We start from the raw sequence: 57,671 nt of genomic DNA on the forward strand, positions 1-57,671 counted from the left end.
CGCCTGCCGTCCGCCTGACCTCGGGGGTTCCACTTCCGCCGCTGCCTGCTGCGCGCTAGTGTTCAATCTTGTTTGAACACGTTCGAGCGCGTGCAGGTATGCGGGGAGGTACGGCGGATGCTGGCACGGCAGCGACAGGCGACGATCCTCGACCGGGTCCGGACCGCCGGTGGCGTACGGGTCACCGAGCTGGCTGCCGAGTTCGGTGTCTCCGACATGACCATCCGGCGGGACCTGGACACGCTGCACGACCAGGGGCTGCTGGCCAAGGTGCACGGCGGGGCCACCACCACCGGCCCCGGCTCGACCGACGAACCGGGCTTCCACGCCAAGTCCGTCCGGCAGTCCGCCGAGAAGGCCGCCATCGCCGGCCACGCGGCCGAACTGGTCCGGCCCGGTGCGGCGATCGCCCTCTCCGCCGGCACCACCACCGCCGAGCTGGCCCGCCGCCTGGTCGACGTCGCCGGGCTGACCGTGGTGACCAACTCGCTGCCGGTGGCCGAGATCCTGCACACCGCCGGCCGCCCCGACCAGACCGTGGTGCTGACCGGCGGGGTACGCACCCCGTCCGACGCGCTGGTCGGCCCGCTGGCCGTGGAGGCCATCCGGTCGCTGCACCTGGACCTGCTCTTCCTCGGCGTACACGGGATCACCGAGCGGGCGGGTTTCACCACCCCCAACCTGATGGAGGCGGAGACCGACCGGGCCCTGGTGGAGGCCGCCGACCGGCTGGTCGTCCTCGCCGACCACACCAAGTGGGGCACCGTGGGCATCTCCTCCATCGTCGGCCTGGGCGCCGCCGACGTGCTGGTCAGCGACGACCGGTTGGCCCCCGAAGCGCGCCGGGTGATCGACGAGAAGGTGGGCGAGCTGGTGATCGTGACAGGCACGGGCCGGGCGACCGGGCAGGAGACGACGCGGTGAAGCGTACGGCGATCGAGCTGGCCGACGGCCGCGAGCTGATCTACTTCGACGAGCGGGACGACGCCGTCCGGGACCAGCCGGACCAGCGGGAGCTGCCCCCACCTCCGCCGGCCTCCCAGCTACGGTACGACCCGCTCACCGACGAGTGGGTGGCGGTGGCGGTGCACCGGCAGACCCGGACCTTCCTCCCCCCGGCCGACCAGTGCCCGCTGTGCCCGTCCCGGGGCGACCGGCACAGCGAGATCCCCGCCCCCGACTACGACGTGGCGGTCTTCGAGAACCGGTTCCCCTCGCTGAGCCAACGGATCGCCGACGAGCCGGCCGAGATCACCGGGTTCACCCCGGTCCGCCCCGGCCAGGGACGCTGCGAGGTGGTCTGCTTCACCGACGACCACCGGGCGTCCTTCGCCAGCCTCTCCCCCGCCCGGGTCCGGCTGGTGCTGGACGCGCTGGCCGACCGGACCACGGCGGTCGGCGCACTGCCCGGGGTGGAGCAGGTGTTCTGCTTCGAGAACCGGGGGGTGGAGATCGGCGTCACCCTGCACCACCCGCACGGCCAGATCTACGCGTACCCGTTCGTCACACCGCGTACCCGGTCGCTGCTCGCGGCGGCCCGCCGGCACGCGGAGCGCACCGGCGGCGGCAACCTCTACGCCGACGTGCTCGCCACCGAGCGCGCCGCCGGGGACCGGGTGGTCGCGGCCAACGACCACTGGACGGCGTACGTGCCGGCGGCGGCCCGCTGGCCGTTCGAGGTGCACGTCGCGCCGCACCGGCCGGTGCCGGACATCCCGGCGCTCGACGACGCCGAACGGGACGCGTTCGGCCCGCTCTACCTGGACGTGCTCCGCCGCTTCGACGGGCTGTTCGACCTGCCCATGCCGTACATCGCGGCCTGGCACCAGGCGCCGGTGCGGATCGACCGGGAGCTGGGCCACCTGCACCTCCAGCTGTTCACCATCCGCCGGGCGAAGGACAAACTGAAGTACCTGGCCGGCTCCGAGTCGGGCATGGGGGTCTTCATCAACGACATCGCCCCCGAGCGCGCCGCCGAGCTCCTGCGCGCCGGCTGACCCCGCTCCCCTGCCCGCCGGCCGACCCCGCACAGCAGGACGCGGGGGGCCCGGGACGGGCCCCCCGCGGGGAAGGGACGGCTGGCTGTGCTCGACAGCCCGGGAGGCTTGTCGATCGGCACTGGTGCCGTGCGGTGACCGACGTGCTCCCTGGACGCGACTGGCACCACGTCCACCCGGCTCAACGACCTCTTCCCCGACCGGTGACGCCGCCGTCACCCGGACGGGTGGCACCGCCGGTGCCGCCGACCGCAGGCCGCCGGTGCTGCCGGTGCCGGTGCTGCCGACCTTCTGGCACACCGGTGCCGCCGGTGCGCGTCGCCGGGCCGCAGACGACGGAACCCGTCGGCGGACCGCCGACGGGTTCCGTGGGTACGGGCGAGGGTCAGGCGCTGAGCCTGCGCGCCAGGTTCTCGTCGAGGGTGTTCATGAACTCGTCGGTGCTCTGCCACGGGGCGTCGCGCGAGATGAGCAGCGCGAGGTCCTTGGTCATCTGGCCGGACTCGACGGTGTCGACGATGACCTGCTCCAGGGTGTCGGCGAACTCGGTGACCGCCGGGGTGCCGTCCAGCTTGCCCCGGTGGGCCAGGCCCCGGGTCCAGGCGTAGATCGAGGCGATCGGGTTGGTCGAGGTCTTCTCGCCCTTCTGGTACTGCCGGTAGTGCCGGGTGACCGTGCCGTGCGCGGCCTCCGCCTCGACGGTACGACCGTCCGGGGAGAGCAGCACGGAGGTCATCAGGCCGAGCGAGCCGAAGCCCTGCGCGACGGTGTCGGACTGCACGTCACCGTCGTAGTTCTTGCAGGCCCAGACGTAGCCGCCCTCCCACTTGAGCGCGGCGGCGACCATGTCGTCGATGAGCCGGTGCTCGTAGGTGATGCCGGCGGCGGCGAACTCGTCCTTGAACTCGTTCTCGAACACCTCGGCGAAGAGGTCCTTGAACCGGCCGTCGTACGCCTTGAGGATGGTGTTCTTGGTGGACAGGTAGACCGGGTAGCCCCGGTCCAGGCCGTACCGGAACGAGGCGCGGGCGAAGTCCCGGATCGACTCGTCGTAGTTGTACATGCCCATGGCGATGCCGCCGCCGGAGAAGTTGGCGACCTCCATCTCCATCGGGGTGCCGCCGTCGGCCGGGGTGTAGGTGATGGTCACCGTGCCCGGGCCGGGGACCACGAAGTCGGTGGCCTTGTACTGGTCGCCGTGGGCGTGCCGGCCGATGATGATCGGCTTGGTCCAGCCGGGGACCAGCCGGGGCACGTTCGACATGATGATCGGCTCGCGGAAGACGACGCCGCCGAGGATGTTACGGATGGTGCCGTTCGGCGACCGCCACATCTTCTTGAGGCCGAACTCCTCCACCCGGGCCTCGTCCGGGGTGATGGTGGCGCACTTGACGCCGACGCCGTGCTCCTTGATGGCGTTCGCGGCGTCGATGGTCACCTGGTCGTCGGTGGCGTCCCGGTGCTGGATCGACAGGTCGTAGTAGTGCAGGTCGACGTCGAGGTAGGGCAGGATCAGCTGCTCCCGGATCTGCTTCCAGATGATCCGGGTCATCTCGTCGCCGTCGAGCTCTACGACCGGGTTGTTTACCTTGATCTTCGCCATCGGCCGGCGCTCCTCTCGGGGGACACGTGCTCAAGCAGTACGAGCGTACTGGAAACCGGTTCACGGCACCGAGCCGGCCTCGACCCGGCGGCCCCGGACGGCCAAAATCACCGCGTGGGCCGGGGCGGACCCTGGCACCATCACCGGATGCCACTGAGCCGCACCCTCGGGTCTATCACGGTCACCGCCCTCACCGACGGCGAGGGACCGTTCTTCCAGCCCCGGACGCAGGCATTCCCCGCAGCCACCGCCGCACACTGGCGCGAGGCGGACCGGCGCGAACCCGGTTCGGTCACCGACGACGGCGACTGGTGGCTGCCGTTCCGCGCCTTCGCGCTGCGCGTCGGGGACGGGCCGGTGACCCTGGTCGACGCCGGCATCGGGCCGGCCGACTCGCCCGCCGCGAGCTGGGCACCGGTCCCCGGTCGGCTGCCGGCCGAACTGGCCGCCGCCGGCATCGACCCGGCCGACGTACACACCGTGATCCTCACCCACCTGCACAGCGACCACATCGGCTGGGCGGTGACCGGCACCCCGGGCCGGCCCTACTTCCACAACGCGACCTACCTGCTCCAGCGGGCCGAGCTGGCCGCCGTGGAGAGCATCAACCCGGGACTGCCGGCCGGTCTGATCGCGCCGTTGCGCGCCGCCGGCCAGCTCCGCGTGGTCGACGGCGACACCACCCTCACCCCCGGGGTACGCCTGCTACCCACCCCCGGGCACACCCCCGGCCACCAGTGCGTGCTGGTCGACACCGGCGACGACCGGATCCTGTTCACCGGCGACCTGCTGGTGCACGTGGTGCAGCTGATCGACCCGGAGCTGGCCTACGCCCACGAGGCGGACCCGACCACCGCCCGAGACTCCCGCACCACCCTGCTCGACCAGCTCGCCACCACCTCCACCCCCACCCTCCTAGCCACCCCCACCTCACCGCCCCCTTCACCCCCCACCCGCCCACCCTCGCCCCACCCCGTCCCACCTAGCCCCGTCCCACCTAGCCCCGTCCCACCTCGCCCCGGTGATCAAGAGGTTTCGGTCATGCCAGGGCGATTTCCTGACCCAAACCTCTTGATCACCACCGGAGCCGGGCACCTGCCAGCGGTGATCAAGAGGTTTGGGTCACGTCAGGGCGGTTTCCTGACCGAAACCTCTTGATCACCCGCCGCGAGCCCTGACCCACCGCAGTGATCAAGAGGTTTGGGTCAACTCAGGCCGGCTGGTTGACGCAAACCTCTTGATCACCGGGGCAGGGACGGCGGGACGGGCGGGACGGGCGGGACGGGGTGGGGTGGGGACGGCGCAGGGGCGGGACGGCGGAAGCCGTCCCGCCCCTGCGGCGGATGGTTCAGCGGATCACATGCTGGCCACGTCGGCCTGCTTGGCGCGGACGGCCTCGGCGGCCTCCTTGAGGCTGGCCAGCTCGTCGGCGTCCAGGTCGGTCTCGACGACCCGCTTCACGCCCTCCGCGCCGATCTCGGCCTCGACGCCCAGGTAGACCCCGGAGATGCCGTACTCGCCGTCGACCCAGGCGCAGACCGGCATGACCGCGCCGGAGTCCTCGGCCACGGCCCGTGCCATCCGGGCGGCGGCGGCGGACGGGGCGTAGTACGCCGAACCGGTCTTGAGCAGCGCGACGACCTCGGCGCCACCGTTGCGGGTCTTGACGACCAGCTCCTCGATCTGCTCGGCGGGCATCGCGTCGCGCAGCGGCTTGCCGTTGACGGTGCTCTGCGACGGCACCGGGACCATGGTGTCGCCGTGCGAGCCGAGGGTCAGCGTCTTGACCGACTTCACCGGTACGTCGAGGGCCTCGGCGACGAAGTTGGTGAACCGGGCGCTGTCGAGCATGCCGGCCTGGCCGAGCACCCGGTTCTTGGGGAACTGGGTGGCGAGCTGGGCGAGCGCGGTCATCTCGTCGAGCGGGTTGGACACCACGATCACGACGGCGTTCGGGGCGTACTTGGCGACGTTCTCGGCGACCTGCCGCACGATCTTGGCGTTGGTCTCCAGCAGGTCCATCCGGCTCATGCCCGGCTTACGGGGCAGACCTGCGGTGATCACCACGACGTCCGAGCCCTCGATGGCCTCGTAGCCCTCGCCGTTGGGGCCGGTGGTGGCACCGACGACCTTGGTCTCGAAGCCCTCGATCGCGCGGGACTGGTTGAGGTCCAGCGCGAGACCCGCCGGCTTGCCCTCCACGATGTCGGTGATCACGACGGTGTCGAAGACGTCGTACTCGGCCAGGCGCTGTGCGGTGGTGGAGCCGTAGAACCCGGCCCCGACGACAGTGACCTTCTTACCCATGGTCGTCCCACTCCCCTGCTACCAGTCGGTTTTCCCGACCGTAACAGTCAACGTGGCACCGTTCGGGCCAGGGGCGGCGACCATCCCCGGGATGGGGCCAACGTCACCACCGCCCGGTTCCCGGTGGGGTACGCGGTGGGCGGCGGCACCTGCGGCGGAGCATCCCGGTAGCGCAGGCGTGCGCCACCGCCGCGCAGGGCAGACCACCCGCCCAGCAGGGAACACCCGCCGCCGCGCTGGGGAGTCAACCGCCAAGCGGGGAAGGCCGGCCGCCAAGCGGGGAAGGCCGGCCGCCCAGCGGGGAAGGCCGGCCGCCCAGCGGGGAAGGCCGGCCGCCCAGCGGGGAAGGCCGGCCGCCCAGCGGGGAAGGCCGGCCGCCCAGCGGGACAGCCGGCCACCCAGCAGATGAGGTCAGCCGGCAGCGGGGAGTCAACAACCAAGCGTGGAAGGCCGGCCACCCAGCGGGACAACCGGCCACCCGGCAGGGGAGGTCAGCCGGCACGGGAGGTCAGCCGTCGGCGGGGGGAGCCGCCGCGCCGCAGGGGAGGTCAGCCGCGTTCGGCGCGTTCGACGACGTTGGTGAGCAGCATGGCCCGGGTCATCGGCCCGACGCCGCCCGGCATCGGCGCGAGCCGGGCGGCGACCTGGGCCACCTCCGGGTCCACGTCGCCGGTGTAGCGGCCCTTGCCGTCGTCGCCGATCACCCGGGTGATGCCGACGTCGACCACCGTGGTGCCCGGGGTGACCATGTCGGCGGTGAGCAGGCCGGGCACCCCGGCGGCGACGATGACGATGTCGGCGGCGCGGGTGTGGGCGGCGAGGTCGAGGGTGCCGGTGTGGCACAGGGTGACGGTCGCGTTCTCGCTGCGCCGGTTGAGCAGCAGGCCGAGCGGCCGCCCGACGGTGTTGCCCCGGCCGACCAGGGCGACGTTGGCACCGCGCAGCGGCACGTCGTACCGGCGGAGCAGCTCGACGATGCCGCGCGGGGTGCAGGGCAGTGGGCCGTCGTAGCCGAGCACCAGCCGGCCCAGGTTCACCGGGTGCAGGCCGTCGGCGTCCTTGTCGGGGTCGATCAGCTCCAGGGCCCGCTGGGTGTCGAGGTGCGCCGGCAGCGGCAGCTGGACGATGTAGCCGTGGCAGCCCGGGTCGGCGTTCAGCTCGGTGAGCACGTCGTCGAGCTGCTGCTGGGTGGCGTCGGCGGGCAGCTCCCGGCGGATCGAGGCGATGCCCACCTCGGCGCAGTCGCGGTGCTTGCCGTTGACGTACGCCTCCGAGCCGGGGTCCGCGCCGACCAGGACGGTGCCCAGGCCTGGGGTGACCCCTCGCTCGGCCAACGCCTTGACCCGTACCCGCAGCTCGTCCTTGATCTTGGCTGCGGTCGCCTTGCCGTCCAGGATGATCGCCGTCACGACCAGATCGTCTCACGGCCGGCGGACGGCGAGCCGGCGACGGGGCGGCCGTCACTTTGAGTTACGTGCCATTGGTCACTTTGTGTCACCTTAGTGTGGCAGGCCACGACGTCGTGGCGGACGGAAGACCCCACACCGACTGCGGGCCGGACAGGCGACGCATACCCCCCCACGGCGACCGATCGGCCCTCCGTGGGCATCCGACACCCCCTCCACGCCCATAGTGAGCAGCAAAAATCGCTTCTCCCCGATACCAGGCGAGCAGAACAACCACAAGGGCACTGCCGGTGGTCCGTTATCCGTTCGCAACGCTTCCGTTGTCGTCGGGCCGATCCCGACCTACCGTTGCCGGACGTTGCGCAGAGTCACCCAGCGCCGGGTCCGGCTGCGCTACGTAATGAGATGAGGAGACCCCCATGCGTGTGCGCAGGCTTGCTGCCTGGACCGCTCTCCCGCTCGCGGTGACCCTGGGCCTGGCGGCCTGCGGCTCGGGCGGCGGCAGCGGAACCGGTCAGTCCGACCCCAACGCGGCCGTGCGGATCGAGATCGCCGAGCCGCAGCACCTGGTGCCGACCAACACCAACGAGACCAGCGGTTCGCAGGTGCTCGCCGCCCTGTTCAGCCCACTGGTCGACTACGACGAGGCCAACAAGCCCTACGAGGTGGCGGCCGAGTCGGTCACCTCGTCGGACAACAAGGTCTGGACGGTCAAGCTCAAGGACGGCTACACCTTCCACAACGGCGAGAAGGTCACCGCCGACAACTACCTCGACGCCTGGAACTACGGCGCGTACGCCCCCAACGGGCAGAACTCCAGCTACTTCTTCGAGAAGATCGCCGGGTACGCCGACCTGCAGGGCGACAAGCCGGCTGCCGAGCGGCTGTCCGGGCTGAAGAAGGTCGACGACCTGACCTTCACCGTCACGCTGACCGAGCCGTACAGCGAGTTCAAGACGATGCTCGGGTACACCGCCTTCTATCCGCTGCCGAAGGCCGCCTTCTCGGGGCCCGGCACGCTGAAGGAGGGCTACGAGCAGGCCCCGATCGGGCAGGGCCCGTTCCGGATGAAGGGCTCCTGGCAGCACGACGCCAAGGTCGAGGTGGAGCGCTACGACGCCTTCCCCGGCGAGCAGCCGAAGGTGGGCGGGGTCGAGTTCCGGATCTACCAGCAGCCCACCGCCGCGTACGCGGACGTGCTGTCGGACAACCTCGACGTGATCAAGACGATCCCGACCGAGAACCTGTCGACCGCCGCGACCGACCTGGGCGACCGGTTCCAGCAGAGCCCGGCATCGTCGTTGCAGGTGCTGGCCTTCCCGACCTTTCAGAAGGAGTTCAGCAAGCCCGAGGTGCGCAAGGCCATCTCGATGGCGATCGACCGGGACGAGATCACCAAGTCGATCTTCAAGGACTCGCAGCAGCCGGCCCGCTCGTTCGTCTCGCCGGTGGTCGCGGGTTACCGGGAGAACACCATCGGCGCGGCCGGCGAGTTCGACCCGGCCAAGGCGAAGTCGGCGTACGAGGCCGCCGGTGGCCCGAAGAAGATCGAGCTGTCGTACAACGGCGACGGTGGGCACAAGGACTGGATCGACGCGACCTGCAACCAGCTCAAGGCCAACCTGGGTGTGGAGTGCGTCGGCACCGCCGAGCCCAAGTTCGCCGACCTGCTGACCAAGGTCAAGGCGAAGCAGCCGGTGGGCCTGTTCCGGATGGGCTGGGTGATGGACTACCCGTCGATGGAGAACTACCTCGGCCCGCTGTACAGCACGAACGGTTCGTCGAACTACTACGGCTACAGCAACCCGGAGTTCGACAAGCTGCTCGTCGAGGGCGCCAAGGCCCCGAACGAGGAGGCCGCGATCGCGAAGTACCAGGCGGCGGAGGACCTGCTGGCCAAGGACCTGCCGGTGATCCCGCTGCGCTACGGCCAGAACAACTTCGGCCACTCGACCAAGGTGAAGAACGTCCAGATGGACCTCTTCGACCGGATCGACCTGCTGAAGATCGAGGCGGTCAGCTAGTCCGGGCGGCGCGAACGGCCGCCAGCAGGTGAAGGGGCGGCGTCGGCGAACGGCCGCCGGCAGATGAAGGCGCGGCGGCGGCGAACGGCCGACCGGCACGTGCAGGGCGCGTCGGCGGCAACGGGGCCGTCGACGGGAGCAACGGGTCGGGTCATCGGTGGACGGTGGCCCGACCCGCCTCCGTCTCCGCCCCTTATCAGCAAGACTGCACAGTATGTTCCGCTTCGTTCTGCGGCGTCTGCTCCAGATGGTCCTCGCCTTCTTCGGGACCACGCTGATCGTGTACGCCCTGATGTTCGCCGGCCAGGGCGACCCGATCCAGGCGCTGGCCGGCGAACGGCCGGTCACCCCGGCCCAGCGGGCGTACCTCACGGAGAAGTTCCACCTCGACCGGACCGGGATCGGCGGCTTCTTCTACCGCTACCTCGACTACCTCAAGAACCTGCTCCAGGGTGACCTCGGCCAGTCGCTGACCGGCCGGTCGATCGGGGACATCCTCGCCGCCGCCTGGCCGGTCACCGTCAAGCTGGCCGTGATCGCGATGGCCGTGACGATCCTGTTCGGGGTCACCGCCGGGGTGCTCGCCGGCATCCGCCGGGCCAGCCTCTTCGACAACGCCACGCTGGTGCTGACCCTGCTGGTGCTGGGCATCCCCACCATCGTGCTGGCCCCGCTCGCGCAGTACCTGCTCGGCGTCCGCTGGCCGATCTTCCCCCCGACCGCCGGCGCCGACCCCGACCTGTGGGCCCTGCTGCTGCCCGGCATCGTGCTCGGCTCCCTGTCGCTGGCCACCGCGCTGCGGCTGACCCGGACCTCGGTCGCCGAGAACCTGCGCGCCGACTACGTCCGCACCGCCCGGTCGAAGGGGCTGGTCCGGCGACGGATCATCGGGGTGCACGTACTGCGTAACTCGCTCATCCCCGTGATCACCTTCCTCGGCGTCGAGCTGGGCAACCTGATGAGCGGCGCGATCATCACCGAGGGCGTGTTCAACATCCCGGGGGTGGGCTTCAACCTGTTCCGGGGCATCCGCACCGAGGACGGCCCGCTGGTGGTGGGCATCGTCAGCGTGCTCGTCGTCGTCTACCTGGTCGCCAACCTGGTGGTGGACGTCCTGTACGCCGTACTCGATCCGAGGATCCGCTATGAGTGAGCGCGACGAGGTACGGGCATGAGCGACTTCGAGACGGTGGCGGCGACGGAGGACCAGGCCGCCCGCCGGGGGGTCTCCGGTGAGCCCGGCACCCCCGACCGGGTCGGCGTACCGCAGAAACCCCGCAGCCTGGCCGGGGACGCCTGGCGTGAGCTGCGCCGCAAGCCGGTCTTCTGGATCAGTCTGGTGCTGGTCGTGCTGGTCGCCGCGATGGCCGCCGTGCCGTCGCTGTTCACCGCCAACGACCCGCGCGACTGCGTGCTGTCCCGCCAGCACGCCGGGGCGTCCGGCGGGGCCATCTTCGGGTACGACTTCCAGGGCTGCGACACGTACGCCCGGGCGGTCTACGGGGCCCGCGCCTCGCTGCTGGTGGGCGCGCTCTCCGCTCTGCTCACCGGGGTCGTCGCGCTGGTGGTCGGGATGGTGGCCGGCTACTTCGGCCGCTGGGTCGACGCGGTGCTCTCCCGGGTGATCGACATCGTGCTCGGCATCCCGCTGCTGCTCGCCGCGATCGTGCTGCTCAAGCGGGTCAGCACCAGCAGCGACACGGTCCGGCTGTTCGCGGTGATCTTCGTGTTGGCGGTGCTCGGCTGGACCACCGCCGCCCGGGTGGTCCGCTCCTCGGTGATCACCGCCAAGGAGCAGGACTACGTCGCCGCCGCCCGGATGCTCGGCGCGGGCGACGGCCGGATCATGTGGCGGCACATCCTGCCCAATGCGCTCGCCCCGGCGATCGTGGTGCTGACCATCGCGCTCGGTTCGTTCATCGCCGCCGAGGCGACCCTGAGCTTCCTGGGCATCGGGCTGAAGGCGCCCACCATCTCCTGGGGCATCGAGATCGACGCCGGCCGGGTGCACATGCGCGAGTCGGCGACCCCGCTGGTCGTCCCGTCCGCCTTCCTCGCGCTGACCGTGCTGGCCTTCATCATGCTGGGCGACGCGATCCGCGACGCCTTCGACCCGAAGCTGCGGTGAGCACCGTGCCGGCCACAGCGCCCCCACCCCGCACGCCCGCAACGGGCCCGGCACCCACGCCCCGCACGCCCGCAACGGGCCCGGCACCCACGCCCCGCACGCCCGCAACGGGCCCGGCACCCACGCCCCGCACGCCCGCAGCGGGTCCCGCAGTCGCGAGCGAGAGGCAGATCCGGTGACCGAGTCCGCGGTCCGGCCCACGCCGGCCTCACCCACCCCGCCCGGCGGTCACCTGCTGGAGGTACGGGACCTGCACGTCGAGTTCCGCACCGGCGAGGGGGTGGCCAAGGTGATCAACGGGGTCTCCTACCACCTGGACCCGGGCGAGACGCTGGCCGTGCTCGGTGAGTCCGGCTCCGGCAAGTCGGTCACCGCCCAGGCGGTCATGGGCATCCTGGACACCCCACCGGCGGCGATCCGTTCCGGTCAGATCCGCTACCGGGGCCGCGATCTGCTCACCCTGCCCGAGGAGCAACGCCGGCAGGTACGCGGCAAGGAGATCGCGATGATCTTCCAGGACGCCCTGTCGGCGTTGAACCCGGTCTTCCCGGTCGGCTGGCAGATCGGCGAGACGCTGCGACACCGGGACGGGATGTCCCGCGCCGACGCCCGACGGCGGACCGTCGAACTGATGGACCTGGTGCGCATCCCGGGGGCGGCCGGACGGCTCGGCGACCACCCGCACCAGTTCTCCGGCGGGATGCGGCAACGCGTCATGATCGCCATGGCGCTGGCCCTGGACCCGAAGGTGCTGATCGCCGACGAACCGACCACCGCCCTCGACGTCACCGTGCAGGCCCAGATCATGGACCTACTGGCCGACCTGCGGCGCGACCTCGACATGGCGATGATCCTGATCACCCACGACCTGGGGGTGGTGGCCGGCGTCGCGGACCGGATCGCCGTCATGTACGCCGGCCGGATCGTCGAGCACGCCGACGTCCACGCGTTGTACCGGGCACCGGCCCACCCGTACACCAAGGGGTTGCTGGCCTCGATTCCCCGGCTGGACGTGCGCGGCCGGGAGTTGGCCACGATCCGGGGACTGCCACCGAACCTGATGCGGATCCCCACCGGCTGCCCGTTCCACCCCCGATGCCCGTACGTGCGGCAGGTCTGCGTGGACGTGGTGCCGGACGACCTGGTCCTCGCTGACGGCCGGACCAGCGCGTGCCACTTCGCGCAGGAGGTCCACGATGACCGCGCCCGCTAGCCCGGCCAAGGTCCGGGGCGAGACCATCCTCGCCGTCGACGACCTGGTCAAACACTTCCCGATCACCCGGGGCGTGCTCTTCCAACGGCAGGTCGGCGCGGTCCGGGCGGTCGACGGGGTCAGCTTCGTGCTGCGTCGGGGCGAGACGCTCGGCATCGTCGGCGAATCCGGCTGCGGCAAGTCGACCCTCGCCCGGCTGCTGATGCGGCTGGAGACGCCGACCTCCGGCCGGGCCACCCTGGAGGGCCGCGACCTGCTCTCCGCCTCCGGGGGCGAACTGCGCCGGCTGCGGCGCAACATGCAGATGGTGATGCAGGACCCGTACACCTCGCTGAACCCCCGGATGACGGTGGGCGACATCATCGGCGAGCCGTTCGACATCCACCCCGACGCCGCACCCAAGGGCAGCAAACGCGGCCGGGTGCAGGAGTTGCTGGACCTGGTCGGGCTGAACCCCGAGCACGTCAACCGGTACCCGCACCAGTTCTCCGGCGGTCAGCGGCAACGCATCGGCATCGCCCGGGCGCTCGCCCTGCGCCCCGAGGTGATCGTCTGCGACGAGCCGGTCTCCGCCCTGGACGTCTCGATCCAGGCCCAGGTCATCAACCTGTTGGGGCAACTCCAGGACGAGCTGGGCCTGTCGTACGTCTTCATCGCGCACGACCTGTCGGTGGTCCGGCACATCTGCGACCGGGTGGCGGTGATGTACCTGGGCCGGATCGTCGAGATCGGCACCGAGGAGGAGATCTACGAACGGGCCACCCACCCGTACACCCAGGCGCTGCTGTCCGCGGTGCCGGTGCCCGACCCGGCCGCCCGCGACGCCACCGGCATCATCCGGCTGACCGGCGACGTGCCCAGCCCGGCCGACCCGCCGTCCGGCTGCCACTTCCGCACCCGCTGCTGGAAAGCCGAGGACATCTGCGCCCGGGAAGACCCGCCGACCGTCCCCCGGCCCGCCGACCCCCACCCCAGCGCCTGCCACTTCGCCGCCCTACGCGACCCGCCGGGCGGGGCCTGACCACCGGTCACCGCGCCGTGCGGACACCTACGGCCGAGCACACACCGGGTGCCGCTCGGCCGTAGGTGATCACGCAGGCGGTGCGCCGGGCCGGCCGGTGGCGGCCCGCCCGGCCGGGGTGGATCAGTGGAAGAAGTGCCGGGTGGCGGTGAGGTACATGGTGACGCCGGCCTGCTGGCAGGCGGCGATGGTGTCCTCGTCGCGGATCGACCCGCCGGGCTGGACGATCGCCTTCACCCCGGCGTCGATCAGGATCTGCGCGCCGTCGGCGAACGGGAAGAAGGCGTCCGAGGCGGCGACGGACCCCCGGGCCCGCTCCGCACCGGCCCGGCTGACCGCCAGCCGGGCCGAGTCGACCCGGTTGACCTGACCCATCCCCACCCCGACCGACGCGCCGTCGCGGGCCAGCAGGATCGCGTTGCTCTTCACCGCGCGGACCGCCCGCCAGGCCAGCACCAGGTCCCGCAGGGTCGCCTCGTCGGCGGCCTCGCCGGTGGCCAGCTTCCAGTTGGCCGGGTCGTCGCCCTCGGCGTCGATCCGGTCCCGCTGCTGCACGAGGACACCGCCGGTGACCTGCCGCCACTCAGCCGGCAGCGGGGCGAAGGCCGGGGCGCGCAGCAGCCGGATGTTCTTCTTGCCCTGGAGGATCTCCACCGCGCCGGGCTCGAACTCCGGTGCCACCAGCACCTCGGTGAAGATCTCCGCGACCTGCCCGGCCAGCTCCACCGAGACCGGTCGGTTGACGGCGATCACCCCGCCGAACGCGGAGACCGGGTCGCAGGCGTGGGCCTTGCGGTGCGCCTCGGCGACGTCCGCGCCGACGGCGATGCCGCACGGGTTGGCGTGCTTGATGACCGCCACCGCCGGCTGGTCGGGGAAGTCGTTCGCGGCCCGCCAGGCGGCGTCCGCGTCGACGTAGTTGTTGTAGGACATCTCCTTGCCGTGCAACTGCTCGGCCTGGGCCAGCCCCGGCGGGCTGCCCGGGTCGGCGTAGACGGCGGCACCCTGGTGCGGGTTCTCGCCGTAGCGCAGCGTCGCCTGCCGGCGCAGGGCCAGCCCGGCGAAGTGCGGCCAGCCGTCCTCGGCGGGGGCGGCGGTGCCGGCGAACCAGTCGGCGACCGCGACGTCGTACTCGGCGATGTCGGCGAACGCGCGGGCGGCCAGCGCCCGCCGCTGGGCCAGCGTGAAACCGCCCTCGGCCAGCGCGGCGACCAGCGCCGGGTACGCGGCCGGGTCGGTCACCACGGCGACCGAGGCGTGGTTCTTGGCGGCGGCCCGGACCATCGCCGGCCCACCGATGTCGATCTGCTCGACGCACTCGTCCGCCGACGCGCCGGAGGCGACGGTTTCCTGGAACGGGTAGAGGTTGGAGACCAGGACGTCGATGCCGGCGATGTCGTGCTCGTCGAGCTGCGCGCCGTGCGAGTCCTTGCGCAGGTCGGCCAGGAGACCGCCGTGGATCTTGGGGTGCAGGGTCTTGACCCGGCCGTCGAGGATCTCGGGGAAGCCGGTCACCTGCTCGACCGGGGTCACCGGCACGCCCGCGCCGGAGATCGTCGAGGCGGTGGAACCGGTCGAGACGATCTCCACCCCGGCCCCGTGCAACGCGCGGGCCAGCTCGACCAGACCACTCTTGTCGTAGACGCTGACCAGTGCCCGCCTGATCGGGCGGCGGGAGTCCTGCGGGGCACTCACGGAACGGTGACCTTTCTTCCGGTGATCGTCCAACCTGCACGAACCAGGCGACCGACCTGCTCGACGAGCTGGCGGCGCTCGGCTTGCTTGATGCGCTCGGTGAGCGTCTCCTCGTCGTCGTCGTCGAGGACCGGCACCGCGACCTGCGCGACGATCGGGCCGGTGTCCATCCCGGCGTCGACGAAGAAGAGGGTGGCCCCGGTGACCTTGACGCCGTAGGCGAGCGCGTCCCGGGGGCCGTGGATGCCGGGGAACGCCGGCAGCAGCGTGTTGTGCGTGTTGAGATAGCGGTCGCCGAAGGCCGCCAGGAACTGCGGCCCGACCAGCTTCAGGAAACCGGCGGAGATGACCAGGTCGGGCTGGTGCTCGGCGACGTGCGCGGTGAGGGCCTTGTCCCAGTCGGCGCGGGTGGGGTGGTCCTTCACCCGGTCGACGAAGGTCGGCACCCCGGCGGCGGCGGCGCGGTCCAGCCCGACGATGCCGTCCCGGTCGGCGCCGACGGCCACCACCCGGGCCCCGTAGCCGGGGTCGGCGGCGGCGGCGTCCAGCAGCGCCTGGAGGTTGCTGCCGGAGCCGGAGACGAGGACGACGAGGCGGGCGACGGGCGCGGGCTCGGTCACACGGGCCACCCTAGCGGGCAGGTCGGCCCGCCCATCCTGCGGGCGGCGACGTTTCGGGTGATCACGCGTGTCGCCCGGACACGGTACGCTGCCGGTCGCCCGGTGGCCGGGCCGCGCCCGCCACCGCACCCCATAGCCAATGATCAGGTACGGACGCCGTACCGACGTGAACGAGGAGTACCACAGATGCAGCCCGGCTACCCCAACCCGCAGCAGCCGATCAACAACAACATGACCCCGTCGATCGTGGCCATCTTCTTCTTCTGGCCGCTGGCGATCCCCGCCATCATCAACGCATCCAAGGTCAACCCGGCCCTGCAGCAGGGCGACTACGCGGGTGCCGAGGCCGCCGCCCGCGAGTCCAAGAAGTGGTCGAAGCTGGCCTTCATCATCGGTGGTGTGTGGCTCGTCATCGTGCTGCTGTGCTGCATCTTCGGTGGTGTGATGGGTGCGATCGACGGCAGCAGCACCAGCAGCTACTGACGGCCCACGACTGAGGAGCAGCCGAGATGCAGCCCGGAAACCCCGGCCACGACCCGTACGGCCAGCAGCCCCCGCACGATCCGTACGGGCAGCAGCCCGTCTCGGGCCAGCCGCAGGACCCGTACGCCGCGCCGCAGGCACCGTACGGGCAGCAACCGGCGGCACCGTACGGCGAGCAGCCTCCGCAGTACGGGCAGCCTCCGCAGTACGGGCAGCCCCCGCACGACCCGTACGGCCCCCAGCCCACCTCGGGCCAGCCGTACGAGCAGCCCTTCCAGCCGGACCCGTACGGCCAGCCCGTCCACAAGGACCCCTACGGGCAGCAGCCGTACGCCGCGGCGGCCTCCTATCCGGGGGCCGGCTATCCGGCGCCGCAGGGGCAGCAGAACACCCTCGGCCTGGTGTCGCTGATCCTCGGCATCGCGTCGCTTCCGCTGCTCTGCTGCCTCTTCCTGGGCATCCCGCTCGGCATCGGCGCGGTGATCACCGGTTGGCTGGGGATGCAGAAGGCCAACCAGGGTCTGGCCAGCAACGCCGGTCAGGCCAAGGCCGGCCTGATCTGCGGCGCGATCGCGGTCGGGCTCGGCATCCTGCTGCTGCTGCTCAACCTCATCGGCAGCTTCACGCTGCCCACCTCGCCCTGACCGGGCGCGACATCGAGGGGCGTCCCGGCACCGTCCGGGGCGCCCCTCGCCGTAAACCGGCAGCACCGCGAGACCGCCGGGCCGGCACGGGACGGCCAGGCCAGACCGCCGGGCCGGCAAGAGACGGCCAGGCCGGCAGCACCGCGAGGCCGGCGGGCCGGCACGAGACGGCCAGGCCGGCAGCACCGCGAGGCCGGCGGGCCGGCACGAGACGGCGAGGTCGACCCGGCCAGGCCGGCCGGACCGCGCAGCCGGCAGCAGGGTGCGCGGTGCGGTGCAGCCGGCAGGACCGCGCAGCCGGCAGGAGCGGATGCTCAGTCGACGACCGGGCGGGGCGGCCGGTCGGCGGCTGATCGGGGGCGGTCCCGGCCCGTACGCGACCGGTCCTCGACCGGGCCCGGCCGGTCCGCAGCCGGCCGGGGGCGGGTGACGGGCGACCGCGGCCGGGCGGGTGGGCGGGCCGACGACGGACGGTCGAGCACCTTGGCGGCGGCGGCCCCGAGCAGCGCGCCGACCGCGACCACGGCGGTGGCCACTGCCGCCACCTGCCACGGCACCGGGCCGATCTCGGCCAGCCGGCCGCCGCCGAGCGATCCGCCGGAGGCCACCGCGGCGAGCCCGACGACCAGGCCGACCACCGGCCCGGCGAGCGCCGCCGGGCCGAGCAGCGCCGGCCAGGCCGGCCCGGCCCGGTCGTCGAGGTCCGGGCGGAGCAGCCGGCGGCCGAGCAGCCAACCTGCCGTCATGCCGGCCAGCACCGGCACCGCCAGCAGCGCCGCACCGAGCCCGTCGACCGGGCCGCTGGGCAGGCCGGCGAGCAGCGGTACGGCCGGCAGCGACCCGACGGACACTTCGCTGAGGCGGATCGCCGTGCCGGTGCCGACGGCGAACCCGGGGCCGAGCAGGTAGGCGGTGGACCAGACGGTGGCGTTCGGTGCGTAGGCCAGGCTGACCAGGGTGATGCCGGCCTGCCCGGCCACCCCGGTCCGGTAGGCCCCGATCAGGTCGGCGGCGTCTCCCCCGCCGGTCGCCACCGCCAGGCCGGCCGCCACGGCACCCGCCCCGAGCAGCAGCAGGGCCGCGACCAGGCCGGTACGGACACCGTCGCGCAGCACCGCCGGCGCACGCTCGGCCAGCAGGCCGGCGACCCCGGTGGTGCGTGCCGCCCCGACCAGGGCCGCCACCGTGCCGAAGAGCAGCAGGGTCAGCCCGGACCGGACCGGGGAGACCCGCAGTCCGGTGCTGTCGACCAGCAGCGCGGCCAGGACGCCGAACAGGGCGTACCCGATGCCGACCGCGACGGCGACGGTGGCCGCCTGCCGGGGGGACCGGCCGCCGCGCGCGCCGACCGCCCGGCTGGCGTGCACCCCGGCCCGGCTCAGCCGCCAGCACGCGAACACCGAGAGCGCCAGCGGGACGAGGCCGATCGGGCCGGCGGTGGTCCCCAGCGGCACCCCGTGGCCGAGCAGCCAACCGGCGAGACCGGCCCGCAGCGCACCGACCACCGAGCCGGCGTCCTCGGTGAACTGGGCCAGCCCGAGCACCACCGCCACCGGCAGATAGGAGGTGACGGCGGCACCGGCGGCGGCCACCCCGGCGGCGACCGGTAACGGCGCCCGGGAGCGTCCGGGCTGCTCCGGCCGACGGGGGGCGGGCACCCGGGCACCACCGGCACGGCCCGGCGGCCGGCCGCCGGCACGGGCACCGCTGGGACGGCGGGGCTGATCAGGGGTGATCGAGGACATCGGGTCTACTCTGGCACGCCGCGCCGGTGGTGGCTGCCCGCCGGGGCCGCCCGGCTCCGGCGAGTTCCGTGATCCACCGCCATGGGCCCCCGATCCGGTCTAGCCTCGGCGCAGGGACGCGACCGAAGTCGCGGCACCGATCGCCCGGAGGAAGCCGTGAATGCTCCGTACCCACCGCCACCGGCTGCGGCCGGGCGGGACCGCACCACGCTCTGGGGGGTGCTCGGCATCGTCCTCGGCCTGATCTGCTGCGGCATCCTGGGCATCGTCTTCGGTTACCTGTCGATCCGCGACGCCAAGCGGTACGGCCAGTCGCCGCTGCTCGGTTACCTGGCCATCGCGTTCGGCGTGATCAACATCATCGGCACCGCGATCTGGCGGGCCAGCGGGAACTACCCGCTCTGGAACAACTGAAGGGGCCGACCGTCTCCGGTCGCCCCCTTCAGCTGTGCGTCGCTCGTTCGGGCTGGTGCAGCCCACGGCTCAGCGGCCGGACATCAGCTCCCGCATCAGCTTGGCGGTCTCGGTCGGGGTCTTGCCGACCTTGACCCCGACCGCCTCCAGCGCCTGCTGCTTGGCCTCGGCGGTGCCCGCCGAGCCGGAGATGATCGCGCCGGCGTGCCCCATGGTCTTGCCGGGGGGCGCGGTGAAGCCGGCGATGTAGCCGACCACCGGCTTGGTGACGTTGTCCTTGATGAAGTCGGCGGCCCGCTCCTCGGCGTCGCCGCCGATCTCGCCGATCATGACGATCGCGTCGGTCTCCGGGTCGGCCTCGAACGCGGCGAGCGCGTCGATGTGGGTGGTCCCGATGATCGGGTCGCCACCGATGCCGACGCAGGTGGAGAAGCCGATGTCGCGCAGCTCGTACATCATCTGGTAGGTCAGCGTGCCGCTCTTGCTGACCAGGCCGATCCGGCCGGAGCCGGTGATGTCGGCCGGGATGATGCCGGCGTTGGACGCGCCGGGCGAGGCGATGCCGGGGCAGTTCGGCCCGATGATCCGGGTCTGCTCCCCCTTGGCCACATTGTACGCCCAGAACGAGGCGGTGTCGTGCACCGGCACGCCCTCGGTGATCACCACGGCGAGCGGGATCTGCGCGTCGATCGCCTCGACCACCGCGCCCTTGGTGAACTGCGGCGGTACGAAGATCACCGTGACGTCCGCCCCGGTCTCCCGCATCGCGTCCGCGACGGAGGCGAAGACCGGCAGCTCGGTGCCGTCGAAGTCGACGGTGGTGCCGGCCTTGCGCGGGTTGACCCCGCCGACGACGTTGGTGCCGGCGGCGAGCATCCGCCGGGTGTGCTTGGAACCCTCGGAACCGGTCATCCCCTGCACGATGACCTTCGACTCCTTGGTCAGCCAGATCGCCATCGTCAGACCCCCGCAGCTGCCAGCTCGGCGGCCCGCTCGGCCGCGCCGTCCATGGTGTCGACCCGCTGCACGAGCGGGTTGCCGGCGCCGTCGAGGATCGCCCGACCGGCCTCCGCGTTGTTGCCGTCGAGCCGGACGACGAGCGGCTTGGTGACCTTCTCGCCGCGTTCCTCCAGCAGGGCCAGCGCCTGGATGATGCCGTTGGCGACCTCGTCGCAGGCGGTGATGCCGCCGAAGACGTTGACGAAGACGCTGCGAACCGACGGGTCGGACAGCACGATCTCCAGACCGTTGGCCATCACCGCGGCGCTCGCGCCGCCGCCGATGTCGAGGAAGTTGGCCGGCTTGACGTTGCCGTGCCGCTCGCCCGCGTAGGCCACCACGTCGAGGGTGGACATGACCAGACCCGCGCCGTTGCCGATGATGCCGACCTCGCCGTCGAGCTTGACGTAGTTGAGGTCCTTCTCCTTGGCGGCCTGCTCCAGCGGGTCCACCGCGGCCTGGTCGACCAGCGCCTCGTGGTCCGGGTGCCGGAAACCGGCGTTCTCGTCCAGCGTGATCTTGGCGTCGAGCAGCAGCATCGTGCCGTCGCCCGTCTTGGCCAGCGGGTTCACCTCGACCAGGGTGGCGTCCTCGGCGACGAACGCCTTCCACAGCCCGACCGCGACCGCGACGACCTGGTCGGCGACCTCGGCCGGGAACCCGGCCGCGGCGACGATCTCCCGGGCCTTTGCCTCGTCCACGCCCTCGACCGCGTCGATCGGGGCCTTGACCACCTTGTCGGGGGTCTCGGCCGCGACCTGCTCGATGTCCATACCGCCGGCCACGCTGGCGATGCAGAGGAAGGTGCGGTTCGCCCGGTCGAGCAGGTAGGAGAAGTAGTACTCCTCGGCCACGTCCGCGGTCACGGTGATCATGACCTTGTGGACGGTGTGACCCTTGATGTCCATGCCGAGGATGTCGGTGGCCCTGGCCACCGTCTCGTCGGCGCCCTCGGCCAGCTTGACGCCGCCGGCCTTGCCACGGCCACCGACCTTCACCTGCGCCTTGACGACCACCCGACCGCCGAGGCGTTCGGCGATCGCGCGGGCCTCCTCCGGGGTCGTGGCGACGCCGCCGGCGAGCACGGGCAAGCCGTGCCGCTCGAACAGGTCCCGCCCCTGGTACTCGTACAGGTCCACGATTGCGCGTCCCGTCCCGTCTCCGCGGCGCGCCGTCGCGCCGCCGCCAGCGTTGTGAAACTCCGTTGACGCCTGTCATCAGTTGAAACAGGCCATTGGCCGCAGCCTAGCGAGGTGGGCACCGGCGGCAACCGAGCGGGTGCGCGGTGTGCGGTAATGCACAGCGCGCCGCTGGCGACTCGCCGGTGACACAAATTGGTCCACAGGTTGTCCCAAGCAACGCGTAACCCCACCGTACGGGCGTCGTTGAGTCTGATGTCGGAGCGCTGGTCAGCGCGAAGACGGGAGCGGCCGATGCCCTGTCGGTCGAGGGGTGGCGGCGGGGCATCGTGCATAGAAGGGCCGGGCGTGTGAGGGGTGCGTCCGGCCCTTCACCCTGCCCGGATTCGGATGCCTCCCGATCCGTCGCCCCGGCCGGGCCACACCGCCCCCTGGGATCACACCGCCGCCCGGGTCACACCACCGCGGGGAGCACACCGCCGCCGGGGTCACGGCACGACGAAAACGGCGGCGACCGGAAACCGGCACACCACCGTCGGCGTACGAAGGGGTGCGGCGCACCCGGGTGGTCAGCCCACCGGCTGGGCCACGTTGGCCCGGACCCACTCCACGATCGACTGGGTGGTCGCACCCGGCGTGAAGATCTTCTTGACGCCCAGCTCCACCAGCTCGGGGAGATCGGCGTCGGGGATGATGCCGCCGCCGAAGACGACGATGTCCCGCGCGTCCCGCTCGGCGAGCAGCTCCAGCACTCGGCGGAAGAGCGTCATGTGCGCACCGGAGAGCACCGAGAGGCCGACCGCGTCGGCGTCCTCCTGGATGGCGGTCTCGACGATCTGCTCCGGGGTCTGGTGCAGGCCGGTGTAGATGACCTCCATGCCCGCGTCACGCAGCGCACGCGCCACCACCTTCGCGCCCCGGTCGTGGCCGTCGAGGCCCGGCTTCGCGACGACTACCCGGATACGAGAGTTCATCAGCGCACACCCTTCACGGCTCCGCGGCTACCAGCTGAACGAACGGTAACCCGACCGACCCGGGGTGGAGAACCCGGGCCGGACCCCTACCGTGCCGACCGGCGACCCGGAAGCCGGACGCCTCCGCCGAACGGTCACGGTGCGCGACGAACGGGCAGGAAGAGGGACAGCCGTCCGGCGTCTGGAGCTATGACAATGAGGGACGGAAAGGGACAGAAGGAATCGCCGCTTCGGTGCCTACGCTTGTGACCGGAGCGGTGGAGGGCTAACGTGTCCACGGTTGTCATCAGGTCCACGGACGGGTGATGACGCGATCTACGACCGTTCGATCAGCTGCACCGAACGGTCGGAGATTGCATCGGATCCCCGACAACGGAGGGTGTGCGTGCGCCAGCGCCTGTCGTCTGAGCCCGATAGATATCGCGGCCGCCGCCGTGTACCAACCCCCCCACGGAGCCGCTACGCGGCGGTCGTCACCACCGCGTTCGTCGGTGCCGGGATCGTCGCGCTCGGCGCGGGGGCGATGCCGGACGCCAAGAGCGTCAGCCCGTCGGTCCTCGACGAGCTCCGGCAGGCCTCGATCACCAGCCAGGACGCCGCCGCGCGGGCCGACGCCGCCGACCGGGCCACCCGCGACAACGCCCGGGACACCGCGGCGGGCGTCGACGAGCAGGACCCGTGGCTGCTGCCCATGCAGGGCTACGACTTCAACTCCCCGTACGGCATGCGGTGGGGCAAGCTGCACACCGGCATCGACCTGGTCGCGCCGGAGGGCACCCCGTACGTGGCCATCCACTCCGGCACGGTCACCAAGGCCGGCTGGTTCGGCGGTTACGGCTACGCGGTGATCGTCCAGCACGCCGACGGCAGCGAGGCCATCTACGGTCACTCCTCCGCGGTGAGCGTGCACGAGGGCCAGCAGGTCAAGGCGGGCGACCAGCTCGGCCTGGTCGGCAACACCGGCCACTCGTACGGCGCGCACCTGCACCTGGAGGTCCACGTCAAGGGCCAGCCCCTCGACCCGGTGCCGTGGCTCCAGGAGCGCGGAGTGGACATCAAGCTACAGGTCGAGGCGTACTACACCGAGAAAGCCGCCTCCTGACCCTGCGTGACGCCTGTTGACCGCCCGGATCTACGGATCCGGGCGGTTTCGCGTGCGGGTAAGTCTGCTGCGTCACACACCGCGATGTGACCGACGGCACTGGCGACCCGGCCCGGTCAACGGGGCAGACGACACCCCGGCGGGACATAGCCGGGCAGCCCTGCGGGGCGGTCGGGGCTACCCGTCGGTACCGGTTCCCGTCCCGGCGCGCTCCGACACCCAGGATGGTCCGGTCCGAATCCCCTGAGTGTGTGAAGGTCCGCCGTGCAGGAAGACAACGACAGCACCACCGGCAACGCCGACAGCACCACCCGCAGTGCCAGCACCACCCGCAACGCGCGGATCTCCGCCGCCGTGATCCGGCACCGGCGGCGTCACCCACGCGGCGCGCGCGCCCTCGCCGTCGGCGTGGTCGCCCTGGTCGGCCTCGGCCTGGCCGGGGCCGCCACGGCCGCCCTCGACCGGGACGACGCCCCCGAGCCGGCCACCGTCGCGCTCGACGCACAGGCCCGTGCCGAGGCCGCCGACCGTGCCGACCGGTCCACCCGGGAGTCGACCGCCCCGGCCAGCCCCAGCGCCGTGCCGACCCCCACCAGCGCCAGTCCCACCCCGACGGCCGCCCCGACGCGGAAGCCGAAGACCAAGCCGAAGGTCACCGCGAAGCCGAAGGCCGTCGCCAAGAAGACCACCGCTCCCAAGCCGAAGCCGTCCTGGGTGATCCCCATGGCGGGGGCCGGGATCACCTCCTGCTACGGGCAGCGCGGGGGCGCCCTGCACGCCGGAATCGACTTCGCCATGCCGGCCGGTACCCCGATCCACGCCGCTGCGGCCGGCACCGTGGTCAAGGCCGGCGACGTCGGCGACGGCTACGGCATCTCGGTCTTCGTCGACCACGGCAACGGCTACCTGACCCACTACGCCCACCAGAGCAGCGTGAAGGTCGGCGTCGGCGACCGGGTCGGCGTCGGCGAGGTGCTCGGCTACGAGGGCTCCACCGGCGACTCCACCGGCCCCCACCTGCACTTCGAGGTGCACCAGGGGCAGATGTGGAACCAGATCGACCCGGCGCCGTTCCTGCGCGCCCGGGGCATCGACGTGGCCTGCTGAGCCGCGACGGCGAAGGGCCCGGCCCGGCAGCACGCCGGGCCGGGCCCTTCGGCGTCGGTCAGAGCTTGTCGAGCGGGGCGTGCCGCAGCACCAGCCACATGGTCTGGTCGCCGAAGTCGATCTGCGCGCGGGCGCTCGGCCCGTGCCCTTCGACCGCGAGCACCCGCCCCAGGCCGTAGCGCTGGTGGTTGACCCGGTCGCCGGCAGACACCTTCGGCCCCTGCGGCAGCTCGCTGGCGGTGGCCAGCCGACTGGCGTCGACCCCGAGCCGTTTCGCCAGCTCCGTCGCCCTCGGCGTGCCCCCGGTGAAGCCGCCACGCCCGCCGGGCACGCGGTCCGCACGCCCCCCGACGCCGCCGCCCCCACCGGCCCACGAGGTGTACGTCCCCTCGGTGCGCTCCCAGCGGACCAGCTCCGGCGGCAGCTCCTCCAGGAAGCGCGACGGCGGGTTGTACGACGGCTGCCCCCAGGCCGAACGGGTGACCGCCCGGGACAGGTAGAGCCGCTGCCGGGCCCGGGTGATCCCCACGTACGCCAGCCGCCGCTCCTCCTCCAACTCCCGGGTGTCGCCCAGCGAGCGCAGGTGGGGGAAGACGCCGTCCTCCAGGCCGGTCAGGAACACCACCGGGAACTCCAGGCCCTTGGCGGTGTGCAGGGTCATCAGGGTGACGACCCCCTGGTGGTCGGGGTCGTCGGACGGGATCTGGTCGGCGTCGGCGACCAGCGCCACCTGCTCCAGGAAACCGGCCAGGGTGGCCCGCTCACCGTCCTCGCCCAGCGCCTCGATCCGCTCGGTGTACTCCCGGGCGACGCTGACCAGTTCCTGGAGGTTGTCGACCCGGCCGGCGTCCTGCGGGTCGACGCTCTCCTCCAGCTCGGTCAGGTAGCCCGACCGGGTCAGCAGCGCCTCCAGCACCTCCTCCGGGGTGCCCTCCTCGGCCAGCTCGCGGGCACCGTCGAGCAGCGCGACGAACTCGGCGATGGAGTTGGCGGCCCGGGTGGAGATGCCCGGTGCCTCCCGGGCCCGGCGCAGCGCCGCGCCGAAGGAGATCCGGTCCCGGCTGGAGAGCGCCTCGACGCACGCCTCGGCCCGGTCGCCGATGCCCCGACGTGGGGTGTTCAGCACCCGGCGGAGGCTGACCGTGTCGTCGTCGTTGACCACCGCGCGCAGGTAGGCCAGCGCGTCGCGGACCTCCTTGCGTTCGTAGAAGCGCACCCCGCCGACCACCTTGTAGGGCAGGCCGACCCGGATGAACACCTCCTCGAAGACCCGGGACTGGGCGTTGGTGCGGTAGAAGACGGCCACGTCGCCGGGGCGGGTCTCTCCCGCGTCGACCAGCCGGTCGACCTCCCGGCCCACCCAGTCGGCCTCGGCGTGCTCGGTGTCGGCGACGTAGCCGACGATCTGCTCACCGGCCCCGGCGTCGCTCCACAGCCGCTTGGGCTTGCGGGAGGTGTTGCGGTCGATCACCGCGTTGGCCGCGTTGAGGATGGTCTGGGTGGAGCGGTAGTTCTGCTCCAGCAGGATCGTCCGGGCGTCGGTGAAGTCCCGTTCGAACTCCAGGATGTTGCGGATCGTCGCGCCCCGGAACGCGTAGATCGACTGGTCGGCGTCACCGACGACGCACAGCTCGGCCGGCGCGATCCCCTCGGTGCCGGCGACCAGCTCCTTGATCAGGGTGTACTGCGCGTGGTTGGTGTCCTGGTACTCGTCGACCAGGACGTGCCGGAACCGGCGGCGGTAGCTCTCCGCGACGTGCGGGTGCGACTGGAGCAGGTGCACCGTCGTCATGATCAGGTCGTCGAAGTCCAGCGCGTGCGCCTCCCGCAGCCGCCGCTGGTAGAGGGTGTACGCCTCGGCGAGCGCCCGCTCGTTGGGGCCCGTGGCCCGGCCGGCGAACTCCTCCGGGTCGGTCAGCTCGTTCTTCAGGTTGGACACCTGGGCGGCGAGCCCCCGGGCCGGGTAGCGCTTCGGGTCGAGATCCAGCTCCCGGGCGACCATCTGCATCAGCCGGCGAGAGTCGTCGGCGTCGTAGATGGAGAAGGTCGACTTCAGGCCGGCGTGCTCGTGCTCGGCGCGCAGGATGCGCACGCAGGCGGAGTGGAACGTCGACACCCACATCAGCCGGGCGCGCGGGCCGACCAGGTGGGTCACCCGTTCCTTCATCTCACCGGCGGCCTTGTTGGTGAAGGTGATCGCGATGATCTCGCCGGGGTGGACGTCCCGCGCGGCGAGCAGGTAGGCGATCCGGTGGGTGAGCACCCGGGTCTTGCCGGAGCCGGCCCCGGCCACGATCAGCAACGGCGAGCCGGAATGGGTGACCGCATCCCGCTGGGGACCGTTCAGGCCCTCCACCAGGTCCTGCGGGTCGAGGCGGCGGGCGGGGCCGGGCCGGCGCGGCGGAACCGACGCGGGCTCGGGCGCGGGCGGGGACGCGGGGATGTCGAAGAGAGGATGCATCGCACGGCGAGTCTATGCCGTCGGCCGGACACTTCCCGCCCGCGCACGCCCGGGGCGCCCGAGCCCCGTCACCACCGCCGCGCCACGGCCACCTGCCGCCGCTGTCACGCCACGACCCGGTGACGGCGTCGGCCAGGACTGAGACGAACCTGTCACGCTGGCCCCACTGGCATCTTGGGTCCCGAGGCGCGACGATGACCCGGGAAATCCCCGCCTGCTCCCCCGTAGACGACTTGGGAGAACAACCATGAGTCAACCGCGCTCGCGCGGTCGGGCCGTGCTGCGTCACCTCGCCGCGCCGGTCCTCGCCCTGGCCGTCGTGGCCAGCCTGCCCAGCACCGGCCGCACCACCACGCCGCCGGCCGACGCCGCCCCCGGGGCCGGCCTCGCCCCGGTCGCCGTCTCGTACGCCACCGCGACGGGTGGCGAGGTCAAGGGCCAGTTCCTCAGCTACAACGACTTCCACGGCGCGATCGACCCGCCCGGCGGCAGCGGCGCGACCGTCAACGGCACCCCGGCCGGCGGGGTGGAATACCTGGCCACCTGGCTGAAGAAGCTGCGGGCCGAGGCGAAGGCCGAGGGCCGGGTCACCACCACCGTCGGCGCCGGCGACCTGATCGGGGCCACCCCGCTGGTCAGCGCCGCCTTCCACGACGAGCCCACCATCGAGCTGATGAACCAGATCGGCCTGGACGTCAGCTCGGTCGGCAACCACGAGTTCGACGAGGGCGTCAAGGAGCTGCTCCGGATCGACAAGGGCGGCTGCCACCCGGTCGACGGCTGCCAGGACGGCGACGGCTTCGCCGGCGCGAAGTTCACCTACCTCGCCGCCAACACCATCAACAAGAAGACCAAGCTGCCGATCCTGCCCCCGATCGACGTGAAGTTCGTCGGTGGCGTGCCGGTCGGCTTCGTCGGGGTCACCCTGGAGGGCACCCCGGGCATCGTCAACCCGGCCGGTATCAAGGACGTCACCTTCACCGACGAGGTGCAGACCGCCAACAAGTGGGGCGGCCTGCTCAAGCTCTTCGGTGTCAAGGCGATGGTGCTGCTGGTGCACGAGGGCGGCGCACAGTCCGCGCCGCCGGCCACCCCGGGCGTCTCCGACTGCGCCAACTTCTCCGGCCCGATCGTCGACATCGTCAAGGGCCTGCGGCCGGAGTTCGGCGTGGTGGTCTCCGGGCACACCCACCGCTTCTACTCCTGCTCGCTGCCGAACTCCTCGGGCAAGCCGAGCGTGGTCACCAGCGCCGGCAACAACGGCCAGCTGGTCACCGACATCGACTACTCGCTGGACCGGCGGTCCGGCCGGTTCACCGGCATCACCGCGAAGAACGTGATCGTGGAGAACGGCGTGCGCAACGCCGACGGGACCTGGCAGCAGACCGGCGGGGTGTTCGCCAAGAACCCGGCCCTGGTCGACGCGGGCGCGAAGACGCTGGCCGACAAGTACCGCACGGCGGTCGCCCCGATCGCCAACCGGGTGGTCGGGAAGATCAGCGCCGACCTCGTCCGGGACGTCCGGCCCAACGGGGAGAGCCCGATGGGTGACGTGATCGCCGACGCGCAGCTGGCGTACACCAGGGGCGACGGGGCGCAGCTCGCGCTGATGAACCCGGGCGGCGTACGGGCCTCCCTGTCGTACGGGGCGTCGGCCGGTGGTGAGGCGCCGGGCGAGGTGACCTACGGCGAGGCGTTCACCGTGCAACCGTTCAACAACCTGGTGGTCACCCAGACGTTCACCGGCGCGCAGCTCAAGGACGTGCTGGAGCAGCAGTTCGTCGGCTTCAAGGGGCAGACCACCCAGCGCATCCTCCAGCCGTCGGCCGGGCTGACCTACTCGTACGACAGCACCGCGCCGGCCGGCTCGCGGGTCAGCGCGCTGACCCTGAACGGCACCCCGGTCGACCCGGCGGCCAGCTTCCGGGTCACCACGAACGACTTCCTCGCCAACGGCGGGGACGGGTTCACCGAGCTGGCGGGCGGCACCGGCCGGACCACCGCCCCCGGCTTCGACGTGGACGCCCTGGTGGCGTACCTGGGTGCCGGGGAGCCGGTCGCCCCCACGGCGGCGGACCGCATCACCCGGTTGGGCTGACCTGAGGGCCGGGCTTCCCGTCGGCGCGTCCGCGCGCCGACGGGGGCCCGGCCCGATCCCGTCGGCGGGGGACACGGTCGAACCCAGCGGCCGGGGACTGCTTGCGCGGACCGGCTTCCGGTCGGCATACTCGACGACGTGATCGAGCGGCGGTTCTTCTTTTACTACGGCACCGGGAGTCCGGCAGCCGTGGGTCGCGCCTGATCGACAGGACCTACGAAAGCCCCGGGCTCGGAGAGCCCGGGGCTTTTTCGTCCCGGGATCCGAACACCGGGCCCGAGACCCGAGGGGTACGACGATGATGACTGACGTGGTGGAGTCCAGCGGTGGCCCCGCGCGGCACGACGAGCCGGCCGGGGCCGATCCCACGGAGACCGACCCGACCGGAGCCGCTGCCGCCCGTACCGGCACCGGTGACACGGCGGCGGCCGAGCGGATCGTGGCGATCAGGGAACGGATCGACGAGATCGACCGGACGCTGATCGCGCTCTGGCAGGAACGGGCGGCCCTCTCCCAGGAGGTCGGGGTGACCCGGATGGCCTCCGGGGGCACCCGGCTGGTGCTCTCCCGGGAGCGCGAGATCCTGGAGCGCTTCCGCACCGAGTTGGGGGCCGACGGTACCCAACTCGCGCTGTTGCTGCTGCGGGCGGGGCGCGGCCCGCTGTAAGGGCGGACCGCCGGGCGCTGCGGAAGGGCGGGCCGCCGGGTGTGGGGGTGGAGCTGCCGGACCACGGGCCGGCAACGACGAACCGCCTGCCGCCGTCGGGGTGACGGTGGCAGGCGGCCCGGGTGTGGCTCACGCGTCGTGCGTGGCGACGATCTCCCGCTTCTCGGCGAAGTGGCAGGCGCTCGGGTGGTCCGAGCCGGGGCGGATCTCCAGCAGCGGCGGCTGCTCGGCGCAGAGGTCCTGCGCCTTCCAGCACCGGGTGCGGAACCGGCAGCCCGACGGCGGGCTGATCGGCGACGGGACGTCACCGGTGAGCCGGATGATCGCCTTGTTCTCCCGCAGCGTCGGGTCCGGCACCGGCACCGCCGACAGCAGCGCCTGGGTGTACGGGTGGGTCGGCCGCTCGTAGATCTCGTCCTCGGTGCCGATCTCCACGATCTTGCCGAGGTACATCACCGCGACCCGGTCCGACAGGTGCCGGACCACCGACAGGTCGTGCGCGATGAACACGTACGACAGGCCCAGCTCGTTCTGGAGCTTCTCCAGCAGGTTCATCACCTGGGCCTGGATCGAGACGTCCAGGGCGGAGACCGGCTCGTCGCAGACGATCACCTCGGGGCGCAGGGCGAGCGCCCGGGCGATGCCGATGCGTTGCCGCTGACCGCCGGAGAACTGGTGCGGGTACCGGTTGATGTGCTCCGGGTTGAGGCCGACCAGGTCGAGCAGTTCCTTGACCTTGTCCCGGCGGCTGCCCCGCGGCGCGACCTCCGAGTGGATCTCGAACGGCTCACCGATCAGGTCACCGACGGTCATCCGCGGGTTCAGCGAGGTGTACGGGTCCTGCATCACCAGCTGGATCTGCCGGCGCAGCCGCCGCAGCGCGCCACCGGAGAGCTTGGCGATGTCCTGGCCCTTGTAGTGCACCGTGCCGGCGGTGGGCTTCTCCAGGTTCATCAGGACCCGGCTCAGCGTCGACTTGCCGCAGCCCGACTCGCCGACCACGCCCAGCGTCTCGCCGGCCTTGAGGTCGAACGAGACGCCGTCGACGGCCTTGACCTGGCCGATGGTCTTCTTGAACACGATGCCCCGGGTGACCGGGTAGTGCTTGACCAGGTCACGGACTTCGATGATGTTGTCAGTCACGGTTCACCAGCTCCTCGGCGAAGTGGCAGGCGCTGGCCCGACCGGTGCCGATCTGCAACAGCGGGGGGACGGTCTCCCGGCACACCGGCTGCGCCATGGGGCAGCGCGGGTTGAACGGGCAGCCCGGCGGGATGTTCATCAGGTTCGGCGGGAGGCCCTTGATGGTGCGGAGCTGCTGCCCCTTCTCGTCCAGCCGGGGGATCGAGTTGAGCAGGCCGAGCGTGTACGGGTGCGCCGGCTTGGCGTACAGGTCGTAGACGTCGGCTTCCTCGACGATCCGGCCGGCGTACATGACCGCGATCCGGTCCGCGACGTCGGCGACCACGCCGAGGTCGTGGGTGATCAGGATCATGCCCATCCGGCGTTCCCGCTGGAGTTCGCCGAGCAGGTCCATGATCTGGGCCTGCACGGTCACGTCCAGCGCGGTGGTCGGCTCGTCGGCGATCAGCACCTCGGGGTCGAGCGCCAGCGACATCGCGATCATCGCGCGCTGCCGCATGCCCCCGGAGAACTGGTGCGGGTAGTTGCTGAACCGGCCCTTGGCGTTCGGGATCTTGACCTGGTCGAGCATCTCGATCGCGCGCTTCTTGGCGTCGGAACGGCTCATCCCGCGCCGGATCCGGAACTGCTCGGCGATCTGGAACCCGACGGTGAAGACCGGGTTCAGGGCGGAGAGCGAGTCCTGGAAGATCATCGCGATGCCCTCGCCACGGATGCGGCGACGTTCCTCGGCGGACATGGTGAGCATGTCCTTGCCGTGGAAGCGGACCTGACCGCCGGTGACGAAGCCGGGCGGCATGTCCAGGATGCCCATGATGGTCTGCGCGGTGACGCTCTTACCGGAGCCGGACTCGCCGAGCACGGCGAGGGTCTCCCCCGCGTCGACGTGGTACGTCACTCCGTTGATGACCTTGGCGACGCCGTCCCGGGTGCGGAACTCCACCCGCAGGTCGTCGACCTCGAGCAGCCGGCCGGAGGGGCGACCGGATCCGTCGGCGCCGGGCGCGGACTGCTCGGACACGAGAATGTCGGACAACTCAGTCTCCCCTATCGGAGCTTCGGGTCGAGGGCCTCGCGGACCGCCTCGCCGAGCATGACGAAGCTCAGCACGGCGGTGACGAGGAACGCGGAGGGGAAGAAGAGCAGGAAGGGCGAGACCCGGAGGTAGTTCTGCGCTTCATTGATCATGATGCCCCAGGAGACCACCGGGCTCTGCAGGCCGATACCCAGGAAGGACAGGGTGGCCTCGGCGCCGATGAAGGAGCCGATCATGATCGTCCCGTAGACCAGCAGTGGCGCCAGGCAGTTCGGCAGCAGGTGCTTGAAGATGATCCGGCCGGTGCTGGCACCCATCGCGCGGGCCGCCACGATGTAGTCGGCCTCCTTGGTGGCGAGCACCGAGGAGCGCATCAGCCGCATCACCACCGGCCAGCTCAGCAGCACCAGCGAGCCGATCACCAGGAACTTGATCTCCCACTCGCCGTTGTTGGCGCCGGCGCCGTTGAACGTGGTGAGGATGACGATCGCGCCGAGCACGAACGGCAGGCCGAAGAAGATGTCGGTGATCCGGGAGAGCAGGCCGTCGACCCAGCCGCCCTTGTAGCCCGCGATGATGCCGACCGCCCCGCCGATCAGCAGTGTGCCGATCGTGGAGAGCAGGGAGACCACGATCGAGGCGTTGGCGCCGTAGATCACCCGGGCATAGACGTCCCGCCCGAGCACGTCGTAGCCGAACCACGCGTCGCCGGAGGGCTCGAGCCGGCTGCGGGAGAGCGCGGTGGCGTCCGGGTCACCGGAGGTGAACAGCGACGGGAAGGCCGACATCACCACGAAGAGCACGATGAAGATGGCGGAGATCCAGAACAGCGGCTTGCGGCGCAGGTCGATCCAGGCGTCGCCGAGCAGGCTGCGCGGCTTCTCCTTCTTGCCCGCCGGGCCGACGGGGGCCGGGGAGCTTGCCTCGGTCAACTGCTCGGGACGGGGCGTGCTCACGATCGAAGCGGCACTCGGGTCGCTCATGCCTGCACCTCGCTGCGCTCGGCGCCGGCCTGGTTGCCCGCGCACACTGCAATGACGATTCGTTCGCTGCTGCGCTCACTCATAGCGGATCCTCGGGTCAAGTGCGGCGTAGAGCAGGTCCACCAGCAAATTCATCACCAGGTAGACGAGTACCAGCACGACCACGATGGAGACAACGGTAGCGCTCTCCTTGGTGACGATCGCCCGCAGCACGGTGCGGCCGATGCCGTTGATGCCGAAGATGCCCTCGGTGATGATCGCGCCACCCATCAGGGCGCCGAGGTCGGTGCCGAGCAGGGTCACCACCGGGATCAGCGAGTTGCGCAGCAGGTGGATACCGACCACCCGGCGCATCGGCAGCCCCTTGGCGATCGCGGTACGCACGTAGTCGGCCCGGCGGTTCTCCGCGATGCTGGTGCGTGACACCCGGGCGATGTACGCCATCGACGCGCTACCCAGCACGAAGCCCGGTAGGAGCAGTTCGGTGATCCGCATCTCGTTGGAGACGGTCGGCTTGACGATGCCGAGCTTCACACCGAAGAACCACTGGAGCACGAAGCCGACCACGAAGACCGGCAGCGCGATCAGGAAGAGCGTGGAGACGAGGACCAGGTTGTCCAGGAAGCCGTTGCGGCGCAGGCCGGTGAGCACACCGGCGGTGAGACCGATGACACCCTCGATGACCAGGGCCACCAGGGCCAGCTTGAGGGTGTTCGGGTACGCGGTGGCGATGATCTCGCCGACGTCGCGCCCCGACCAGGTGGTCCCGAAGTCGCCTTGCAGGAGGTTCTTCATGTAGGTGGCGTACTGCACGAACCAGGGCTGATCCAGCTGGAACTTCTCGGTCATCATGGCCCGGTAGTTGTCCGGGCAGCCACGGTCACCGCACTTGCCGGCGAACGGGTCCCCGGGGACCTTCCACACCAGCAGGTAGATCATCAGCGTCGTCCCGATGAAGACCGGGACGAGTTGGAGCAGCCGTCTCACCAGATAACGGCCCATGGGGTGGTCCTCCTGACAAGGGGTGTGCCGGGGGCGGGGGTGCGGCCGACACGGGTGGCGACAACGTGGCGAGGGGTGGGGTGCACGCACTCGCGGAACGGCCCCGGGTCGGGCTCACCGGTAGGCGAGCCCGACCCGGGGTCAGATCGAACGGATCAGAGCTCGACGGAGGTGATGTCGAGCTCGCCGACGTTGGTCAGCTCCATCTTCTTGATCTTCTCGGAGTGACCGGACTGCTGGCCACCGAAGTAGATCGGCATCGACGGAACGTCCTGGTCGATCTTCTCGACCGCCTTGGCGAACAGCTCGTGCGAGGCCTCCAGGCTCGGGGCGGAGCTGGCCTGCTTGGACAGGGCGTCCACCTCGGGGTTGCTGTAGAGACCGTCGTTCGAGGAGCCACCGGTCACGTAGAGCGGGTTGATCCAGTTCTCCACGTCCGGGTAGTCCTGCTGCCAGCCGGCACGGTAGGCGCCGTCCATCTTGTGGGCGTTGATGTTCTGCCGGAAGACCGCGAAGGTCGGCACACCGACGGCGACCGCGTCGATACCCAGGGTGTTCTTGATCTGCCCGGCGACGGCCTCCATCCAGTCCTTGTGGCTGGCGTCGGCGTTGTAGTACATCTTCAGCTGCCCGGTGAAGCCACCGGCCTCGCTCAGGAGCTGCTTGGCCTCGTCCGGCTTGAACTGGCAGGCGGTGCAGTTGCCCGGCTTGGCACCCGGGGTCAGCGGGTTGGCCCAGCTGTCGGCCGGCTTGCGGTTACCGAAGAAGATCTTGTCGGTGATCTCCTGCCGGTTGACCGACAGCGAGATCGCCTTGCGCAGCTTCGGGTTCTGGAAGCGCTTGTCGTAGATCGGGAACGCGATGATGCCGGTGGACGGCGTGGTCGACGGGATCGCCCGGTCGGCCAGGTCGGCTTTCCACTTGTCGCCGGCCAGCGAGGAGACCGGAACCTGCTGCTGGAAGTCCAGGTTGTTGGAGACCAGGTCGTTGTAGGCCGCCGTGTCGTCCTGGTAGATCTTGACGTTGACGTCCTTGATCTTCATCTTGTCGCGCAGGTTGTAGTCGTCGAACCGCGTCAGCTTGATCGCGACGTTGTTCTCCCACGAGACGAAGCTGACCGGGCCGTTGCCGATCGGCTTCTTGCCGAATGCCTCGGCGCCCTGCGAGAAGAAGGCGTCCGGCAGCGGCATGAAGGTGCTGTAGCCGAGCTTGGTCGGGAACACGGCGGTCGGCGCGGCGAGCGTGACCTCGAAGTTCCAGTCGTCGACGACCTTGAGGCCGGACATCTCCTTGGCCTTGGGCTCGGGCGCCTTCTTCGGGCCGTCACCGTCCGGGTCGGAGGTGTTGACGTCCTCGAAGCCGGCGATGTCGGCGAAGAAGCTGGCGTTCTGCGCGCCGTTCGGCGAGTACGCGCCCCAGTTCCAGGCGTCCACGAAGTTCTTGGCCTTGACGACGGTGCCGTCGTGGAACTTCGTGTTCTGCTTGATCTTGATCTTGTAGACCTTGGAGTCGGTCGTCTCGATCGACTCGGCCAGCGCGTTCTGCGGCGCACCACCGTTGTTGGGGTACTCGACCAGACCGGTCCAGAGCCAGTCGATGATCTTGCCGCCACCGGTCTCGGTGGTGTTCGCCGGAACCAGGGGGTTCTCCGGCTCGGTGCCGTCGACGACGATGGCCCCGTCCGAGCTGCTGGCGCCGCTGCTGCCTTCGTCGTCGTTACCGCTGGAGCAGCCGGACGCGATGAGCGCGAACGCCGCACCCATCGCAATGGCGCCGCTCGCCCGCTTCGAGACTCTCATTCCGAGGGGCCTCCTCTTTCTAACCTGGTTCCGTCGTGGGTTTCACGCACGTTGGGGGGTGACACCGCACGGCGATCATGTGTTGCAGATCACCGGTTACCGCAGAGAAATCGGGACACCCCAGGGGTACCGATCCGCCGGGCCACCACACCCCCGTACTCGGCTCCCGGGCAGGCTCGACGACCACGATCCGTGCCGGAGGCAGCGGCGACGTGGTCGGCCGGGACACACGGGTGCCTCACATCAGGGGTGAGGTGCTGCCACTGTGACACCCACCGGCCCATTACGTGAAGGTGCCGTTATCAAGCCGTTAGTTGCCTGCCGTGTTGCCGATACTTGAGAAAAGATCATGAGATGCCCTGGTCGTACCGCTCTGAGCAGGAAAGACAGCAAGTCCGCTCGACCGGGTGGTGACCGCCGGGTCAGCAGTGTGAGCTTTGCCGCCGTCCGGTTGGCGTGCTCCGACCTCCACCGGGCGTCACCGCATTCTGCCCGTCCGGCTGAGGGCGGCTTCGGCCAGCCGGAGCACAGTCCCAGCCAGCCGGCCGAAGACAGTCGACACACCTGCCCCGCAGGTGACTGCCGGCCGCCGCGACGCCCCACCCCGCCGACGACCGGCCCCTCCGCCACACCGCCCCCACGCCACCGGGTCTCGGAGCCCCCGCAGGGGTGACCGGCGAAACAGCCGGCCCCGGCACCGTCGGGTGCCGGGGCCGCAGGGAGCCGTACGTCAGACGGTGAAGTGGACCTTGCGACGACGGACCAGCAGCACGGCCACCGCGCCGAAGGCCAGCAACGCCAGCCCCGCCAGGGCGGCCAGCGCGACCGGCGAACCGGTCAACGGCAGCCCGCCACCGTTACTGGCGGGCGAGGTCGACGGTGCCGGGCTGGCCGGCGACGAGGACTCGACCGGGGTGGCCGACGGCGACGGCGACCCGGCCGAGGGGGACGGCGACGGCGACGGCGACCCGGACGGGGTGGCCGACGGCGACGGCGAGGCGGGGGCGGCGGCGAAACTCGCTGCCGCGTCGGCGTTCACCGAGGTGCCGGTGCTGCCACCCAGGATCAGCTTCTGCTTGGCGTTCTTGCCGCCGGAGAAGAGGAAGACCCGACCGAAGGAGACCGAGTCCGGCGCGGAGACCGTCACGGTGACCCGACCGGCGGCGGTTGCGGTCAGCCAGAACCGGCCACCGTTGGTGGTCGTACCGACCGGACGCCCCTCGGCGTCGACGGCACGGCCACCCTCGACCTTCAGCGCGATCTCCCCCGCCGGCCCGTGCACCGTGAACGGCCCGGCCCGCCCGCCGGTGGTCGCGGTGGCCGACGCCGGGTCCAGGCTCAGCTCGGCCTTCGGCTCCGGCTGGTCGGTGGCGTTGCGCACCAGGTAGTCGTGTACCCGGCGGATCACGTCGTACTCGGCGGCGGCGGTCAGCCCCCGCTCCCAGTCGCCCAGGGTGATGCCGTCACTGAAGTGCCAGACGGCCGTCTGGGTGCCGAAGTAGAGCAGCGTGTCACGCCGGGAGTCGGGCAGCCCGGCGGGCAGGGTGGCCCCGGCGGCGGCGAGCAGCTTCGCCCGGTCGGCGTTGGGGTAGCCGTGGGTGAGCACCCACTGCACCCGGCCGAGGTTCTTCACCTCCGACTCGCCCCAGGTGCCCTCGGCGTACTCGCCGTCACGGGCCACCGGGGTGTGGAAGTCGATGCAGAAGACCGGCACGGTGCCGTCCTTCAACTCCAGGGCCAGCGCCGAGGTCTTCTGCGCCCGACCGTCCAGCTTCAGCGTGACGCCGGTACCCGGCACCGCCCGCGCCACGCCCTTCGTCGCCGGCTCGGCGGCGGCCGGACCGGCTGCGGCGAGCACCAGCGCGCCACCGGTGACGAGCGCCGTGGCGATACCCGCCCAGCGTCGTCCTCGTTGTCCGAACATCAGTTCCGTGCACCTCTCCCCAGGGGTGGGCCCGCTCCCGGCGGGCCGGTGTGCGTCGCCCCCGGGCGGGGTCGTGACACCACCCGCACGCGCGAAGGCGACGGGGCATTATGCGACACGAATTGATCTCTTGTCAGCCCTGGGGCGATGCTCCCGGAATGGGAGGTCTCAGACGAGTCGTCGGTCCGCCGCCCAGCGGGACAACTCGTACCGGTTGGACATCTGGAGCTTGCGCAGCACGTTCGACACGTGCGTCTCGACCGTCTTGATCGAGATGAACAGCTCCTTGGCGATCTCCTTGTACGCGTACCCCCGGGCGAGTAGGCGCAGCACCTCGCGCTCGCGGTTGGTGAGCTGGTCCAGCTCGGGGTCGGCGACCGGGGCGTCCGGCCGGGCCGCGAAGGCGTCCAGCACGAACCCGGCCAGCCGGGGGCTGAACACGGCGTCCCCGTCGGCCACCCGGCGGATCGCGTCGGTCAGCTCGTCCGGGGAGATGGTCTTGGTCACGTAGCCCCGGGCACCCGCCCGGATCAGCCCGATCACGTCCTCGGCGGCGTCGGACACGCTCAGCGCCAGGAACTTCACCTGCGGGTGGCTACGGCGCATCGCCTCCAGCACCGCCCGACCCCCACCGTCGGGCATGTGCACGTCGAGCAGCACCACTTCCGGCCCGGTCGCGGCGATCCGGGCGACCGCCTCGGCCACCGTGCTCGCCTCCCCGACCACCTCGACGTGTGCGCCCAGCTCGGCCCGGACCCCGGCCCGGAACATGGCGTGGTCGTCGACCAGGAAGACCCGCAAACGCTCCACCCGGGTCGGGGCGTCCGAACCCGGTTCCATCGACTGCTCCGCCATCTCAGCTGTCCCTTTCCGCCGTGGAGCCGGTGCCGGTGATCGGCAGCATCAACCGGACCTCCGTCCCCTCCCCGGGCTCGGAACGGATCTCCGCCCGGCCACCGTGCCGCTTCATCCGCCCGATGATCGACCCTCGGACGCCGTGCCGGTGATCCTCCACCGTATCCGGGTCGAATCCCTTGCCCCGGTCCCGGACGAAGACGCTCACCTGCTCCGGCTCGACCTCGGCGTAGAGCGACACCGTCTGCACCCCGGCATGGCGGGCCGCGTTGACCAGCGCCTCCCGGGCCGCCGCCACCAGCGCCCCGACCCGTTCGTCGGTCTCCCGGTCACCCACCACCACCGCCTCGACGGTGATCGCGAAGGTGTCCTCCACCTCGGCGGCGGCCTGTTCGAGCGCTGCCGCGAACCGTTCGGTCGGCGAGGCGGTCGGCTTGTAGAGCCAGTTGCGCAACGACCGCTCCTGGCCCCGGGCGAGCCGCTGCACCGTCTTGACGTCGCTGGCGTTGCGCTGGATCAGGGCCAGGGTGTGCAGCACCTGGTCGTGCACCATGGCGGCCAGTTCGGCACGCTCCTGCTCGCGGATGCGCCCCTCCCGCTCCGAGCGGAGCTGGTTCCACGTACGCCACAGCACCGGGGCGGCCACCACCCCGACGCCGACCAGCCCGACCAACGCGAAGATCACCCCGTTGACCACCGCGTCGAGGTTCTGCACCGGCGAGTAGACCGCCGCCACACCGATGATGCCCACGGCGACCAGTACCGCGCCCCCGGCGAAGCGGAGCACGAAGGCCCGCCGGTCGCTCTCCTCCACCACCGCGCCGAGCCACGGCACCGGCATCGACCCGCTCCACTGCCGGCGGCGCTCCGGCGCGGACTGGTGCCAGATCACCCCGGCACCGACCGCGATGATCGCCACCAGCCAACCGGCGGTGCCCGCCGCGCCGACCGAGTCGAAGACCAGCACCTGGACCAGCAGCACACCGAGGCCGATCGCCACGAACGGCAGCAACTGCCCGGGGTCCCGCCGGGGCGGGGTCGCGGTGTCACCCGGCCGCAGCGGCACCACCGCCCAGAACGCCGCGTACAGCAGCAGCCCCAGTCCGCTGAGCCCGAGCAGCACCATGAAGGCGACGCGTACCCGCAGCACCGAGATGCCGAGATGGTCGGCGATGCCGGCGGCCACACCGGCGGCCAGCCGGTGCTCGGGCGCCCGGTAGAGGCGCGGCGGCGGGGTCACGACGCTGATCGGAGGCTCCCAGGTCACGGTGGGTGGCGGACGGACACCCCGGAGTGCGGTGCCGCTCCGATCGTCACACGGGGGAGACGGTGCCGACCACGGGGACGCCCCGGACATCCGCCCACCGGGATCTCAGGGTGGGGTCAGGGTCGGTTCCGGAGGCGACTCGGCCCGGCGACGCCGCAGGATCGAGTCATGACCGAGGACCCTGCCCCGCCGCCGTACCCTCAGGTGGCCGCACCGGGTGGTATGCCGCCGCCCGGCTCCGCCGCCGGGCCGCCCCCGGCGCCCACGTCGCCCACGGGGGGCGACGACGCGCCGAACCCGCCCGGGGGGTATCCCCCGCCGTCCGGAGGTGCCAGCTTCACCTCACGGTACGGCCTGGTCCGGCCCCGTGACGGCCGCTACCTGGCCGGGGTCTGCGCGGCCATCGGCCGGGCCACCAACACCGACCCGGTGCTGTGGCGGGTGCTCCTCGCGGTGCTCGGGTTCTTCGGCGGGGTCGGCATCCTGGTCTACGTGGCCGCCTGGCTGATCATCCCGGGTGAGGGGGACAGCGCCTCGCCGCTGGAGTCGATGCTGGGTCGGGGCCGGTCGAGCATGTCCCCGATCACCGTGATCCTGCTGACCATCACGGTCGCGGTGGGCTTCGGTTACATCGTCACCGACGCGTTCCGGGCGGTGCTGCTGGGCGCGGCCATCCTCATCGGTGGTGCGCTGCTGCTCAACCGGGAGAGCCGCCCCGGCGTGCCGGCCGCCGCCGGTCCACAGCCCGGCCCGGCCGCCCCGCCCGGACCGGTCCCCCCGGTCGGCTGGCCGGCCCCCTTCGCCCCGGTGGCGCCCGCCCCGCCGGCATCCCCGTTCCCGTCGGATCGTGGCGGGCAACCCGCGGGGTGGCCGGCGGCCCGCACCGGCGAACCGGCCGGCTGGCCGGCGCAGACCCGTACCGCACCGCTTCCGGCCTGGCCACCGGCCGCGCCGATGGAGCTGGCGGCGACCCGGGCGGAGGCACCGGCCTGGCCGCCCCGGCCACCGCTGACCGGTGTGCCCGCCACCGCGCCGGTGACCGTCCCACCCACCGGTACGGGCTACCGGCCGCCGTTCGCGCCCCACGGCCCGTACGCCGGGGGCCCTCCCCCACCGCCGCCGCCCGCACCCCGGGTCAAACCGCCGAAGAAACCGAAGGAACGGTCGGCGCTGGGTGCCGCGACCTTCTCGCTGATCTTCCTGGCCCTCGGCGTGGTCGCCATCCTGGACCTGCTGGACGTCTTCCCGATCGGCGCCGCCGGCTACTTCGCGGCGGTGCTCGCCACCATCGGGTTCGGGCTGCTGGTCGGCACCTGGTTCGGCCGGGCCCGCTGGCTGATCGCCCTCGGCCTGGTCGCCGCCGCCGCTCTCGGTGTCGCCACGGTCGCCGAGTCCTACGACCGGGTTCGGGGTGTCGACGGGGCGGTCACCTGGGCCCCGACCAGTTACCAGGAGCTGGCCGACCGCTACGAGAACAGCTTCGGTGACGCGACCCTGGACCTGCGTGCGGTGGACTTCGACAAGCGGGACACCGACCTGACCGTGGTGGTCAACTTCGGGGAGGCCACCATCGTGGTGCCGCCGAACGTGGACGTCACGGCCGTGACGAACGTCAAGGCCGGGGAGGCCACCGTCTTCGGGAAGAGCAGCTCCGGGTTGGACGGGCAGGGACGCCAGGTCACCGATCTGGGGCTGGACGGGGCCGGCGGCGGCACGCTGCGGCTCACCGTCCACGTCAACGCGGGCAATCTGGAGGTGATCCGGTGAAGGGCCATCGCACCGATCTGGTGTCGTTCGTCTTCGGGCTGCTCTTCGTCGGGCTCTCCCTCTGGTGGCTGCTCGCCCAGATCCTCGGGCTGGCCCTGCCCGCGGTGGGCTGGTTCCTGGCCGGCGCGCTGGTGCTCATCGGAGTGCTCGGGCTGGTCGGGGCGGTGCGCTCGGCCCGCACCCCGGACCGCCTGGTCCCGCCGGCCGACGGCGAGCCGGCCCTCACTCCGGCCGGCCGGGTGAGCGCCACGCCGACCGGCCCGGTGAGCACCACCCCGGGCAGCTCGGTGAGCAGCGCGCCGACCGGCCCGGCTGGCGGGGACGACGAACGCGCCGGCTGGCGGGACACCGCCGAGCTGCACCTCGGCGACCCGGCGCGCGAGCCGGGCCGACAGCACGGCTCGGACCACCGACCCGAGCACGAACCGGCGGCCCGGTCCGACGACCAGGACGCTTCTCGGCGGCCGTCCGGCGACCTGGTGGACCCCCCGGTCACCGGCCCACCCGGGGCGCCCAGCTGACCGCACCGGTGCGGGCGGCGTCCGACGGCTCGTATGCTGGCCGGGGAGATCCCGCCTCCGCCGGCACGCGCCACGTCGTCGGGCTCCGCCGGTGCCTGCGCACCAGGTGCCCCGGCACCGGCCCGGATGCGCCTCGTCCGGGCGTCCGAGGCGGTCCCGCCGCGACGTCCGTCTCTACCCGTCAGGAGTCCGCCCGACATGACCCAGTTCCCCGCCGTGCGCCCCTCCGGTCCATCCGGTCCGGTCCGCATCGGCGAGCGTGCCGCCCGTACCCTCGTCGCCGAACTCGCCCGACGCAACGACCCGAAGGCAGCCCTGCTGGTGGGTGCGGCCCCCGGGGCCGCGGCCCTCGCCGAGGCGATCGACGCGCTGCTGCCGGGCGACACGTTGACCGTCGTGCCGGCCGCGACGACCGACGCCGCCACGCTGCGTGAGCACGTGACGGTCCAGGGCCGCTGGGTCGCCGACCGGGTCCGGGTGGTCGACTCCCTCGCCGAGGCGGACGCCGCCGAGCTGGTCATCGCCGCCGAGCCGTTCACCGGCACCGACGAGGAGACCCGCGACGTCGTCGACGGGCTCACCAAGTACCTGACCGACGGCGCGGTGCTCAGCGTCGCCGCACCGGTGTTCCGCACCGACGGGGCCGCCGCCGAACTGGACCGGATCGGGGTGCTGCACGGCGTCCGCACCGACCTGGTGCTGCGTAACTCCCCGCCGGTACGGGTGCACCACCTGCGGTTCACCCCGGCCGCCGCCGCCTCGGCCGCCCAACTGGCCCCGGCGTACCGGCCGTCGAGCGTGCCGCTGACCCGGGGCATGCACATCGACTCGAACGGGGTCACCGCGGCCGGCATCGCGCTCGGCCTGGCCGCCGTCGCCCGGGTCGTCCGGCCGAAGTCGAAGCTGTGGCTGGTGCCGGCACTGGCCGCCGCCCCGGTGGCCGCGTTCTTCCGGGACCCGCAGCGGGACGTGCCGGAGGACCCGTCCGCGGTGGTCGCCGCCGCCGACGGTCAGGTGCTGTCGGTGCAGCGGCTGCACGACGAACGGTTCGGCGACGGTGAGTGGCTGCGGATCGCGGTCTTCCTGTCGGTGCTGGACGTGCACGTCAACCGCTCCCCCGTGGCGGGCAAGGTGGTCGACTACTTCGTCGCCGACGGCGGCTTCGTCAACGCCATGAAGCCGGACGCCGAGCACAACGTCGCCGCCTACACGGTGCTGGACACCGCGCACGGCACGGTGGTGGTGGCGCAGCGGACCGGGCTGATCGCCCGCCGGATCGTGCAGCGGGCACCGGTGGGGGCGCTGCTGGCCCGGGGGGAGCGGTTCGGGCTGATCCGTTTCGGCTCCCGTACCGACGTCTACCTGCCGGCCGACGCCGCCACCCCGCTGGTCGGCCCCGGCGACAAGGTGGTCGGCGGTTCCTCGGTCATCGCCCGCTGGAGCTGAGTCGACACGAACGCGAACAGGGGCGCCGCGGTCGCGGCGCCCCTGTCGTGTAGCTGCGGACGGGTCAGGCGGTGCGGCGCTGGTGCAGCCAGAGCAGCGGACCGCTGACCAGGTAGCCCACCACCACGAGGGCGAAGGTGAGCCGGATGTCGACAAGCGCGCCGACGGCCGGGGCCAGCCACAGCCACGGCGGCAGTTTCACCAGCCGGGCCAGCTTGGCGTACGGGAAGCTGGAGACCATCGCGAAGGCCAGCAGCGCCACCCCGCCGATCTGCACGCTCGCCGGCAGCGGCAGCCCGATGGCCACGGTGAGGGCGAGCACCGCCGCCGCCATCGTGGTGGGCACACCGCAGAAGAACCGGCCGTCCTTGGGCGAGACGTTGAACCGGGCGAGCCGGATCGCGGCGCAGGACGCGACGAGGGCGGCCGCGACCGCCGCGGCGGCGGTGGGGGCCGATCCGGCCAGTGCGGCGTAGACCACCACCGGGGCGGCGAGGCCGAACGAGCACATGTCGGCCAGCGAGTCCATCTGGGCACCGAACGGGCTGGCCACGCCGAACTTGCGGGCGAGCGCGCCGTCGAGGCCGTCGAAGATGACGCAGGCGATCAGCAGGAGTGCTGCGATCCGGGTCTGGCCGTTCATGGCGACGAAGATGGCGTTGATGCCGAGCACCAGGCTGGCCAGGGTGCAGGCGTTGACCAGCGCGAACTTCATCCGGCGGGCGGGGGTACGCGCGCCGGGGAGCAGCGGGATCGCCATCGCGGGCGACTCGTCGACCGGCGCGGCGGGGCTGAGGGCCGGGCTGACCGGGGCGACCGCCGCGATCTCGGTACGGTCGAGGGTGACCCCGCGACGGTCGAAACCGTAACGGCGACGCTGCCGGTCGACGCGGTGCTCGGGAAGAACCAGGTCGGTGCCGTTGAGCTGGTCGCCATCCCGGCGACCCACCCGGACCAGCAGCACCTGGCGGGCGAATGTGCTGCTGCGGCGCAACCGGCCCGCCCAGCGACGCCCTGCGGGGCGCGGACTGTCAGTCGTACGACGCCGGCGCCATGGGGCTCTCGGCACGTTTTCCTCCATCACCGGATCGGCTGGCCGCCCGTGTGGGCGGGTGTCCGGCTGTCTCGTGCCGGACCGCTCTTGGCCCGGCAGCCGTTCGAGCGGAGTACACCATTGCACAGCGGCGTGGTGGTTGGCGATAGCTGCCGGCGGTACTGGTAACTACTCTTAACCGCGCAAACCGCTCGCTTATTCCCATCTCGGGCTTCATCGCCCGTTTTCTTCGCCAACCGCAGTGCCGACTTTACCGGAGCACCCCACAGTCGGCTCGTCGAGCGACCGTCATCCGACCGTCCGCCCGGTGGCCAACTCCGCGACGTCGGTCATCGCCAGGCCGCTGAGCTGGGCAGACGTGAACCAGGCGGCAGCCTGCGTCGATCCGCCGGCCGCCTCGGTGACCACTGGATCGGTGGGCTCGTCGACCAGCACCCGATAGATCACCCGCACTCCGTGCCAGTCCAACGGACGCCCTTCCGGGCCCAGCGCGACCGGATTGTGCAGATTGTCGGCCAGCATCAGCCGGTCGATCCGGCCCCGCTGACCCGACTCCTCCACCAACTCCCGTAACAGACCGTCAACCGGTTGCTCACCGTGATCGGTGCCGCCACCGGGCAGGTGCCACAGACCGGCACCCGGATAGCCGGGCGCGATCATCGTGAGCAGCACCCGTCCGTCGGGGTCGGTGACCAGCCCGTACGCGGCGAACCGCTGCCGTCGGTCAGCAGTGGGCTCCACCCCGGCGGACGTTACTTCCGCCGACCCCGCCTCTTCCGCCGACTCCGACCCGGCCGGTGAATCCGACGGGGCTGGCCCGGTCGGCGGTCCGGCGGCGGGCGGAGGTGGTGGCGGTCCAGGCGGTCCAGGCGGTCCGGCGGCGGGCCGGGCGGGCAGGCCGAACAGTTCGGCGGTGAACGGCATCAGCGGCAGCGTAGCGGCCTGCTGCGGAGTGCACCAGGCCAGTTCGGCGGGACCGTCGGCGGTCGTTTGGTCACCGTGCGACGGCTGACCATCGAGGACCGTGACGTGGAACACCAACCGGTCGGTGTGCACCGGCACCTCGACCGCGCCGAGGCGGCGGGTGGACAGATCGGCGACGGCGGCGCGCAACCCGCCGACGGCGACGCCCAGCCCGGTCTCCCCGGTGAACCGGCGGACCACCGTGTCGGCCGGATGCTCCGCGTGCGCCACACCCCCACCGGGCAGCCGCCAGAGCCCCGGTGCCGGATCGGCTGCGGCCCCGCGCACCAGCAGCACCCGGCCGGTGTCGTCCGCACACCAGCCGTACGCCGCGATCCGTCGTCGCTCCTGCACGTGTACTCCCCCGCCCGCGTTCCGCCCCGTCGATCATGAGGCTAGCGGTCGCCCGAGCGGGGTGGGTGCCGTCGCACCGGCCTGTCCGGCCGGTGCGACGGGCGCAGCCGGTCAGGCGGTGAGGCGGGCGGCCTGGACCGCCTCGGCGGTGACCTCGGTGAGCCGGTCGGTGGGCAGGGCGCCCAACTCCTCGCGGCCGAACCAGCGGGCCTCGCAGGTGGAGCCGCCCACGTCGGTGACGGTGGGCGGGGCGGGCTGGTCGACCATCACCCGGTAGAAGGCCCGCACGCCGTGCCAGTCGATCGGGTAGCCCTCCGGGCCGAGCGAGGCGGCGTCGCGGTGGCTGGCCACCCCGAGCAGCTCGACCAGTCGCCCCGTCTGCCCGGTCTCCTCGACCAGTTCCCGGATCAGCGCCGCGCCCGGCTGCTCGCCGTAGTCGGTGCCGCCGCCGGGCAGGTGCCAGCAGCCCGCGCCCGGGTAGCCGTCGGAGACCCGGGTGAGCAGCACCCGACCCGCCGGGTCGGTGGCCACCGCGTACGCGGCGAAGCGCTGCGCCCGGTGCAGCCCGTCCGGGCCGGGGACGGCGTAGAAGGAGGGGAACTCGGGGGCCTCGTCGGGGACCACGTCGGCGGAGGACGCCGGCAGCCCGAGGGCACGGGCGGTGAAGGCCCGCAGCGGCAGCTCCCGTGCCTCGTCGAGGGTGTACCAGCGGGCCAGGTCGGTGGAGCGGTCGACCCGGTCGGTGAGGGTGCCGCCGCGCACCGACACCTGGTAGATCAGGCGGTCGGTGTGGATGGTGATGCGGCGCTCGGGCAGCGCGCGCATGTCGGCCAGCACGTCCGCCAGGCCGGCGACGGCGACCGAGAGACCGGTCTCGGCGGCGGTCTCCCGGACGACGGTGTGGTTCGGGTCCTCGCCGTGGTCGACCGCCCCGCCGGGCAGGGACCATACGCCGGGGGTGCCGGAGCGCTCCGATGCGCGGACCAGTAACACTCGGCCGACTGAATCAGCACAGACTGCATATGCCGCGATCCTGCGGAGCGGCTCCAGCAAGGTGGTCACGGGGCCAAATTCTCCCCGGGTCGCGTTACCAGTGCGGAAAAGAGTCGGATTCCTGACTCAGGGCTGGCCTCTCGGGGATCGATCAGGGTAGGGATCGGGGCAGTCACCGAGGTCGTCGGGGTGGTCGGCGCGGACCGTGGAGACATGACTTCGACGAGCACCCCTCACGCCCCGTACAAGCAGCTCCGCCGGCCGACCACCGACCGGATGGTGGCCGGCGTCGCCAGCGGTCTCGGCCGCTACTTCGCCGTCGACCCCACCCTGGTCCGGGTGTTGTTCGCGGTGGCGACCCTGGTCACCGGCGGTCTGGCCGCGCTGGCGTACCCGGTCATGTGGTTCCTGATGCCCGAGGAGCCGGCCGGCGCACCGGCCTGGCCGCACCCGACGGACCCGGCGGCGCAGCCGGCGACGACGGCTGCGACCACCTGGCCGCAGCCGACGGCCCCGACCACCGGACCCCAGCCGGGCGGGCCGACCACCTGGCCGCAGCGGGACGGTCCGACCGCCGGGCCTCAGCCGGGCGGGCCGGCGGTCGGGCCGCAGCCGCCGACGACCCCGCCGACGGCCGGCTGAGCCCGGCTCACTCCCACTCGATGGTGCCCGGCGGCTTGCTGGTCACGTCCAGGACCACCCGGTTGACCTCGGCGACCTCGTTGGTGATCCGGGTGGAGATCCGGGCCACCACCTCGTAGGGCAGCCGGGACCAGTCGGCGGTCATCGCGTCCTCGCTGGAGACCGGGCGCAGCACCACGGGATGCCCGTAGCTGCGCCCGTCACCCTGCACCCCGACGCTGCGCACGTCGGCCAGGAGCACCACCGGGAACTGCCAGACACCCCGGTCCAGGCCGGCGGCCGTCAGCTCCTCCCGGGCGATCAGGTCGGCGTGGCGCAGCAGGTCGAGGCGCTCGCGGTCGACCGCGCCGATGATCCGGATGGCCAGCCCCGGCCCCGGGAACGGGTGCCGCCACACCATCGCCTCGGGCAGACCCAGCTGGAGCCCGAGCGCCCGGACCTCGTCCTTGAACAGCGTGCGCAGCGGCTCGACCAGGGCGAACTTCAGATCCTCCGGCAGGCCGCCGACGTTGTGGTGGCTCTTGATGTTGGCGGTGCCGGTGCCGCCACCGGACTCGACCACGTCCGGGTAGAGGGTGCCCTGCACCAGGAACTCGACGTCGCCGTGGGCGGCGATCTCCCGGGCGGCGGCCTCGAAGACCCGGATGAACTCCCGGCCGATGATCTTCCGCTTCTGCTCCGGGTCGGTCACCCCGGCCAACGCGCCGAGGAACCGGTCGGCCGCGTCGACCACCTTCAGCTTGATGCCGGTGGCCGCCACGTAGTCCTTCTCCACCTGCTCGGCCTCACCGGCGCGCAGCAGGCCGTGGTCGACGAAGACGCAGGTGAGCTGGTCCCCCACCGCCTCGTGGACCAGCGCGGCGGCGACCGCCGAGTCCACCCCGCCGGACAGGCCGCAGATGACCTCCTTGTCGCCGACCTGGGCCCGGATCCGGGCCACCTGCTCGTCGATGATGTTCTGCGGGGTCCAGGTTGGCGCGATGCCGGCGATGTCGTAGAGGAAGCGGCGGAGCATCTCCTGCCCCTGCGCGGTGTGCCCCACCTCCGGGTGGAACTGCACACCGGCCCGCCGACCGGCCAGGTCCTCGAAGGCGGCGACCGGGGCCCCGGCCGACTCGGCGGTCACCGTGAACCCGGCGGGGGCCTCGGTCACCGCGTCACCGTGGCTCATCCAGACCGGCAGGTCCGCCGGCAGGTCCCGCAGCAGCACACCCGGGTCGAGCAGCCGGGGACGCAGCGGGGTGCCGCCGTACTCCCGGTTGCCGGTCCGGGCGACCGTGCCGCCGAGCGCCTGGGCCATCGCCTGGAAGCCGTAGCAGATGCCGAAGACCGGCACGCCCGCGTCGAACAGCCCGGCGTCGATCTGCGGGGCGTCCGGGGCGTAGACACTGGACGGGCCGCCGGACAGGATGATCGCGGCCGGGTCCTTCGCCAGCATCTCGACGACCGGCATGGAGTGCGGGACGATCTCCGAGTAGACCTTCGCCTCGCGCACCCGGCGCGCGATGAGCTGGGCGTACTGGGCTCCGAAGTCCACCACGAGGACTGGGCGAGGCGTGCTCATGTGCGCAAAGCCTACCGACAGTCACACCCGCCCCGGGCACGGGCCGCCCCCGGGCGTGCCGCACCCGGTCAGCGCGGCCCGTGACGCAGCGCGCCGGGGGCGTCCGCCGGGACCGCCGGGTGCCGCGGTGCCACCACACCCACCCGGGTGTACGCCGACCCGAGCGGCGGCCGTGGGTCCGGTTCGCCCTTGTTCGGCCAGTACGACATGGCCCGCTCCGCCTGCGCGGTGATCGTCAGCGACGGGTTCACCCCGAGGTTCGCCGAGACCGCTGCCCCGTCGACCACGTGCAGTCCCGGATGGCCGTGCACCCGGTGCCACGGGTCGATCACCCCGTCGGCCGGGCTGACCCCGATCACCGCACCGCCGAGGATGTGCGCGGTCATCGGGATGTCGAACGGTTCGGTGAGCGCCCCGCCGGGGGTGCCGCCGATCTCCTCGGCGAGCAGTCGGGCGGCCCGGTTGCCGGCCGGGATCCAGGTCGGGTTCGGGGTGCCGTGCCCCGGCCCGGAGACCAGCCGCCGCTGGCCCAGCCACCCCCGCCGCCAGCGGGTGGTCAGCGAGTTGTCGACCGACTGCATCACCAACGCGATGACCGTCCGCTCGGACCAGTGCCGCACCGAGAGCATCCGGACGGCCTGCCCCGGATGCCGGGCCAGGCCGACCAGCCAACGCCGGAGCCGGTGCGGGCCACCGTCGACCAGCAGCGACTGGAGCAGCCCCATCGCGTTGGCGCCCCGGCCGTAGCGGACCGGCTCGACGTGGGTCTGCGGGTCGGGGTGGAACGAGCTGGTGATCGCCACCCCGTCGGTGAAGTCCAGCCCCCGCAGCCGGGCCTGCCGCCGGCCGACCGACGCGCCGAGGATCGCCTCCGAGTTGGTGCGGGTCAGCTCGCCGAGGCGGTCCGACAGGCGGGGCAGCACACCGGTCTGCTTCATCTCGTGCAGCAGCCGTTGGGTGCCGAGCGCACCGGCCGCGAAGACCACCTGGTCGGCCCGGAACACCTGGCGACGGCGGCGCAGCCAGGCGCCGGTCCGTACGGTGTGCACCCGGTAGCCGCCGTCGGCGGCCGGCTGGACGGCGGTGACCGTCGTCAGCGGGTGGACCCGCGCGCCGAGCCGTTCGGCCAGCCACAGGTAGTTCTTGACCAGGGTGTTCTTGGCACCGTGCCGGCAGCCGGTCATGCACGAACCGCAGTGCGTGCAGCCGGTGCGCTCCGGGCCGGCCCCGCCGAAGTACGGGTCCGCCACGCGTCGACCGGGGTGGCCGAGGTGCACCCCCACCGGGGTGGGCCCGAAGGTGTGCCCCACCCCCATCCGCTCGGCCACCGCCCGCATCGCCCGGTCCGCGCCGGTGTGCCGGGGGTACGTGGTGACCCCGAGCATCCGGGCGGCCTGGTCGTAGTGGGGGGCGAGTTCGGCCCGCCAGTCGGTGACGTCGCGCCACTGCGGGTCGGTGTAGAAGGCGTCCGGCGGCTGGTAGAGGGTGTTCGCGTAGACCAGGGAGCCGCCGCCCACCCCGGCGCCGGAGAGCACCAGCACACCGCCGCCGTGCTTCCGGTCGGCCGGGCGGAGCAGGGTGATCCGTTGCAGCCCGTAGCAGCCGAGCCGGGGTGCCCAGAGGAACCGCCGCAGCCGCCAGGAGGTCTGCGGGAACTCGTCGTCGGCGAACCGCCGGCCCGCCTCCAGCACCCCGACGGTGTAGCCCTTCTCGGCCAGCCGCAGCGCGGTGACGCTGCCGCCGAAGCCGGAGCCGATGACGAGCACGTCGTACCGCATGAACGCATCATTACCGGCGGGTAGCCATCGCGCCAGTGCCGGATTTCGCGCGATCATGCTGACCGTCGCCGACCGCAACCCGGGGGGCCGGTCGACGCGTTGTGCAGACGGGGGTGGCGAGCGATGACTCAGGAAACCGGAACGGGACGCCCACGATGGGTGTGGGGGCTGGCCGCCCTGGTCGGTGTCGTACTGGTGGCGGTGGTCGCCCTGGTGGTGACCCGGCAGGTCCGCGACGACGGGCCACGGCGTACGGCCGGGCCGGTCGCCACGACCGCCAGCCCCACACCGAGCCCCACCCCCAGCCCGACCCCGCCCCCCGGCGCGGCCATCACCGGCCCGCTCAACCTGCTGCTGGTCGGGGTGGACACCCGGGTCAGCGTGCCCGGCTGGGAACCGCACGGCGACTCGGTGCTGATCCTGCACGTGCCGGCCGGGCTGGACCGGGCGTACCTCTTCTCGCTCCCCCGCGACCTGGTGGTCGACATCCCGGCGTTCCCCAAGTCGGGCTACCAGGGCGGCCGGACCAAGCTCACCCATGCCATGAGCTACGGCAGCCGGGTGCCGGGCAAGCCCAAGAACCCGAGCGCCGCCCAGGGGTACGAGCTGCTGCGCAGCACCGTCGCCGGGTACACCGGGCTGCGCTTCGACGCCGGTGCGGTGATCACCTTCAACGGCTTCGACCGGCTGGTCGACACCCTCGGCGGGGTGGACCTCTACGTCGACCAGCGGGTCCCCTCCCTGCACCGCCGACCGGACGGCAAGTACCGCGACCCGGCCCCCGGTGGGGGCGGCTACACCGGCCCGCAGATGGTCTACGAGAAGGGCGAGCGGCACCTCAACGGCTGGCAGGCGCTGGACTACGCCCGGCAGCGGTACATCACCGGCGGCGACTACGCCCGACAGCGGCACCAGCAGCAACTCCTCCGGGCGCTGGCCGCCAAGATCCTCAGCGAGAACCTGGCCCGGGAACCCGACCGGGTGGACCAGGTGGTGGCGGCGCTCGGCGACACCCTGGTCTATGCCGGCGGCCCGCGCATCGTCGACCTGGCGTACGCGCTGGGTGGGATGAGCGCCGACCGGATCACCCTGGTCGGGCTGCCCGGCGACGGGGTGGGCAAGGGCAGCAGCTACCGGGGTGAGCAGCTCACCAGCGTCGGCAAGGGCTTCCTGCCCGCGCTCAAGGCCGGCAAGGCCGAAACCTACCTCGACGCCCACCCCGAACTGCGGGTGAAGAACTGACCTGGTGCGGGTCGGGCGGGCCGACCCGGCCGCAGCCGGTCAGCGGCGGGTGGGGGTCGCGGGGCGTTCGGTGCCGTACAGCCAGGTGACGAAGAGGTCGTCGAGCTGCTGCCCGCTGACCCGCTCGGCGGTCGCCACGAACTCGACGGTGGTGGCGTTGCCGTTGCGCTTCTCCGCCGCCCAGGTCTTCAGTAGCCGGAAGAACGCCTCGTCGCCGATCGTCACCCGCAACGCGTGCACGGTCATCCCGCCCCGCTGGTAGACCGACTCGCTGAACAGGTTGGTCACCCCGGGCGCGGCCGGCGGCACCCGCCAGACCTGGTCGTCGGACGCGGCGTACTGCTGCTCGAAGGCGGCCTGTGCGGTCTCCCGGCCCTGGTGTTCGGCCCAGAGCCACTCGGCGTACGTGGCGAGCCCCTCGTTGAGCCAGATGTCCTCCCAGCGGGCCACCGAGACGCTGTCGCCGAACCACTGGTGGGCGATCTCGTGGGCGACCACCCCGGTGTTCTCGCCGGTGCGGAAGAAGTTGGCCGAGTAGACCGGCCGGCTCTGCGTCTCCAACGCGTACCTGATCCGGGGCTCGTCGACCACCACCCCGCCGTACGCCCCGAACGGGTACGGCCCGAAGACGGTCTCCAGGTAGTCGGCGACCGCCAGGGTGCCGGCGATCGACTCGTCGGCGGCACCCCGGGGCAGACTGGCGGCGACCGCGCTGAACACCGGCCGGCCCCGGTGTTCGCCGGTGCTGGTGCGGTACTTCCCGATCACCACCGTGCTCAGGTAACTCGCCATCGGGGTCGCCTCGGACCAGCGCCAGGTGGTCCAGCCACCCGCCGCCGGGCGTTGCCCCTGCGGCACCCCGTTGGCGACCGCGACCAGCCCCTTGGGCACGGTGATCTCGAAGTCGTAGGCAGCCTTGTCGGAAGGGTGGTCGTTGACCGGGAACCAGCTGCTCGCCGACTCGGGCTGGCCGAGCGCGATCGCCCCGTCGGCGGTGTGCAGCCAGCCCCCCTCGCCGATCGTCTCGTTGGGCAGCGGCACCGGCTGCCCGTCGTAGCCGACCTCGACGGTGAACGCCGCCCCGGACCGGACCGGCGTGGCCGGAGTGACCACCAGCTCGGCTCCCTCGCGGGCGTGCCGGGCCGGGGTGCCGTCCACGGTGACCCGACGGACCGTCAGGCCGGCCAGGTCGAGGTGGAACAGGGGCAGGTCGGCGGTGGCCCTGGCCCGCACGGTGGTGGTGCCGCGCAACTCGTCGCCGGCGGGGTCGTAGCGGACCTTCAGGGTGTACCGCTCGACGTCGTAACCGCTGTTGCCGGCGGTCGGGAAGTAGGGGTCGCCGACGCCGGCCGGGCCGGGGGTCACGCTCGGGGTCGCACCGGGGGTCGGGGCGGACCGGGACTCCCGGGGTTTCGGGCCGGCAGTGCAGCCGGCCAGGGCGAGCGCCACGGTCACCAGCAGCGCGAGGCCGCGCCGGTTCCGGCTCATGGCCACCTTCGTCCCCCGTTCGCCGCCCCGCCGTGCGCGCAGCCTACCGAGCGGGCCGACCCCGTGTGCGCCGAACGACGGACCGACGGCAGGGCGGGTCGGCGGCCCCACGGCAGGGCCGAACGGCAGACCCGGGCAGGACCGGCCGGCGGGGTCGAACGGCGGCCCCGACGGCGAGACGGGCCGCGACGGCCGGCCCACACCGGGGCCGGCCGGCCGTCGTGCCTGGCGGGTCAGCGGTCGAGGACCAGGCCGACCTTCTGGAACTCCTTGAGGTCGCGGTAGCCGCACTTGGCCATCGCCCGACGCAGCCCGCCGAAGAGGTTGAGCTGGCCGTCCGGCTCGTCGGCCGGGCCGAAGAGCAGCCGCTCCATCGAGCCGAGCGGCTCACCTGCCACCTCGAAGGCACCGCGCGGCAGCGACGGGTGGCTGGCCGCCGAGTGCCACCACGCCCCGCCGGCCGGGGCCTCCTCGCACAGCGACAGCGGCTCACCGAGCATCACCGCGTCCGCGCCGCAGCCGAGCGCCTTGGCGATGTCGCCGGAGGTCTGCATGTCACCGTCGGCGATGAGGTGCACGTAGCGTCCACCGGTCTCGTCGAGGTAGTCGCGGCGGGCCGCGGCGGCGTCGGCGATCGCGGTGGCCATCGGCACCCGGATGCCGAGCACCGACTCGCTGGTCGACCAGTCGTCGCCGCCGATGCCGACGATCACCCCGGCCGCACCGGTACGCATCAGGTGCAGCGCCGTCTTGTAGTCGGTGCAACCGCCCACGACCACCGGAAGGTCGAGGTCGGCGATGAACTCCTTGAGGTTCAGCGGCTCGTCGGTGGTCGAGACGTGCTCGGCCGAGACGATGGTGCCCTGGATGACCAGGATGTCGACGCCCGCGTCCAGGATCACCGGGGCCAACGCCAGGGTGTGCTGCGGGGAGACCCGGACGGCCACCGTGCTGCCACCGGCCCGCAGCTCACGGACCCGCTCGGCGATCAGGTCGGGGCGGATCGGCTCGGCGTAGACCTCCTGGAGCCGCTTGGTGGCCCGGGCGTCCTCCCCCAGACCGGCCAGCTCCTCCAGGACCTTGGCCGGGTTCTCGTACCGGGTCCACAGGCCCTCGACGTTGAGCACGCCCAGGCCGCCGAGCTGACCGAGCCGGACCGCCGAGGCGGGGCTCATGGTGGCGTCCGACGGGTGGCCGACACAGGGGATGTCGAACTGGTAGGCGTCGAGCTGCCAGCCGGTGGAGACGTCGTCGACGTCCCTGGTCCGGCGGCTGGGCACGATGGCGATGTCGTCCAGGTGGTAACCGCGCTGCGCGGTCTTGCCCAGCCCGATCTCGACCACGTCACGCATGAGGGACTCCAGGTGGTTGGGGTGGTGGGTCAGCGGGTGTGGTAGTTGGGGGCTTCGACGGTCATCTGGATGTCGTGCGGGTGGCTCTCCTTGAGCCCGGCCGCGGTGATCCGGATGAGCTGGCCCCGGTGGTGCAGGTCGGGGATGTTCTCCGCACCGGCGTACCCCATCGCCAGCCGCAGCCCACCGACCAACTGGTGGGCCACCCGGGACAGCGGCCCCCGGTAGGGCACCTGACCCTCCACGCCCTCCGGGACCAGCTTGTCGTCGCTGAGCACGTCCTGCTGGAAGTAGCGGTCCTTGCTGTACGACTTGGCCTGGCCCCGGGACTGCATCGCGCCCAGCGACCCCATCCCCCGGTACGCCTTGAACTGCTTGCCGTTGACGAAGATCAGCTCGCCGGGGCTCTCCTCACAGCCGGCCAGCAGGCTGCCGAGCATCACCGAGTCGGCACCGGCCACCAGGGCCTTGGCGATGTCGCCGGAATACTGGATGCCACCGTCGCCGATCACCGGGACGCCGGCCGGACGGGCGGCGCGGGCCGCCTCCATGATCGCGGTCACCTGCGGCACGCCGACCCCGGCGACGATCCGGGTGGTGCAGATGGCCCCCGGGCCGACACCCACCTTGACGCCGTCGGCACCGGCGTCGACCAGGGCCTTCGCCCCGGCGTACGTGGCCACGTTGCCGCCCACGATGTCGATCGTGACGTCGGCCTTGAGCCGGCGGACCATATCCAGCACGGCCCGCTGGTGACCGTGCGCGGTGTCCACGATCAGCACGTCGACGCCCGCGTCGACCAGGGTGCGGGCCCGCTTGTAGGCGTCCTCGCCGACCCCGATGGCGGCGGCGACCCGCAGCCGGCCGGCGTCGTCCTTGGTGGCCTCCGGGTACTGCTCGCTCTTGGTGAAGTCCTTCACGGTGATCAGGCCGCGCAGCCGCCCCGACTCGTCCACGATCGGCAGCTTCTCGACCTTGTGCTGGCGCAGCAGCGCCAGCGCGTCGTCCTTGCTCACCCCGACCGGGGCGGTGACCAGCGGCGTCCGGGTCATGATCGCGTGGACCGGGGTGGCCGGGTCGGAGACGAAGCGCATGTCCCGGTTGGTGACGATGCCGACCAGCTGACCGTCGCCGTCGACCACCGGGACGCCGGAGATGCGGTAGCGACCGCACAGCTCGTCGACCTCGCGCAGGGTGTCCTCGGGGCTGGCCGTCACCGGGTTGGTGATCATGCCGGACTCGGAGCGCTTGACCAGGTCGACCTGGAGCGCCTGGTCCTCCAGGGACAGATTGCGGTGCAGCACGCCGATGCCGCCCTGCCGGGCCATGGCGATCGCCATCCGGGCCTCGGTGACGGTGTCCATCGCGCTGGACAGCAGCGGGATGGTCAACTCGACGTTGCGGGTGAGCCGGGTGCGGGTGTTCACCCGACTGGGCACCACGTCCGACTCGCCCGGCTGGAGCAGCACGTCGTCGAAGGTCAGCCCGAGCGGCACCACCCGCGCCGACCCGGCGGGCAGCTCCGGCAGGTGGCCGCCCCACTCGCCGCTGTCGACGCCGGCCGGAAGATCGGTGCTGGGCGAATTCTCCACGATTGCTCCCCTGAGCTGCTCGGACGGGATTCAGCGAGGCGGCGCGCGCGGCACCGGCGCACGCCGGGGTGACGGCGAGTCGTCTCATCGTACCCACTGAGCTGGGCGGCCCTCGTCGGCGACCGGCCGGCGTCGGCGAGGCCACAGCGACCGCCGGGGGGCGCGTGCGGCGAGGGTTGGGTCTACGGTGAGGGGGTGCACGACGAGCCCATCGACCCGTTCAACGGCGACCCGGCCGATCCGGCTGCGGGGCTGGACGATCCGGGCGACGACGCCCCGCTCGACCCGCTGACCGAGGTCGAGCGGCAGGACGTGCTGGAAGACCTCGCCGACCTGGAGATCTACCAGGCCCTGCTGGCCCCGATCGGCGTGCGCGGGTTGGTCATCGAGTGCGAGGACTGCCGCGAGCCGCACTACTTCGACTGGGACCTGCTCCGGGGCAACCTGCGGCACCTGCTCAGCTCGGGCCGCCCCCGGGTGCACGAGCCGGCCTACGACCCCGACCCGGACCACTACGTCACCTGGGACTACGCCCGTGGCTACGCCGACGGGGTGCACGACACCCTGACCGAGTCCACCGGCGACGACGACCCCGACCCGGACGACTGACCGGCACGACAGACGCCCAGGCACCCAGGCCGGCACTCTGACGACCAGGCCGGTACGACGCCCAGGCGACACGACGGTCTGACGACCAGGCCGATGCAGCGCTCAGGCGACCAGGCCGGCGCGGAAGCCGGCGGCCACCGCGTGCGCCCGGTCCCGGGCACCGAGCTTGCGGAACAGCCGTCGGGCATGGGTCTTGACGGTGTCCTCCGAGACGAACAACTCCCGGCCGATCTCCGCGTTGCTCTTACCCTCGGCCATGCCGAGCAGCACCTGGAGTTCACGCTCGGTCAGCCCGACCGAGGTCCGCCCGCCGCGCGCGCCGGGGGCCGGCCGGGACACCCCACCGGCCGGGCCCGCCTCGACCGGGCCGGTCTCCGGTTCCTCGTCGACCTCGTCGTCACCACGCTGCACGGGCACCACCGACGGCGCTCCGGGCGGCCCCTCGGCCGC

General features: G+C 72.1%; 47 protein-coding genes and 2 pseudogenes (2 of these 49 cut by a window edge). 22 read left to right on the forward strand and 27 right to left on the reverse strand.

All coding sequences use genetic code 11. The features are described from left to right. From cysC to galT, 3 genes are all read left to right on the forward strand, one after another. Positions 1-18: the 3' portion of an adenylyl-sulfate kinase gene (gene cysC / locus AB0C22_RS14240; protein WP_219464656.1), read on the forward strand. Its footprint begins 1,512 nt before the window's first position; the window shows 18 of its 1,530 coding nt (coding positions 1,513-1,530); the start codon falls outside the window, past its left edge; its stop codon occupies positions 16-18. A 99-nt stretch (positions 19-117) separates the two neighbouring features. Next, positions 118-924: a DeoR/GlpR family DNA-binding transcription regulator gene (locus AB0C22_RS14245; protein WP_208567999.1), complete on the forward strand. Its 807-nt coding sequence runs from the start codon at positions 118-120 to the stop codon at positions 922-924. Then, the gene (gene galT / locus AB0C22_RS14250) at positions 921-1,997 is read left to right on the forward strand and encodes a galactose-1-phosphate uridylyltransferase (protein WP_219464658.1); all 1,077 of its coding nucleotides are present in this window, start codon (positions 921-923) and stop codon (positions 1,995-1,997) included. The genes AB0C22_RS14245 and galT overlap by 4 nt, the downstream gene beginning before the upstream one ends. 385 nt (positions 1,998-2,382) lie before the next feature. Here the strand turns inward: galT and AB0C22_RS14255 are convergent, their stop codons facing one another. Next, positions 2,383-3,600, reverse strand: coding sequence for an NADP-dependent isocitrate dehydrogenase (locus tag AB0C22_RS14255; protein WP_357535202.1), 1,218 nt, complete (start codon positions 3,598-3,600; stop codon positions 2,383-2,385). 147 nt (positions 3,601-3,747) lie between these two features. Between AB0C22_RS14255 and AB0C22_RS14260 the strand changes: the two genes are divergently transcribed. Further along, a complete protein-coding gene (locus tag AB0C22_RS14260; protein ID WP_357535204.1) occupies positions 3,748-4,758 on the forward strand; it encodes an MBL fold metallo-hydrolase in 1,011 nt (336 codons plus the stop codon). Between the two features lie 198 nt (positions 4,759-4,956). On the opposite strand, the gene mdh is transcribed toward AB0C22_RS14260, so the two are convergent. Both mdh and AB0C22_RS14270 read right to left on the reverse strand, forming a co-directional pair. Next, complete coding sequence (gene mdh, locus AB0C22_RS14265; RefSeq protein WP_219464661.1) at positions 4,957-5,907, reverse strand: malate dehydrogenase; 951 nt, start codon at positions 5,905-5,907, stop codon at positions 4,957-4,959. A gap of 548 nt (positions 5,908-6,455) precedes the next feature. Next, on the reverse strand, positions 6,456-7,316 hold the full coding sequence (locus AB0C22_RS14270; protein WP_208567994.1) for a bifunctional methylenetetrahydrofolate dehydrogenase/methenyltetrahydrofolate cyclohydrolase: 861 nt from the start codon (positions 7,314-7,316) through the stop codon (positions 6,456-6,458). 416 nt (positions 7,317-7,732) lie between these two features. Here AB0C22_RS14270 and AB0C22_RS14275 point away from each other — a divergent pair, with 416 nt between their 5' ends. The 5 genes from AB0C22_RS14275 to AB0C22_RS14295 all read left to right on the forward strand — a co-directional run bounded on the left by AB0C22_RS14275 (position 7,733) and on the right by AB0C22_RS14295 (position 13,699). Continuing rightward, entirely contained in the window at positions 7,733-9,337 is a 1,605-nt protein-coding gene (locus AB0C22_RS14275) for an ABC transporter substrate-binding protein (protein WP_219464662.1), read from the forward strand. A 214-nt stretch (positions 9,338-9,551) separates the two neighbouring features. After that, complete coding sequence (locus AB0C22_RS14280) at positions 9,552-10,490, forward strand: ABC transporter permease (protein WP_208567992.1); 939 nt, start codon at positions 9,552-9,554, stop codon at positions 10,488-10,490. Positions 10,491-10,508: 18 nt separating this feature from the next. Further along, on the forward strand, positions 10,509-11,465 hold the full coding sequence (locus AB0C22_RS14285; RefSeq protein ID WP_357535206.1) for an ABC transporter permease: 957 nt from the start codon (positions 10,509-10,511) through the stop codon (positions 11,463-11,465). Between the two features lie 175 nt (positions 11,466-11,640). Beyond that, on the forward strand, positions 11,641-12,678 hold the full coding sequence (locus tag AB0C22_RS14290) for an ABC transporter ATP-binding protein (protein ID WP_357535208.1): 1,038 nt from the start codon (positions 11,641-11,643) through the stop codon (positions 12,676-12,678). Next, positions 12,662-13,699, forward strand: coding sequence for a dipeptide ABC transporter ATP-binding protein (locus AB0C22_RS14295; RefSeq protein WP_208567989.1), 1,038 nt, complete (start codon positions 12,662-12,664; stop codon positions 13,697-13,699). The genes AB0C22_RS14290 and AB0C22_RS14295 overlap by 17 nt, the downstream gene beginning before the upstream one ends. A 123-nt stretch (positions 13,700-13,822) precedes the next feature. On the opposite strand, the gene purH is transcribed toward AB0C22_RS14295, so the two are convergent. Further along, positions 13,823-15,394 carry a bifunctional phosphoribosylaminoimidazolecarboxamide formyltransferase/IMP cyclohydrolase gene (gene purH, locus AB0C22_RS14300; protein ID WP_357535210.1) on the reverse strand — a complete coding sequence of 524 codons (1,572 nt, stop codon included), beginning with the start codon at positions 15,392-15,394 and terminating at the stop codon, positions 13,823-13,825. Further along, positions 15,391-16,014: a phosphoribosylglycinamide formyltransferase gene (purN, locus tag AB0C22_RS14305; RefSeq protein ID WP_357535212.1), complete on the reverse strand. Its 624-nt coding sequence runs from the start codon at positions 16,012-16,014 to the stop codon at positions 15,391-15,393. The genes purH and purN overlap by 4 nt, the downstream gene beginning before the upstream one ends. Positions 16,015-16,200: 186 nt before the next feature. Between purN and AB0C22_RS14310 the strand changes: the two genes are divergently transcribed. Both AB0C22_RS14310 and AB0C22_RS14315 read left to right on the forward strand, forming a co-directional pair. Next, positions 16,201-16,497, forward strand: coding sequence for a CD225/dispanin family protein (locus tag AB0C22_RS14310; protein WP_208567986.1), 297 nt, complete (start codon positions 16,201-16,203; stop codon positions 16,495-16,497). A gap of 26 nt (positions 16,498-16,523) precedes the next feature. Beyond that, positions 16,524-17,141 carry a DUF4190 domain-containing protein gene (locus AB0C22_RS14315; RefSeq protein ID WP_219464670.1) on the forward strand — a complete coding sequence of 206 codons (618 nt, stop codon included), beginning with the start codon at positions 16,524-16,526 and terminating at the stop codon, positions 17,139-17,141. Between the two features lie 470 nt (positions 17,142-17,611). Here AB0C22_RS14315 and AB0C22_RS14320 read toward each other — a convergent pair. Beyond that, positions 17,612-18,886: pseudogene (locus AB0C22_RS14320) on the reverse strand (DUF6350 family protein); the annotation flags it as partial. Positions 18,887-19,042: 156 nt separating this feature from the next. Here AB0C22_RS14320 and AB0C22_RS14325 point away from each other — a divergent pair. After that, positions 19,043-19,300 (forward strand): hypothetical protein, encoded by a 258-nt coding sequence (locus AB0C22_RS14325; protein ID WP_208567984.1) that lies wholly within the window; start codon positions 19,043-19,045, stop codon positions 19,298-19,300. Between the two features lie 69 nt (positions 19,301-19,369). Here the strand turns inward: AB0C22_RS14325 and sucD are convergent, their stop codons facing one another. The 3 genes from sucD to AB0C22_RS14340 form a co-directional block, all read right to left on the reverse strand. After that, the gene (gene sucD / locus AB0C22_RS14330; protein WP_208567983.1) at positions 19,370-20,257 is read right to left on the reverse strand and encodes a succinate--CoA ligase subunit alpha; all 888 of its coding nucleotides are present in this window, start codon (positions 20,255-20,257) and stop codon (positions 19,370-19,372) included. Between the two features lie 2 nt (positions 20,258-20,259). Further along, on the reverse strand, positions 20,260-21,438 hold the full coding sequence (gene sucC / locus AB0C22_RS14335; protein WP_208567982.1) for an ADP-forming succinate--CoA ligase subunit beta: 1,179 nt from the start codon (positions 21,436-21,438) through the stop codon (positions 20,260-20,262). A gap of 569 nt (positions 21,439-22,007) precedes the next feature. Then, positions 22,008-22,412, reverse strand: coding sequence for a cobalamin B12-binding domain-containing protein (locus AB0C22_RS14340; RefSeq protein WP_208567981.1), 405 nt, complete (start codon positions 22,410-22,412; stop codon positions 22,008-22,010). 385 nt (positions 22,413-22,797) lie between these two features. Here AB0C22_RS14340 and AB0C22_RS14345 point away from each other — a divergent pair, with 385 nt between their 5' ends. Then, positions 22,798-23,514, forward strand: a complete 717-nt coding sequence (locus AB0C22_RS14345; protein ID WP_208567980.1) for a M23 family metallopeptidase — start codon at positions 22,798-22,800, stop codon at positions 23,512-23,514. 354 nt (positions 23,515-23,868) lie between these two features. Next, positions 23,869-24,621 carry a peptidoglycan DD-metalloendopeptidase family protein gene (locus AB0C22_RS14350; RefSeq protein ID WP_357535295.1) on the forward strand — a complete coding sequence of 251 codons (753 nt, stop codon included), beginning with the start codon at positions 23,869-23,871 and terminating at the stop codon, positions 24,619-24,621. Positions 24,622-24,679: 58 nt separating this feature from the next. Here the strand turns inward: AB0C22_RS14350 and pcrA are convergent, their stop codons facing one another. Then, positions 24,680-27,082, reverse strand: coding sequence for a DNA helicase PcrA (gene pcrA, locus AB0C22_RS14355; protein ID WP_219464673.1), 2,403 nt, complete (start codon positions 27,080-27,082; stop codon positions 24,680-24,682). A 247-nt stretch (positions 27,083-27,329) separates the two neighbouring features. Here pcrA and AB0C22_RS14360 point away from each other — a divergent pair, with 247 nt between their 5' ends. After that, on the forward strand, positions 27,330-29,180 hold the full coding sequence (locus AB0C22_RS14360) for a bifunctional metallophosphatase/5'-nucleotidase (protein WP_357535215.1): 1,851 nt from the start codon (positions 27,330-27,332) through the stop codon (positions 29,178-29,180). A gap of 298 nt (positions 29,181-29,478) precedes the next feature. Further along, positions 29,479-29,847, forward strand: coding sequence for a chorismate mutase (locus tag AB0C22_RS14365; RefSeq protein WP_208567977.1), 369 nt, complete (start codon positions 29,479-29,481; stop codon positions 29,845-29,847). A 129-nt stretch (positions 29,848-29,976) separates the two neighbouring features. On the opposite strand, the gene AB0C22_RS14370 is transcribed toward AB0C22_RS14365, so the two are convergent. From AB0C22_RS14370 to AB0C22_RS14405, 8 genes are all read right to left on the reverse strand, one after another. Next, positions 29,977-30,990 carry a dipeptide ABC transporter ATP-binding protein gene (locus AB0C22_RS14370; RefSeq protein ID WP_208567976.1) on the reverse strand — a complete coding sequence of 338 codons (1,014 nt, stop codon included), beginning with the start codon at positions 30,988-30,990 and terminating at the stop codon, positions 29,977-29,979. Beyond that, positions 30,983-32,011 carry an ABC transporter ATP-binding protein gene (locus tag AB0C22_RS14375; protein ID WP_357535297.1) on the reverse strand — a complete coding sequence of 343 codons (1,029 nt, stop codon included), beginning with the start codon at positions 32,009-32,011 and terminating at the stop codon, positions 30,983-30,985. The genes AB0C22_RS14370 and AB0C22_RS14375 overlap by 8 nt, the downstream gene beginning before the upstream one ends. A gap of 26 nt (positions 32,012-32,037) precedes the next feature. Continuing rightward, positions 32,038-33,009, reverse strand: a complete 972-nt coding sequence (locus AB0C22_RS14380; protein WP_357535217.1) for an ABC transporter permease — start codon at positions 33,007-33,009, stop codon at positions 32,038-32,040. Between the two features lie 75 nt (positions 33,010-33,084). Beyond that, the gene (locus tag AB0C22_RS14385) at positions 33,085-34,011 is read right to left on the reverse strand and encodes an ABC transporter permease (RefSeq protein WP_357014576.1); all 927 of its coding nucleotides are present in this window, start codon (positions 34,009-34,011) and stop codon (positions 33,085-33,087) included. Between the two features lie 155 nt (positions 34,012-34,166). Next, positions 34,167-35,810, reverse strand: coding sequence for an ABC transporter substrate-binding protein (locus AB0C22_RS14390; protein ID WP_357535219.1), 1,644 nt, complete (start codon positions 35,808-35,810; stop codon positions 34,167-34,169). 730 nt (positions 35,811-36,540) lie between these two features. Beyond that, positions 36,541-37,734, reverse strand: coding sequence for a thioester domain-containing protein (locus AB0C22_RS14395; protein ID WP_255597737.1), 1,194 nt, complete (start codon positions 37,732-37,734; stop codon positions 36,541-36,543). Between the two features lie 168 nt (positions 37,735-37,902). Then, a complete protein-coding gene (locus AB0C22_RS14400; RefSeq protein WP_208567972.1) occupies positions 37,903-38,589 on the reverse strand; it encodes a response regulator transcription factor in 687 nt (228 codons plus the stop codon). 1 nt (position 38,590) lies between these two features. Continuing rightward, the gene (locus tag AB0C22_RS14405; protein ID WP_219464680.1) at positions 38,591-39,856 is read right to left on the reverse strand and encodes an ATP-binding protein; all 1,266 of its coding nucleotides are present in this window, start codon (positions 39,854-39,856) and stop codon (positions 38,591-38,593) included. Positions 39,857-40,024: 168 nt separating this feature from the next. On the opposite strand from AB0C22_RS14405, the gene AB0C22_RS14410 reads away from it, so the two are divergent. The 3 genes and pseudogenes from AB0C22_RS14410 to AB0C22_RS14420 all read left to right on the forward strand — a co-directional run bounded on the left by AB0C22_RS14410 (position 40,025) and on the right by AB0C22_RS14420 (position 43,590). Further along, positions 40,025-41,623: a PspC domain-containing protein gene (locus tag AB0C22_RS14410; RefSeq protein ID WP_357535222.1), complete on the forward strand. Its 1,599-nt coding sequence runs from the start codon at positions 40,025-40,027 to the stop codon at positions 41,621-41,623. Next, positions 41,620-41,955, forward strand: a pseudogene (locus AB0C22_RS14415) (hypothetical protein); the annotation flags it as partial. The gene AB0C22_RS14410 and the pseudogene AB0C22_RS14415, both read left to right, overlap by 4 nt. 387 nt (positions 41,956-42,342) lie before the next feature. Beyond that, entirely contained in the window at positions 42,343-43,590 is a 1,248-nt protein-coding gene (locus tag AB0C22_RS14420) for a phosphatidylserine decarboxylase (RefSeq protein ID WP_357535224.1), read from the forward strand. 64 nt (positions 43,591-43,654) lie between these two features. On the opposite strand, the gene AB0C22_RS14425 is transcribed toward AB0C22_RS14420, so the two are convergent. The 3 genes from AB0C22_RS14425 to AB0C22_RS14435 form a co-directional block, all read right to left on the reverse strand. Then, the gene (locus AB0C22_RS14425; protein ID WP_357535226.1) at positions 43,655-44,584 is read right to left on the reverse strand and encodes a CDP-alcohol phosphatidyltransferase family protein; all 930 of its coding nucleotides are present in this window, start codon (positions 44,582-44,584) and stop codon (positions 43,655-43,657) included. 348 nt (positions 44,585-44,932) lie between these two features. Beyond that, on the reverse strand, positions 44,933-45,961 hold the full coding sequence (locus AB0C22_RS14430) for an NUDIX domain-containing protein (RefSeq protein WP_357535228.1): 1,029 nt from the start codon (positions 45,959-45,961) through the stop codon (positions 44,933-44,935). Between the two features lie 111 nt (positions 45,962-46,072). Further along, the gene (locus AB0C22_RS14435) at positions 46,073-47,023 is read right to left on the reverse strand and encodes an NUDIX hydrolase (protein WP_219464683.1); all 951 of its coding nucleotides are present in this window, start codon (positions 47,021-47,023) and stop codon (positions 46,073-46,075) included. 144 nt (positions 47,024-47,167) lie between these two features. On the opposite strand from AB0C22_RS14435, the gene AB0C22_RS14440 reads away from it, so the two are divergent. After that, a complete protein-coding gene (locus tag AB0C22_RS14440) occupies positions 47,168-47,596 on the forward strand; it encodes a PspC domain-containing protein (RefSeq protein ID WP_357535231.1) in 429 nt (142 codons plus the stop codon). Positions 47,597-47,603: 7 nt separating this feature from the next. Here AB0C22_RS14440 and guaA read toward each other — a convergent pair whose 3' ends face one another. Continuing rightward, positions 47,604-49,160, reverse strand: coding sequence for a glutamine-hydrolyzing GMP synthase (gene guaA / locus AB0C22_RS14445; RefSeq protein ID WP_219464686.1), 1,557 nt, complete (start codon positions 49,158-49,160; stop codon positions 47,604-47,606). Between the two features lie 68 nt (positions 49,161-49,228). Further along, entirely contained in the window at positions 49,229-50,938 is a 1,710-nt protein-coding gene (locus tag AB0C22_RS14450) for a GMC family oxidoreductase (protein ID WP_357535234.1), read from the reverse strand. A 123-nt stretch (positions 50,939-51,061) separates the two neighbouring features. On the opposite strand from AB0C22_RS14450, the gene AB0C22_RS14455 reads away from it, so the two are divergent. Further along, positions 51,062-52,180 (forward strand): LCP family protein, encoded by a 1,119-nt coding sequence (locus tag AB0C22_RS14455; protein WP_357535236.1) that lies wholly within the window; start codon positions 51,062-51,064, stop codon positions 52,178-52,180. A gap of 39 nt (positions 52,181-52,219) precedes the next feature. Here the strand turns inward: AB0C22_RS14455 and AB0C22_RS14460 are convergent, their stop codons facing one another. The 3 genes from AB0C22_RS14460 to guaB all read right to left on the reverse strand — a co-directional run bounded on the left by AB0C22_RS14460 (position 52,220) and on the right by guaB (position 56,612). Continuing rightward, on the reverse strand, positions 52,220-53,668 hold the full coding sequence (locus tag AB0C22_RS14460) for a M1 family metallopeptidase (protein WP_357535238.1): 1,449 nt from the start codon (positions 53,666-53,668) through the stop codon (positions 52,220-52,222). A gap of 233 nt (positions 53,669-53,901) precedes the next feature. Continuing rightward, entirely contained in the window at positions 53,902-55,020 is a 1,119-nt protein-coding gene (locus AB0C22_RS14465) for a GuaB3 family IMP dehydrogenase-related protein (RefSeq protein WP_208567960.1), read from the reverse strand. Between the two features lie 29 nt (positions 55,021-55,049). Beyond that, complete coding sequence (gene guaB / locus AB0C22_RS14470) at positions 55,050-56,612, reverse strand: IMP dehydrogenase (protein ID WP_219464692.1); 1,563 nt, start codon at positions 56,610-56,612, stop codon at positions 55,050-55,052. Positions 56,613-56,807: 195 nt separating this feature from the next. Here guaB and AB0C22_RS14475 point away from each other — a divergent pair, with 195 nt between their 5' ends. Beyond that, positions 56,808-57,221, forward strand: coding sequence for a DUF5319 domain-containing protein (locus AB0C22_RS14475; RefSeq protein WP_208567958.1), 414 nt, complete (start codon positions 56,808-56,810; stop codon positions 57,219-57,221). Between the two features lie 102 nt (positions 57,222-57,323). On the opposite strand, the gene AB0C22_RS14480 is transcribed toward AB0C22_RS14475, so the two are convergent. Then, positions 57,324-57,671: the 3' end of a helix-turn-helix transcriptional regulator gene (locus AB0C22_RS14480; RefSeq protein ID WP_357535240.1), read on the reverse strand. 477 nt of this gene lie beyond the right edge of the window; 348 of the gene's 825 nt are visible here — the last part of the coding sequence; its start codon lies beyond the right edge, outside the window; its stop codon occupies positions 57,324-57,326.

This window comes from Micromonospora sp. NPDC048894, from assembly GCF_040649765.1.
GTDB classification, from domain to species: Bacteria; Actinomycetota; Actinomycetes; order Mycobacteriales; family Micromonosporaceae; genus Micromonospora; species Micromonospora antibiotica.

Excerpts from the sequence above, each read along its gene's own strand:
- AB0C22_RS14310 (WP_208567986.1), top strand. The coding sequence starts at position 16,201 with ATGCAGCCCGGCTACCCCAACCCGCAGCAGCCGATCAACAACAACATG.
- AB0C22_RS14255 (WP_357535202.1), bottom strand. The coding sequence starts at position 3,600 with ATGGCGAAGATCAAGGTAAACAACCCGGTCGTAGAGCTCGACGGCGAC.
- AB0C22_RS14340 (WP_208567981.1), bottom strand. The coding sequence starts at position 22,412 with ATGAACTCTCGTATCCGGGTAGTCGTCGCGAAGCCGGGCCTCGACGGC.
- AB0C22_RS14440 (WP_357535231.1), top strand. The coding sequence starts at position 47,168 with ATGACTTCGACGAGCACCCCTCACGCCCCGTACAAGCAGCTCCGCCGG.
- guaA (WP_219464686.1), bottom strand. The coding sequence starts at position 49,160 with ATGAGCACGCCTCGCCCAGTCCTCGTGGTGGACTTCGGAGCCCAGTAC.
- AB0C22_RS14380 (WP_357535217.1), bottom strand. The coding sequence starts at position 33,009 with ATGAGCGACCCGAGTGCCGCTTCGATCGTGAGCACGCCCCGTCCCGAG.
- AB0C22_RS14365 (WP_208567977.1), top strand. The coding sequence starts at position 29,479 with ATGATGACTGACGTGGTGGAGTCCAGCGGTGGCCCCGCGCGGCACGAC.
- AB0C22_RS14390 (WP_357535219.1), bottom strand. The coding sequence starts at position 35,810 with ATGAGAGTCTCGAAGCGGGCGAGCGGCGCCATTGCGATGGGTGCGGCG.
- AB0C22_RS14450 (WP_357535234.1), bottom strand. The coding sequence starts at position 50,938 with ATGCGGTACGACGTGCTCGTCATCGGCTCCGGCTTCGGCGGCAGCGTC.
- AB0C22_RS14260 (WP_357535204.1), top strand. The coding sequence starts at position 3,748 with ATGCCACTGAGCCGCACCCTCGGGTCTATCACGGTCACCGCCCTCACC.
- AB0C22_RS14315 (WP_219464670.1), top strand. The coding sequence starts at position 16,524 with ATGCAGCCCGGAAACCCCGGCCACGACCCGTACGGCCAGCAGCCCCCG.
- AB0C22_RS14395 (WP_255597737.1), bottom strand. The coding sequence starts at position 37,734 with ATGTTCGGACAACGAGGACGACGCTGGGCGGGTATCGCCACGGCGCTC.
- AB0C22_RS14295 (WP_208567989.1), top strand. The coding sequence starts at position 12,662 with ATGACCGCGCCCGCTAGCCCGGCCAAGGTCCGGGGCGAGACCATCCTC.
- AB0C22_RS14420 (WP_357535224.1), top strand. The coding sequence starts at position 42,343 with ATGACCCAGTTCCCCGCCGTGCGCCCCTCCGGTCCATCCGGTCCGGTC.
- AB0C22_RS14385 (WP_357014576.1), bottom strand. The coding sequence starts at position 34,011 with ATGGGCCGTTATCTGGTGAGACGGCTGCTCCAACTCGTCCCGGTCTTC.
- pcrA (WP_219464673.1), bottom strand. The coding sequence starts at position 27,082 with ATGCATCCTCTCTTCGACATCCCCGCGTCCCCGCCCGCGCCCGAGCCC.
- AB0C22_RS14460 (WP_357535238.1), bottom strand. The coding sequence starts at position 53,668 with ATGAGCCGGAACCGGCGCGGCCTCGCGCTGCTGGTGACCGTGGCGCTC.
- mdh (WP_219464661.1), bottom strand. The coding sequence starts at position 5,907 with ATGGGTAAGAAGGTCACTGTCGTCGGGGCCGGGTTCTACGGCTCCACC.
- AB0C22_RS14360 (WP_357535215.1), top strand. The coding sequence starts at position 27,330 with ATGAGTCAACCGCGCTCGCGCGGTCGGGCCGTGCTGCGTCACCTCGCC.
- AB0C22_RS14410 (WP_357535222.1), top strand. The coding sequence starts at position 40,025 with ATGACCGAGGACCCTGCCCCGCCGCCGTACCCTCAGGTGGCCGCACCG.
- AB0C22_RS14275 (WP_219464662.1), top strand. The coding sequence starts at position 7,733 with ATGCGTGTGCGCAGGCTTGCTGCCTGGACCGCTCTCCCGCTCGCGGTG.
- AB0C22_RS14465 (WP_208567960.1), bottom strand. The coding sequence starts at position 55,020 with ATGCGTGACGTGGTCGAGATCGGGCTGGGCAAGACCGCGCAGCGCGGT.
- AB0C22_RS14455 (WP_357535236.1), top strand. The coding sequence starts at position 51,062 with ATGACTCAGGAAACCGGAACGGGACGCCCACGATGGGTGTGGGGGCTG.
- AB0C22_RS14400 (WP_208567972.1), bottom strand. The coding sequence starts at position 38,589 with ATGGCGGAGCAGTCGATGGAACCGGGTTCGGACGCCCCGACCCGGGTG.
- AB0C22_RS14285 (WP_357535206.1), top strand. The coding sequence starts at position 10,509 with ATGAGCGACTTCGAGACGGTGGCGGCGACGGAGGACCAGGCCGCCCGC.
- AB0C22_RS14245 (WP_208567999.1), top strand. The coding sequence starts at position 118 with ATGCTGGCACGGCAGCGACAGGCGACGATCCTCGACCGGGTCCGGACC.
- sucD (WP_208567983.1), bottom strand. The coding sequence starts at position 20,257 with ATGGCGATCTGGCTGACCAAGGAGTCGAAGGTCATCGTGCAGGGGATG.
- AB0C22_RS14280 (WP_208567992.1), top strand. The coding sequence starts at position 9,552 with ATGTTCCGCTTCGTTCTGCGGCGTCTGCTCCAGATGGTCCTCGCCTTC.